This window comes from uncultured Pigmentiphaga sp. (genome assembly GCF_937950555.1).
GTDB lineage: Bacteria > Pseudomonadota > Gammaproteobacteria > Burkholderiales > Burkholderiaceae_B > Pigmentiphaga.
In genome coordinates this window covers 1-55,744 of sequence record NZ_CALFCW010000020.1, presented here as the reverse complement: position 1 = coordinate 55,744, position 55,744 = coordinate 1, and the positions used below count along the sequence as shown (strand labels likewise).

Here is a 55,744-nt window from a genome sequence, read left to right as displayed (position 1 = left end):
CGCGCTCCTGGAGAGCGCCGAGGTTGCCGGTCCGGGCTTCATCAACCTGCGCTTCGCGCCGGCGGCCAAGCAGGCCGTGATCGACGCCATCCGCGTGCGCGGCGCCGATTTCGGCCGCGCGCCGTCCAACGGGCGCAAGGTGATGGTCGAGTTCGTGTCGGCGAATCCCACCGGGCCCCTGCACGTGGGGCATGCCCGCCAGGCGGCGCTGGGTGACGCCATCTGCCGTTTGTTCGCTGCCAGCGGCTGGGAGGTCACGCGCGAGTTCTACTATAACGACGCGGGCAACCAGATCCACAATCTGGCCATCAGCGTGCAGGCGCGCGCCCGCGGACTGGGGCCCGACCACCCGGATTTTCCTGCCGACGGCTATCGCGGCGAGTACATCTCCGACATTGCGGCCGATTACCTGGCCCGCAAGACCGTCAAGGCGGCCGACGCAGAGCCCGTGACGGCTTCGGGCGATCCCGACAATCTCGAAGACATCCGCAAGTTCGCCGTCGCTTACCTGCGCCGGGAACAGGATCTGGACCTGCAGGCGTTCGACCTGAAGTTCGACAACTACTACCTCGAGAGCTCCCTCTATACCTCGGGGCGCGTCGAGCAGACGGTGCAGCGCCTGATCGCCAGCGGCCACACCTATGAGCAAGACGGCGCGCTTTGGCTGCGCACGACCGCGCTTGGCGAAGGCGACGACAAGGACCGCGTGATGCGCAAGTCCGACGGCACGTATACCTATTTCGTGCCGGACGTCGCCTATCACGTGACCAAGTGGGAGCGTGGCTACACCAAGGCCATCAACATCCAGGGCTCGGACCATCACGGCACGGTGGCGCGCGTGCGCTCCGGCCTGCAGGCGCTCAATGTGGGCATCCCCAAGGGGTATCCCGACTATGTGCTGCACAAGATGGTCAAGGTCATGCGCGGCGGCGAGGAAGTCAAAATCTCCAAGCGCGCCGGCAGCTACGTCACCATGCGGGATCTCATCGACTGGGTGGGCCGCGATGCGGTGCGCTACTTCCTGATACAGCGGCGCGCCGATACCGAGTTCGTGTTCGACATCGACTTGGCGCTCAAGCAGACGGACGAGAATCCCGTGTACTACATCCAGTACGCGCATGCCCGCATTTGCTCGGTGCTCGGGCAATGGGGGGGCGATGAGGCGGCGCTGGCGCGCGCCAATACGTCGCTGCTTACCGCCGAACGCGAGTTGCTGCTGCTGCAACGGCTGGCCGAGTTTCCCTCCATGGTCCAGGCGGCGGCGAACGACCTGGCGCCGCATCATGTCGCTTTCTGGCTGAAGGACTGCGCCGCGGACTTCCACGCCTACTACAATGCCGAACGCGTGCTGGTGGACGATGCCGAATTGAAGCTGGCGCGCTTGGCGTTGCTCGCCGCGACGCGTCAGGTCCTGGCCAACGGATTGGCGTTGTTGGGCGTGTCTGCTCCGCAACGGATGTAACGATTCATGGTGTCCACAGCAAAGCCGGCTTCTTCCAGGAAAGGTAAACAGCAGCGGGCCCGCCCGGGCGCGGCGGCCCAGCGTCCGGCGCAACGGGGCGGCACGATGTTCGGCCTGATGGCCGGACTGCTGGTCGGCCTGTTGGTGGCCGTGCTCGTGGCCTTTTACATCACCAAGGCGCCGGTGCCTTTCGTGAGCCGCGGCGTGCGGCCGGTCGCACCGACTCCGGCGCCGGATCCCGCCAACGCGCCCGACCCCAATCGCAGCCTCTACGGCAGGGATGGCCCGGCCGGCGCTCCGTCCGGCTCTGGCCCCTCGACGGCGCATCCGAGCCCGGCCCCGGTGCCCCCGGCCACGCGCGACCCGCTGGGCGACTTCCTGGCCAGCCAAGGGGTGAACCGCAACGAAAGCGCGCCGCCGGCCTCCGCGGCCGGAGGAAGCGGGACGTATTACTTGCAGGTCGGAGCATTTCGCGTCATCGAGGATGCCGAGGCGCTCAAGGCCAAGCTGGCGTTCCTGGGCTTTCAGGCGCGACTGGAAGCCGCCGATGTTGCCGCGGGCACCGTCCATCGCGTACGCGTCGGCCCGTTTACCCGGCTCGACGACATGAACCGCACGCGCGCGCGATTGGCCGAGAACGGCATCGAAGCGGCCGTGGTGAAGAAATGAGCCGTCGGAACTTCGCCGAGCTTCCCGCGGTCGGAGATTTCATCGCGTCCGGCGCGCAGACGGCGCCGGGCCTCGTTACCAGAGGAATCCTATGATCGGTCGCTTCCACGTTCGTCGCACGTTCAACCGTCTCGCCCTGGCCGCCGGCCTCCTCGCCGTCCTGCCGGGCATGGCCTTGGCCCAGCAGCCGCGCGAAGGCGCGGACTACATCCGCCTGCAGCAGCCTCAACCCACCGATGCGCCGGGCAAGATCGAGGTGACCGAGTTTTTCTGGTATAGCTGCCCGCACTGCAATGCGCTGGAGCCCAGCCTCGACGCATGGATCAAGAAACTGCCGCCCGACGTGGTGGTGCGTCGCGTACCTGTGCGTTTCAATGCCGGCATGGAACCGCAGCAGCGCCTTTATTACACGCTGGAAGCCCTGGGCAAGGTCGAGCCGTTCCACCGCCTCGTGTTCACGGCGATCCACGAGCAGCGCCAGCCCCTGAACACGGCCAACCGCATTTTCGATTGGGCCGAGAAGGCCGGCCTGGACCGCAAGCAGTTCATGGACGCCTATAACTCGTTCGGCGTCCAGTCCAAGGTCCAGCGTGCCACGCGGCTCGCCGAGGCCTACAAGATCGACGGCGTACCCACCCTGGCCATCAACGGCCGCTACATCACCTCGCCGTCCTTGACGGGCAGCAATGTGGCTGCGCTGCAGGTTGCCGATTTCCTGATCGGGAAAGAACGGGCGAAATAAGCGCCGCGCCCGGCGCACGGGCGGCGCCGGGCCGTTGGCTCTGCGCGGCGGCCCGGCATGCGCATCCAAGCCGGCGTGGGGCCGCCCGGGGTCAGCCGCCGGTCAGTCCGAGGCGGCCGGCCCGAAGTTCACCTGCCCCAGCACGCCCCTGGGGTCGAGCGTCTCCTGCAAGCGGCCAGCCAGCGCCTGCGCTTCCGGCGACACGTAGCGGTGATAGAACCGCTCGTTGTATGGGCCGACGCCGTGTTCGGCGCTGAAACTTCCGCCGAACCGGCGCACGACGAGGTCGTAGATGGCCGTGCGCAGGCGCTCCACGGTGTCTGAGTCGTAGGCCGGCGTCGCCTCGTGGGGCCAGACGATGTTGAAGTGCGTGCCGCCGTCGGCCCAGTGGCCGAAGTCGAACAGGCGTAGCCAGGGAAACTCGCTCGCCAGCATCTCCCTCGCCGTTTTCTGGAAGTCGATCATGGACGAGCGGGGCACGGCGATGTCGAACGCGATCAGCTTGCCCTGGTGGCGGATGGATTCGCTGATGGAGTGGCGGATTTTCCAGAGGTCCGGCCCGCCGTCGAGCACCGCGTTAGCCACGAGGACGTCGAATTGGCGCTCCAGGAAATCGTTCAGGGCCGATTGCAGGTCCACACCCAGCACTTCGCGCGAGGAGGTGGCCGCGAGCTCAACCAACAGGCAGTAATCGGGGATGGGCTCCGGCGCGAACGGATTGGTCACGCCGGGCACGTGGTCGATGACCGATTGCACGGTTGAGCGCGACATGCCCTCGTAGGCCGTCAGGAAGTCCCCGAACTCGCTTTCCAGGGCGATCAGCAGCTCCAGCACCGCCTCCTGGCTGGTGGGCACGATCAGCGCGGTGGCGGTTTGCCGCGGCAGCGGGTGGACTTGTACCACCGCACGCGTGATCACGCCGCCCACGCCGCCGACACCCACGAACAACTGCTTCAGGTCGTAGCCGGTATTGTTCTTGCGCAGGCCGCTCATCAGGTCGAGCACCTGTCCAGGTGGATCGGCCAGGACCACTTCGATGCCCAGCAGGTTGTGGCGCACGTCGCCATAGCGGACGAGGCGGGATCCGCCTGTGTTGGTGGCGATCATGCCGCCCAAGGACGGGTTGGCGCCCAGGTCGATGGGAAAGCACAAGCCTTGTTCGGCCAGTTTTTCGTTCAGTTCCTGCAGCGTGACGCCCGCGCCGACCGTTGCCGTGCGATTGGCGCGGTCCACCACGATTTCGCCGCGCAGTCGTTCGAGACTCAACAACACTTGGCGGCCGCTCTCGTTGGGCGTACTGGCCGCGACGAGGCCGGTATTGGCGCCTTGTGCGATCAGCGGCGTGCCCGTCTGCGCGCAATGACGGACGACCGCGGCGACTTCGGCGGTCGATGCCGGTCGCACGACGACCGCCGCCTTGCCGTTACCGTAGCGGGCGCCGGTCTCGTAGCGGGCCTTGTCGGCAGGATCGACGTAGACGTTGGCTTCGCCCACCAGGGCGGCGAGCGCGCCGTGTAATTCGGAGATGGAAGAAGATGTCATGGCAGTCTCGTTGATGCGCCGCGCCTAGCCGAGCCGGCGCGGATCGCCTGGCCAAGATACTATCCTACGTTTCCGGAGCGATGGGCAGTCGGACGCCCTTCACCCGCCGGCAAGGATGTTCCAGGACACGATACCATCGCGCGGCGGCGGGACGGGAGCGTTGCCCGGCCCCATCGGCCGGCCGGGGCTTGCTGCCTCGAACAGAGGCTGCGCTTGAGTGGATAAAGCAATGAGAGTCTTCATCACAGGTGCCAGTAGCGGAATCGGCCGGGCATTGGCCAGCCGCTATGCGGCGCGGGGCGCCGTTCTCGGCTTGGTCGCACGCCGGGAGCAGGCCTTGCGCGATCTCGCCGCGTCGCTCCCCGGCGACCATCACTGCTATCCGCTCGATGTCCGCGACCGGAATGCGCTGCACGCCGCCGCACGCGATTTCCTGTCGGGCGGCCCCGTGGACCTGGTGATCGCCAATGCCGGCATCAGCACGGGCACCCTGACGGAGGAACTGGAAGACTTCGATGCCTTCCGCGCCGTACTGGACACCAATCTCGTCGCGATGGTCGCCACTTTCGAACCGTTCATCGCCGCCATGAAACAGGCTGGCAAGGGGCAACTGGCCGGCATCGCGAGCGTGGCCGGCATACGCGGTCTGCCGGGCGCGGGCGCGTACAGCGCATCCAAGGCGGCCGTCATTGCCTATTGCGAGAGCCTGCGCAACGAACTGTCGCCGTACGGGATCCGGGTCTCGACGATTGCGCCGGGCTATATTCGTACTGCCATGACTGCCCGCAACCCTTACCCCATGCCGTTCCTGATGGATGTGGACACTTTCGCGGAGAAGGCTGCGGACGCGCTGGACCGCGGGGTACGCTACACCGTCATTCCGTGGCAGATGGGCATCGTTGCCAAGCTGCTGCGCCTGCTTCCGGACGCCGTATACGACCATTTCGCCGTACGCGCTCCCCGCAAACCCCGACACCGTTGATCGCCGCTTCCACAAGGCCTGCTGCATGCCCGCTTTGCTCCGCCGCTATTTTCCGTTCTTGAACTGGCCGCGCCCGACAGCTGCCGAACTTGCCGCCGATGCGCGGGCCGGGTTCACGCTTGGCCTGATCTTGGTACCCCAGGCGGTGGCGTATGCGATGCTGGCGGGCATGCCACCCATCACCGGCCTATATGCCGCCTTGGTGCCGCCCGTGATCAGCGTGCTGTGGGGCTCGTGCCAGTTGCTTGGTGCCGGGCCGGTCGCCCTCACCAGCATGCTGGTGGCCGGTTCGCTGGCGGGCTTGGCCGCTGCGGAGTCCGCCCGTTGGGTGGAACTGGCGATATGGCTGTCCTTGATGGCCGGCGCGATCCAGATCTTGATCGGCGCGACCCGCTTGGGGATGGTCGTGAATTTCCTGCCGGGAGCGGTAGTGGGCGCGTTCACGCAGGCTGCGGCAGTGCTGATCATCCTTTCGCAATTGCCGGCCATGCTGGGGCTGAGCTGGAGCGCGGCGCGCACCGCCATGGCGCATGGCGATGCGGCCGGCGTACTCGCGAGCATCGACTGGCCAGCGTTTGCTTTCGGCGTGGGAACTTTGGTTTTCCTGGTAGCGTTGAAGAAGCACAGCAAGCGCTTGCCCATCGTCCTGGCTGCGGCGCTGGCAACGGGCGTGATCAGCTGGGCGATCGGTTACGGTGCGCGGGGCGGTGCAGTCGTCGGCGCCTTGCCGGCGGGCTTGCCGCAGTTCACAGTGCCCAAGCTGCTGGATTGGGAAGACTACCGGAGCTTGCTCCCGGCGGCGGCGGTGATCGCCTTGGTGAGTTTCGTGGAGGCGCTTTCCAGCGCCAAGACAATTTCGCGCAGCACCCGCAAGCGCTGGGATGAAAACCAGGAGTTCATCGGGCAGGGGCTGGCCAAGCTGGCGAGCGGCCTGAGCGGCGCGTTTCCCGTGAGCGCTTCGTTCTCGCGGTCCGCGCTCAACCTGTTCGTCGGCGCCCGAACCGGATGGTCGGCGCTTTTCGCGTTCGCCTGCGTGTTGGCCAGCCTGCTGTTCCTGACACCCGCCATCGCGCATCTGCCGCGCGCGTTCCTGGCGGCCGTCATCATCGTGCCGGTAACGAACCTGATTGCGCCCGGTTTCTTCGTCAGGCTGTGGCGTACGTCTAGGCCGGAGGCATGCATCGCCGCGGCCACTGCAGCGGCAACCTTGGTCGCGGCACCGCAACTGCAGTGGGGCGTGCTCGCCGGCTTCATCCTGTCACTGGGCTATTTCCTCTACCAGCGCTCGCATCCTCGCATCATCGAGGTGAGCGTGCATGCCGACGGTACGTTGCGGGACCGCCAGCGCTTCGGCTTGCCGCCCTTGGCCGAGGACTTGCTGGCCGTCCGGATGGATGCGGCCTTGAGCTTCGTCACTGCCAACCAATTGGAACACTTCATCATCGAGCGCTGCCGCGCGGAGCCCGACATCCGGCGCGTGCTGATTTATGCCGGCCCCATCAATAGCATCGACGTCACCGGCGTCGATACGCTGACCTACATCATCGGGACCTTGCGCGACCAGGGAGTGAGCGTCTATTTGGCGGGGATCAAGAAGCAGGTCGAAGACGTGCTCGAGACCGCCGGCGTGATCCGGTTGCTGCCCGCCGAGCACGTGTTCCGGACCGAGCGGGAGGCGATAGAGCACCTGCGGGCCGCCTGAGCGCCCTGGCTGCTCAGGCTTGGTCCAAGGCCCGGATTTCGGCGCGACGCCACCAGAGCAGGGCGATGCCGGGAAGTGCAATGAGGACGGTGATCAGGAAAAAGGTCGGCCATCCATAGGCTTGCACCATGGGAGGCGCGAGCGGCCCGGCCAGGTAGGTGCGCCCCACCGCCGAGAGCGCCGACAACAGCGCGAACTGGGTCGCCGAGAAGCGTTGGTCGCATAGCCCCATCAACAGCGCGACGAACGCAGCCGTTCCCATCCCGCCGCACAGGTTCTCGATGCCGACCGCGGCGGCCATCAGCACGATGTTCTTGGAGCTGACCGCGATGAGCCAGAACCCCAGGTTCGAGACGGCCTGCAGCAGTCCGAACAGCATCAGCGAGCGGAAGAGCCCCAGCTTGGCCAGCAACGAACCGCCTGCCAGTGCGCCGATGATGGTGGCGCCCAGGCCCAGCACCTTGTTGATGGTGCCGACCTCGGTCGCGGAGAATCCCGCGCCCCGTATGAGGAAGGCGGTGGATAAGCTACCCGCGAAGGCATCCCCCAGCTTGTACAGCACGATGAGCACCAGCAGCATGATTGCGCCCGGCCGGCGGAAGAATTCCAGCAGCGGCCCGGATACGGCTTCGGCCAGCGTGCGCGGTGCGGCGGCGGGGGCTTCGGGTTCGGGCGCCCAGAGCGTGGCGAGGATGGCGGCGCCCATTAGCACGCCCATCAGCATGTAGGTGTTGCCCCAGCCTAGCCAGCTGTCGGCGATGACCAGCGCCAAACCACCCGAAACCAGCATGGCGAGGCGATAGCCCAGCACCGACACGGCAGCGCCTGCGCCGCGTTCTTCCTTGCGCAGCACGTCGGTGCGATAAGCATCGAACGCGATGTCCTGCGATGCCGAGCAGAAGGCCACGAAAACGGCGAGCAGCGCCAGCGGAAGCAGCGCCGAGCCCGGCGAGAGCAGCCCCATCGCCATGATGGAGAGCGCGAGCAGCAGTTGCGTGGCGGCCATCCAGCCCCGGCGCCGCCCCAGCACGGGCAGCGTGTAGCGGTCCATCAACGGTGCCCACAGGAACTTGAGCGTATAGGCGGAGCCAACCAGCGTCAGGAACCCGATGGCCTGCAGCGACACGCCGTCCACCGTCGCCCAGGCCTGGAGGGTCCCGGTGGTGAGCGCAAGCGGCAGCCCGCTCGCAAAGCCGAGCGCGAGCAGCGGTGCGACACGCCGGTTCGTGTAGAGCGATGAAGCGGCGCCGGCCGCTTGCGGCCGTGCGCTCAAAATATTTTTCCGCTTCGGCCGTAGTCGAGCACGATCCAGTTCATCGCGGCGACCAGGGCCTCGGCCGTTCCGGTCTTGAATGCTTCATCCAAGCGGTTCATGTAGGAAAGCAATTGCGTCTTGGCGGTTTCGGCGAAAGCCGGCTCGATGGGCTGGTCTTCGTAGAGCAGGACGTAAGAGCGGGCGAAGCCATAGATCAGGAAATACGCGGCGGCGTGTTCCGAATCGCTGGTGATCAGCGCGAGTGAGCCTTCCTTGACTTTAAGGAAACTGTCGGTGCCGGGAGCCTGGGCGGCAAATCGTTGGATGAGTTCGGTGAAGTTCATAACGCGAAATAACGGTGAAAGTCAGGGAAGGCGGGCGATGCCGCCGTGAGCCTTGGACCACTCGGAAGTGTGGAGGAGGAAATCCTGTACCTTTTCGACATCGTCCGCAGACAAGACCGTGCTTGTCCTGGCTTCGGCGAGGACGTCCTGCCAAGTGGCCAGCGCATGCATCGCAACGCCGAGTTCTTCCATGGTACGCCGGCTTTCGGCAAACGTATCGTAATAGAAGATACTCAGTACGTGTTCCAGCACGAGCCCGGAGTCGCGCACGGCTTTGCAGAAATTGAGCTTGCTCTGGCCGTCCGTGGTCAGGTCGTCGACCAGCAGCACGCGCGCCCCTGGTTCCACCGCTCCTTCGATTTGCGCGTTGCGGCCGAAGCCGAGCGGTTTCTTGCGCACGACCAGCAGTGGCAGCGACAGCCGGTCGGCGAGCCACGCAGCATAGGGCACGCCTGCCGTCTCGGCGCCCGCGATGGCGTCCACGTGCTGCACGCCGATGCGGTGCCGCACGACCGACAGCGCTGCGTCGACCAACACGTTCCGGCCGCTCACCGACGAAATTAGCCGGCGCACGTCTACGTAGACGGGACTTGCCCAGCCCGACCGCAAGACGAAGGGCTTGCCCGTGGTCACGTGAACGGCTCCCGACTCGAGCAATAGCCGCGCTACCGTGGGGCCGATAGAGGTTTCTTCCATTTCTTGTGAATCCTAGTTACCTGCATGTTGCCCCGGTCGCGCGCTGCGAGTCTTTCGGAAAGGCGACGCCAAGCGAGCGGGAAGTCATACCACTTTCAACATGCTACTGAGAAGTTCCGCTGCCTGCTCGCCCTTGTAGGCGCGCTGCCAGAGGTTTTCCACCATTTTCGTATAAAGCTGGACCGCTTCCGGCGCCGACGTGACCTGGGCGATGCCCGTGGCGACATTGGGTAGTTCGCCAAAGCGGAACGGGCTGATGGCCACGAACGACGCATTCGGACGCTCGAATACTTGGAACGTTGCGTTCGGCATGCTGTCGTCCACGATGCCTATCTGCATGTCCATCGGGTGTTCGCGCAGCAGGCCGATGATGCGTTCGACCTCGCGCCGGGCCGCCAGCGATCTTTCCATGCGCACCGCCGGTGGCAGATCGATGCGGCCAACCAGCCCGAAGTGAACGAAGCGTTCGATCTCGCGCAAGCCGATCAGGCTGATGATGGGCGGTCGGCGGCGGGCGAATGCGCGCTTGCGCTCCTCGAGGATTTTCATCAACGCCAGCATCCGCTCCGGATCCAGGTCCGGATGCGCCTCCTGCAGCATCTTTTCCAGATAATGCCCGTATTCGTCGGACGTCAGCAGGAAGGAGATCGGCTCGAAGTGCGCCATGATGCGCGTGGCGTCGGTCTCGAGCTGGCGCATCCGCTCGATGTAGGCCACCGGCGAAGTGTAGTACTCAGTGCCGACGCCGAGCAGCGATGCGAGCGTGGTATCCAAGATATGGGCGAGACGCTCGAGCGTCTCGATCTTCACGATCTCGCCTTTTTCCATCCGGTACACCGCGGCGCGTGAAACGCCGAGCTGGGCGGCGACGTCCTCGGCTCGCAAGGAGGCCCCCATCCGATAGGCGCGCAGCCTCTCCCCGATGGCATGGAAATCGACGGCACGTAGTTTGGAGGGTTTTGCGTTCATTAATCTAAAAAATGAGAATGCTCGAATTCCCGTCCCAGACGAAATTTGAACCGAAATGGAGAGTTTCTGCTCAAAATCGGCATTATTTGGTGCGGTTCGCACCGATTTTGTGCGTGCGGCCGGGCCCCCAGTGGTTTACTTATCAGCTTAGTGAAATTCTCCTTGAAAGGTAAGGAAAATTATCTTAGTCTAAAAAAAAATACTGGCGCTCCTCCCAAAGCGTCCGTGCTTCGCCCTTCCCAGGTCACGAACGTGGTGTCGGTGCGAAGAAGGCTCGGCCATTTTTCCATCGACATTCTTTTCTCCCGGAGCAGGGAAATGACACAAAAGTATGTCGCCGGCGCCGGAGACGTTCCGGTAGCCAAGGCGAATGAGGGCGACGACTATGCCCGCAAGGCGGTCATCGCCTCGACGGTCGGGTACGCACTCGACGGTTTCGATCTCTTGATCTTGGGGTTCATCCTCGCAGCGATTTCGGCCGATCTCGGGCTGTCGAGCACGCAGGCCGGATCCCTGGTGACCTGGACGCTGGTGGGCGCCGTCGTCGGCGGCATCGTGTTCGGTTGGCTGAGCGACAAGTTCGGGCGCGTGCGCGTGCTGAACTGGACCATTCTTCTGTTTGCGGTGTTTACCGGGCTGTGTGCGCTCGCGCAAGGCTACTGGGACTTGCTCGCCTATCGGACCATCGCCGGCTTGGGCCTGGGTGGCGAGTTCGGCATCGGCATGGCGCTGGCCGCCGAAGCGTGCCGTCCGGAGCAACGCGCACGCATGAGTTCGTACGTCGGGTTAGGTTGGCAGGCCGGCGTGCTGGTCGCGGCACTGGTGACCCCCGTGTTGCTGCCCATCGTGGGGTGGCGCGGCATGTTCGCAATCGGCGTGCTGCCCGCGGTCGTGGCTTTCGTCATCCGCCACTTCATCGGCGAGCCCAAGATCTTCGTCGAAAGCCAGAAGACCGCGGTGAAGGAAAACTCCTTCAAGTTGCTGGTCGCGGATGGCAAGACGACGCGTGCGAGCCTGGGGGTAGTGATCCTGACCTCCGTCCAGAACTTCGGCTACTACGGCGTGATGATCTGGATGCCGTCGTACCTGAGCAACCAGTTCGGCTACTCCCTGACCAAATCGGCCGGGTGGACCGCCATCACGATTCTCGGCATGGCGTTCGGCATTTGGCTGTTCGGACAGCTGGCTGACCGCGTCGGCCGCCGCCCCATCTTCCTGCTCTACCAGGTTGGTGCCGTGGCGTCGGTGCTCGTTTATTCCCAATTGACGTCGCAATACGCATTGCTCATTGGCGGCGCAATCATGGGGATGTTCGTGAACGGCATGCTGGGCGGGTATGGCGCATTGATCTCGGAGCTCTATCCGACCAAGGCCCGGGCGACGGCACAGAACGTGCTCTTCAACATCGGGCGCGCGGTCGGCGGCTTTGGGCCGCTCGCGGTCGGCGCGGTGGCGGCCAAGTATTCGTTCAGCTCGGCCATCGCACTGCTGGCGTCGATCTACGTCCTGGACATCATCGCCACGTTGTTCTTGATCCCGGAACGCAAGGGCGCCGCGCTCGAATAGCCGGTCGACTCTTGGACCCGGCGAGCGAGCGTCCGGGCGGGGAAAGGGCAAATTTTCGCCTTTTCGCCGCCCGCGCAGTTTTCACATGGCGATGAGCACGGATCGGCGCAAACCGTACCCATCGCCTGGGACGAACGAAGTATCGAGCGCCGGGATTTTCCGCGCAGCAAAGGAATCGGGTATGAACGTTGTAATGTCCGCGCCACGGGCTGGCAGCTGTATCGAACAATCCTCGCCGGACACTTGCGGCAGGGTCATTAGCAATGAATGGGTCAACCCAGACTACAAGCACTTGGTGCTGGATGCCGGATGGCCCGCCGCTGGCGCAAAGGCAGGCCAGTTCTTCCACCTGCTGTGTCCTTCCACGGACCAGGATGCGCCTTTCTTTCGCCGCCCCATGAGCACCTACCGGGCCGATCCGGCCACGGGAAGGGTGGAGTTCCTCTACAAAGTCACCGGCGCCGGCACGCGTGGGCTGGCGACGCTCGCACCGGGGGACAAGCTTCCCATGCTGGGCCCGCTGGGCGTGGGCTTCACGCTGCCGCCCCAGGTTCGCCACATCGTCGTGCTCGGGCGCGGCGTCGGACTCGCGACGCTGGCGCCGCTGGCCGAGCTTGCGTCCACCGCCGGCGTGGGCGTGACCGCCATCCTCAGTGCACGCAACTCGGCCAGCTTGATGTCCCAGGACCGGTTTGCAGCCATTGGCGCCACGCTCATCGAAGTCACCGACGCGGCCGGCACGAGTTCGGTCGAGAATGTCGAGCGCCTGTTGCGCGAGTTGCATGCCGCCGGCCGCGCCGATGCTTTCTATACCTGCGGCTCCGCGCGATTGACCGCGCTGATGCGGCGGCTGGGCAAGGAGTTGGCTGTGCCTGGCGAAGTCGCGATGGAACAGCAGATGGCTTGCGGCCTTGGCATGTGCTATTGCTGCGTGCGTGCTTTCCGCGTGGATGACCAGCTGGTCAGCAAGCGCGTCTGCTGGGACGGTCCCGTATTTCCCCTTGCGGAGGTGGTGTGATGATCGACCTGTCCGTAGACGTAGGGGGATTGCGCCTGTCCAATCCCGTGATGCCCGCATCGGGCACGTTCGCCGACGGCCTGGCCCATACCATCGACCTCAACCGGCTGGGGGCGTTCGTCACCAAGACCATCACGCGCGAGAAGCGCACTGGGAACCCCGTGCCGCGCGTGGCGGAGGTGCATGGGGGCATGCTCAATGCCATCGGCATTCCGAGCAAAGGTTCCGACTATTTCATCAGCGAAAGCATCCCGTTCTACCGGCGCTTTTCCCCGCCGCTGGTGGTGAGCATCTCGGCGCCCTCGAGCGAGGGGTTTGCCCGCTTGGCGGCCGAGTTGTCGGCGGTGGAGGGCGTTGCCGCCATCGAGGCCAACATTTCGTGCCCCAACATCGAGGAAGACGGCAAGGCGTTCGCCATGCACGCCCGGTCCACGGCGGCAGTGGTCAAGGCCTTGCGCGCGTCCACCTCGCTGCCTTTGTGGGTGAAGCTGACCCCCAACACGGGAGAGATCGCCAACGTGGCGCATGCGGCCCAGGAAGAAGGCGCCGATGCCCTCGTCGTCGCCAATACCATCCTCGGCATGGCGATCGACATCGAGACGCGCCGCCCGAAGCTCGGCAATGTCATGGGGGGCTTGTCTGGCCCTGCGGTCAAGCCCATCGTCGTACGCATGGTCTATCAGTGCCATCGCGCCGTGTCTATTCCCATCGTCGGTTGCGGGGGCGTCTCGACCGCCGACGATGCCATCGAGTACATGCTTGCCGGCGCGAGCGCAGTGCAGGTCGGGACCGCGACCTTCGTGCATCCCACGGCGATGGTCGAGATCATTGACGGCCTCGTCCAATACTGCCGCCGCAACGGCTTGCCCAACCTGCAAGGTCTCGTGGGAGCCGTGGAAGACAGCGGATTCGAGCCCTTCGAGGCCATGGCTTGAGGTCTGACATGACGGCATCGATCGAGGCGGTCAAAGGCAAGGGTATTCCGGGGGCGCAGGACGCGGCCGAGTTGTTCGCGCACATACGCGACCTGAGTTTCGACGGCGTCGGCGTCTCGCGCGAGAGCTACGGGCCGACCGAGACTGCATGCCTGGAGGCGCTGGTGGAATGGGCTCGTCGGCACGGCATCGCCGCCGAGACAGACCCCGCCGCCAACGTCGTGTTCTCCCTGCCTGGGCAGGGCAGCGGGGCGGCCGTGGTATGCGGCTCGCACGTTGATTCCGTGCCCCAGGGTGGCAATTATGACGGGCTTGCCGGCGTGATCGCCGGGCTGCTGTGCTTGAAGCGGCTAAAGGACGAGGCCGTTTCATTGCCGCATCCCGTATGGGTCGCCGCGATGCGGGGCGAAGAGAGCGCGTGGTTCGGCAAGGCCTACATGGGATCGAGCGCCATCCTGGGTAAGCTCCGGCCAGAGGACCTCGAGTTGCGCAACAAGCGCAGCGGCCGTACGTTGGCCGAAGCCATGGCTAGCGTGGGCGCTGACGTAGATCGCATCGTCGCCGGCCGGCCCATGCCCTGGGTCGAGGGCGTGAAAGCCTACGTCGAATTGCACATCGAGCAAGGGCCGTTGATGGTGGCCCGCAAGTGGCCGACCGCGATCGTATCGGGCATACGGGGCAATATCCGCCACAACGCAGTGCGCTGCATTGGCGAGGCGGGGCACTCCGGGGCGGTGCCGCGCTGGCTGCGCAAGGACGCGGTATTCGCCGTGTCGGACCTGCTGATGCGGCTGGACGAGCATTGGCGCGTGCTGCTCGAACGTGGCAATGACTTGGTCGTGACCGCCGGCGTGATGGGTACCGACCCGGCCGAACATGCGGTGTCGCGCATTCCGGGGCGGGTGGATTTCAGCTTTGAGGTGCGCAGCGAAAGCACCGTGACGCTGGAAGAGTTTTACCGCGTGATGCGCGTTGAGTGCGATGCCGTGGCCCGCCAGCGCGGGGTACGGTTCGAATTCGACCGGCGCATCGAGTCGGCGCCGGCCACGATGGATTCGAAACTGGTCCAGGCGCTGCTCGACGCTTCGGCTGAGCTCGGCTTGCCTGCCGAGCGCGTGCCCAGCGGTGCCGGCCATGATGCCGCCTTGTTCGCGAATGCGGGCATTCCGTCGGCCATGATCTTCATCCGCAACGAGAACGGATCGCACAATCCTGCCGAGGCCATGGACCTCGATGACTTCATGTCAGGCGTGGAGCTGCTCTACCAGGCGCTGCCGAGATTGGGATAGCGGACTCGTTTCATTGTCGGGGCCCTTGGGGATGGCTGATCGCATGCGATGTCGATCATATCCAGCGCGTTGCGCAGGAGGGAGCCCTTTTCTTTGCCAGGCTGCCGCAAGCCTGGCTTCCTGGCCCAGGGGGGCCGTGTGCCTGCTCAGCTGAGCTTCCACTCGTAATCGATCGTCAGTGGCGCATGGTCGGAGAATCGTTCTTCCTTGTAAATGCTGGCCGTGCGGGCTGCCGCGGCGATGCCGGGCGTTGCGACTTGGTAATCGATGCGCCACCCCACGTTCTTCGCCCATGCCTGCCCGCGGTTGCTCCACCAGGTATAGGATTCGCCCGTCGTATCCGGGTGTAGCCGCCGGTAAACGTCCACCCAGCCGATTTCGTCGAACACCTTGGTCATCCATGCGCGTTCCTCGGGCAGGAAACCGCTGTTCTTCTGGTTGCTTTTCCAGTTCTTGAGGTCGATCTCTTTGTGCGCGATGTTCCAGTCGCCGCAGATCACGAACTCACGTCCGGTGCGTCGATGTTCATCCATGAGGGCGGCGAGCCACGGCGCGAAGCGGTCGAGGAAGCGGTACTTGGCTTGTTGGCGTTCGTCCCCGCTACTGCCCGAAGGCAGGTAGGCGCTGACCACGGTCAGTCCGGGCCAGTCCAGGCGCAGGATGCGGCCTTCTGCGTCGAATTCTTCTTTGTCGAAACCGCAAAGCACCGACTCGCAGGCGCGTTTCACGTAAGCGCCGACACCGCTGTACCCCTTTTTCTGCGCAGGAAAGAAATGCCCCTCGTACCCTGGCGGGTGCCGCATTTCCTCAGTGATGTCCGCATCCTGGGCCTTGAGCTCCTGCAGGCAGACGACGTCCGCCCCGGTCGAGGCGAGCCACGGGTAGAAGCCCTTGCGGGCGGCAGAACGGATGCCGTTCAGGTTGATCGATACGATGCGCAGCAAAATCGGCTCCTGAAATACGCTGTGACTGGCCGAATTCTACGCGGTGCACCGTCTAGGCCCGGCGCTCACGGCTCGTCCAAGTCGCCTTCTTCGTCCCGGCAGGCGCGGCGCAGCTTGTGGAGGGTCTTGTACAGCACCAGGCGCTCTTCGTCGTTCAAGACGCGGATCATGGCGGCTTGCGCCCGTTGGGCGACGGGCATGGCGCGTTTGTATAGCGCCTTGCCTTGTTTGGAGAGCCGGCAGGTCACACCCCGCCGGTAGGCGCCGTCCACTGCTTCGAGCTCCACGAGGCCACGGGTTTCGAGCTGTCGCAGCGCGCGGCTCACCAGCGATTTGTCGGTCTCCGATCGCTTGACCACTTCCGAAAATGGGAGCGGTTCGGCCTCGGCTACGACCGAGAGCATGCGCCATTCGGCCATGGTCAATCCGAACTGTTCGGCGTAAGGCAAGGTGACGACGCGCCGGAGCGAGTTGGCCGTGCGGACGACGAGGGTGGTGATGAAGTCGTCCACGGACAGCCCCGTACCTTGTTCGTCGAGGCCTACCCAAGGGCAGGGGTCGCCGCCGCCGCGGCTGTAGCCTGTGTTGCCGGCGCGGGGGTCGCTCATGCTGCCTCCGCATACCCGTCCAAGCCGATTACCGTGGTCGTGTCGTACCCGCCCGGAGGGGATACCGACGCCATCGCGCGCCTGTTTGCTGACAAACTCGCCGGGCGCCTGAAGCAATCGGTGATCGTCGAAAACAAGGGCGGCGCCGGTGGCACGGTCGGCAATGCCTATGTAGGCCGCGCCGCACCGGACGGCTACACCTTGCTCTTCACGCCCAATCCGTTCACGACGGCGCCCATGGTGCTGGGGCTGACGCCTGCCCAGAGCTATGACGTGCTCAACGGGTTCGAGCCCATCATCCAAACCGCCGTCCAGCCGTTGGTGCTCGTGGCCAATCCCAAGTCCGGCTTCAAGAGCGTGAAGGACATGATCGCGGCGGCCAAGGAAGGCAAGCCGGTGTCTTATGGCAGCCCTGGCGCCGGGTCGCCCATGCACGTCGTGGCCGAATGGCTGAACCGCGAAGCCAAGGTCAACATCCAGCATGTCCCCTATCGCGGCGTCGGCCCGTCGGTGACCGACGTGGTGGCCGGCCACATCGATACGGCATGGGTCACGCTGGGGCCGGTCACGCAGTACTTCGCAGCCGGCCGCCTGGTGCCGCTCGCCGTCGGCGACGCCCAGCGCACCCCGCTCGCGCCCAATATCCCCACTTTGGTCGAGTCCGGCTACAAGGACATCATCGTGGGAGCATGGAACGGCTTCTTCGCGCCCAAGGGCACGCCGGCTGAAATCGTTAAGTTGCTCAACGGTCACCTGAACGAAATCCTCAAAGACAAGGAAGTCGTCGAGAAACTCGCCACGTACGGCGCGTTCCCGCATGGCGGCGAACCGGCTGAGCTTGGTCGCACGAACGCACGCGAATACGAGGTGGTCGGCGGCATCATCAAGTCCCTGGGCATCAAGGCCCAATAAGGCGGAGGCAGGGACGAGACTATCGGGAGTACAGGATGAACGCATCGACGCTAGGCACCCCGGTGCCGCAAGTAACTGCACGATCCAAGGTGTTGGGGCGCGCGCAGTATGCGGGCGACGTCAAGGTCGCAGGCATGCTGCACGCCAAAGTGCTGCGCAGCCCCTACCCGCACGCGCGCATCGTCCGCATCGACACTTCGGCAGCGCTGGCGCTGCCGGGGGTCAAGGCAGTGCTCACCGGCGCGGATGCGCCGCGCGCCATGTGGGGCGTACATCACAAGGAGCGCCGCATCCTGGCGGATGGCGTCGTGCGGTTCGCGGGCGAGGAAGTGGCGGCCGTGGCTGCCGTGACCGAGGAGATCGCGCGCGATGCGCTCGATCTGATCCAGGTCGAATATGAGGAATTGCCCGCCATCCTGACTCCCGAGGAAGCGCTGGACGAAGAGGCGCCGGGTGTTCATCCCGGGCGCAACAACATCTCGCACGAGATCAAGTTTCACATCGGCGACGTAGAGGCCGGCTTTGCCGAGGCCGACCTCGTCTACGAGGCTACCTACGTCTGCCATTCGCAGTACCCGGGCTATCTCGAGCCCATGGCGACCGTTGCCACCATCGATGCAGACGGCCGGCTGCAAGTCTGGACCTCGACCCAATCGATATTCCAGGCCCGGGCCCGGCTGGCTGCTGCCCTGGAGCTTCCCGTCTCGCGCATCCGCGTGATGCAGGCCACGACGGGCGGCGGCTTCGGTGGCAAGCTCGTGGAAGACGCTAACAACCTCATCGCGGGGCTGTTGGCGCTGCGGACCGGCAAGCCGGTGCGCCTGGTGAACAACCGGCTCGAGGATTTCCTCGCCTGCTGTTCCAGCGTGCCTGAGCGCATCACGCTCAAGCTCGGCATGACCAAGGACGGCATCATCACCGCCAAGGACGTGCGCATCATCGCTGAGTGCGGCGCCTATAGCGGGCTTTCTGCCGAGGTCATGCACGTGACTGCCATGCGCAGCGACAACATGCACCGCCTGAAGAATGTGCGCTCGCACGCGACGCTGGTCTATACGAACAATCCGCCTCATGGCGCGTTCCGCGGCTTCGGCGGCACGCAGATGCAGTTCGCGCTGAACAGCCACATCCACATGATGGCCGAGAAGCTGGGGCTCGATCCCATCGAGATCCACAAGCGCAACGCGCACGAGGTCGGCGACACGTCCATTCACGGCTGGAAAATCGGCAGCACGGGCTTGCGCGAGTGCATCGACCAATGCGTCGAGGCCATGCAGTGGCATGCCAAGCGCGCCGACGCATCGCGCAAGACCGGTGTCAAGCGCCGGGGCATCGGCATGGCTGCCGCCATGCACGTCAGCGGCAACCGCACGATCGGCGATTGGGATGGCTCCACCGTCGTCGTGAAGGTCAATGAGGACGGCCGCGTGATCGTCCATAGCGGCGAGTGCGACATGGGGCAGGGCGCGATGACGATGTTGAGCCAAGTGGTCGCCCACGAGCTCAACATTCCGCTCTCCCACGTACACGTGGTGGCACCCGATACGGACGTTTCCCCGTACGCCATTGGCTCGCTGGCGTCGCGCGTGACCATCGCCGCCGGCAATGCGGCCATCTTGGCCGGACGCAAGGCGCGCGAGGCGCTGCTGAACCTGGCGGCGGAGAGGCTTGGCGTGCCCGCCGACAAGCTCGAAATCGCGGACGGCCTGATCCGCGCCGTCGACGATCACGAGAAAAAGGCCACGTTGGCCGAAATCGCCAAGCTGCACATATGGCGTCATGATGGCGAGGGCATCCAGGTCAGCGCGACCTGGGACGCCAAGACGGTCATGCACGGCAATGTCCACGGCAATATCGCGCCCGCCCATACGTATGCGGCGCAAATCGTCGAGGTCGAGGTGGATACCGAGACCGGCCAAGTGACGGTGCTGGATTCGTTCCTCTCCGACGACTGCGGCAAAGCCTTCAACCCGTTGGCCGTCCACGGACAGAGCAATGGCGCTGCGACGCAGGCCATGGGGTGGGCGTTGTACGAGCAGATGCACCTGGAAAACGGGCGGCTGGTGAACGGTAACTTCGCCGACTACAACATGCCTACGGCCGACTCGATTCCTTTGTTGCGTTCGGGCATCGTGGAGTCCAACGATCCCAACGGTCCGTATGGCGCGAAAGGCGCGAGCGAGACCGCAATCCTGCCCGGCGCGGCCGCGATCGCCAATGCCGTCTACGACGCCATCGGCGTCCGCATTACGGACTTGCCCATCACGCCCGAGAAGGTGCTGGCGGGGCTGCGCGCCCAACGCCAGGCACGCGAACAGGAACAAGGAGGTACCCATCATGCGTGATTTCGACTTCCTCGAGCCGGCATCCGTGGCCGAGGCCAGCCGCATGCTGGCGGACCTCGGCGAAGATTGCCGCGTCATGGCCGGAGGCACCGCGCTCATGCTGGCCATGCGCCAGCGCATGCTCATGCCTTCGCACATCATTTCCGTGGCGCGGATAGAGGCCTTGCGCGGCATCCACTTCGATCCCGTGAACGGGCTGCGCATCGGCGCCCTGACGCGCCACATCGACCTGGCCGATTCGCCCATCGTCAAACAGCACTATCCGATGCTGGCCGACATGGCGGCGAGGGTGGCCAATCCGCAAGTCCGCAACCAAGGCACGGTGGGCGGCAATCTCTGTTATGCCGATCCGTCCACCGATCCCCCGACCTGCCTGATGTCGCTCGGTGCGAGCGTGGTGCTCGGCAGCACCCGCGGAGAGCGGGTGTTGTCGCTCGAAGCGTTCTTGGTGGATTACTACGTGACCGCCATCGAGCCGGACGAAGTCGTGGTGGAAATCCGCGTGCCGGCGCCTGCCGCGGATTTCTCCGGCCGCTATACCCGTTTCCTGCGTACCGCCGCCGAGCATCGCCCGTTGATCGGCCTGTCGCTGGCCACGCGCCGCAGCGGCAACGTGTGCCGTGAGGCGGTGCTGACCGTCGGCGCCTCCACGCCCATTCCCTGCCGTGTTCCCCGCGCCGAGCAGTTCCTGGCCGGCAAGGCCATCACGCGCGAGGTCGCGGCCGAGGCAGCGGAGATCGTCGCCGCGGACATCGAGCCGGTGTCCGATTTGCGTGGCTCCGCGGAGTTTCGCCGAGACATGGTACGGGTCGTGGCCCGGCGCACCATCGCCGGCCTCTACGGCTTGGCCGAGGAGTGAAGACATCATGAGCAAGCATTTGATCGAAGTCACCGTAAACGGTGAGAAACACAGCGTCGAAGTACCCGCACGCCGCATGCTGTCGGACTTCCTGCGCGACGACTTGAACCTGACCGGTACCAAGCGCGGCTGCGAAACCGGCATTTGCGGCGCCTGCTCCGTGCTGGTCGATGGCGAGGTGGTCAAGTCGTGTTTGTCGCTGGCGGTGCAGGCGAACGGACGCAGCATTACCACCGTCGAAGGCCTGGCCAAAGGCGACGAGCTTCATCCCCTGCAGAAGAGCTTCATGGAATGCGGCGGCCTGCAGTGCGGCTACTGCACGCCGGGCATGTTGATGACGGCCTGCCATCTGCTCAAGCGCAATCCGCGGCCCACGGCCGACGAGGTGCGCGAAGGGTTGAACGGCAATCTGTGCCGGTGCACGGGTTATGCCCAGATCGTCGAGTCCATTCTCGACGCCTCGGAGAAAATGAATGGAAATTGAGAAGGTTTTGACCGTGCCCGCCCCGGCCGCCAAGGTCTGGGAGATGTTGCTGGACCCGACCGTCATGGCCAGCTGCGTGCCGGGCATGAAATCGATCGAGGTGATCAGCGACGTCGAATACAACGCGGTCATTCACGTCAAGATCAGCTTCATCAGCGCCAAGTTCAAGCTCAAGACGCGCATCGTCGAACAGCGCGCGCCCGAGTACCTGCGGGCCGAGGGCACCGGCGAGGATGCCTCGGTGGCGAGCTCGCTCAAGCAGCAGAGCGAAGTGTTCCTGAAGGAACTGCCCGGCGGACAAACCGAGCTGCGCACCAAGGTCAAGGTCGACGTCCTCGGCCGGCTGGGGACCTTCGGCCTGAGCGTCATGAAGACCAAGGCCGACCGGATGTGGGAAGAATTCAGCCAGAACCTGGCTACGCGCCTGGCGGGTGGCGAGGTTCCCGGCGCGGCAAACGTCACGGTGACGCGCGTCGGCACCGCCGAGGCGGGCAAGCCCGCTGCCCAAGCGGTGGCTTCGGCCGTGCCGGCCGGTGCTTCCACGGCAGCGCCGGCCGCGGCGCCTACGCCTGCAGCAACGCCAGCTCCCGCGGCGCCAGCCTCGGCTGCCGGCCCCGCTGCATCGCCTTCCGCTCCAGCCGCGGCGACCGACGCCGCGTCGGTCCAGGGCAGCATCAACGGCGTTCCGGTGTCACGTGGCGCCTCCGAGGCTGGTTGGCTGTCGCGCCTGCTGGGCCGCTCGTCTTCAGGTGTCATCCATGTGGAGCTGCGGCGCGGCGACACATCTTTGACCGTCGATTGGCCGGCCTCGAGTGCCAAGGAGTGCGCGGACTGGCTGCGCGACGTGCTCAAGTAAAGTAAGCGGTAAGCGCGAACGACTAAGGCCGGTGCCGGCAGATGGCCGACACCTGCCTTTTTCTTATTGCCCCGGCCCCGGCGACGCGGTCCGCGAACCCGCTCCCGGCTGTCTAGCGCTTGGCCGGCAGTGTGTCGGGTCTGGCCCGGGGAACGTAGCCCTCGCGACCGCCGGTTCGCCGGCCCGTCCCTGGCATTCGCGAGTAGCCGGCCGCGGGCCGGTAGGGGTTCTCTCGCCCTGCCCCCCATTCGCCCCCTGGCCCCCTCCCGTTTTACAATCACCCTGGCCTATTGCGCCGCCGGGGGAAGGCCTTCCCCTGTGCCGTTGTGACTACGTACCATGACCGCCGTGCCCCAGACCGCTATCGCTATCAGCCCAGTCCCCGACCCTACGATCGACAAGAATCGTTTTCGCACCGATTTCGTCCGGTTCGCCACCGAACTCGGCGTGTTGCGATTTGGTTCGTTTACGACCAAGGCAGGGCGTCTGAGCCCCTACTTCTTCAACGCCGGCCTGTTCAACAGCGGCGCGGCCGTCGGCCGGCTGGCCGAGTTCTATGCCGAAGCCCTGCTGGCTTCCGGCGTCGAGTTCGACATGCTGTACGGCCCGGCCTACAAGGGCATCCCGCTCGTGACCGCGACGTCGGTGGCGCTCGCCGCCCGCGGCCGCGACGTCCCGTTTGCGTTTAACCGCAAAGAGGCCAAGGACCACGGTGAAGGCGGCTCGCTGGTCGGCGCACCGCTGAAAGGACGGGTCGTCATCATCGACGACGTGATTACGGCCGGTACTTCGGTGCGGGAATCGGTGCGGCTCATCCAGGCCGCCGGGGCCCGTCCCGCCGCCGTGCTGATCGCCTTGGACCGCATGGAACGCGTGGGCCCCGACGATGCCTTGTCGGAGCATTCCGCCGTCCAGGACGTCGAGCGGACGAACGGGTGTCCGGTCGTCAGCATCGCGTCGCTCGACGACATCCTCGACATGATCCAGCAAGGCGGCGGCAACGGTGAGTTCGAGCAGCATCGGGAAGCCGTGCTTGCCTATCGCGCCCGCTATGGGGTGATCTGAACCACCAAGCCGCGGCCCGCGGGTGGGCTGCGGCGCAAACCCCGTTCAGCCGAGCCGGATTCTGCGGTTGTTCGGCAGGGGCCCTCTGCAGTCTCCCCGGCGTGCGCCCATGCATGCTTGTGCGGTGGCGGGCCTACGCGCCGCCTGGGGCGGGGGAAGGGGACAAGGCCGATCCCTGCGGCGCGCTTTTCGCATAGGTGCGCAGTTGTCTCAGGAATGCGTCGACCAGCGGATTGGGGCTGTCGATCCAGGAGAGGAATATTTGCCGGGTGATCTCGGCGTCGGCGAGCGGGATCTTCAGCAGTGCTGAATGATGTATCGATTCGGCCGTTGACTGGGCAATGATCGCGGCGCCGGCCCCGCGGGCGAGCAAGCTTTCGAGTGCGGTGATCGTGTTCACCTGGATGGAGGGGATGGCGCGCGCAAGCAGGCTCGCATTGACGCGCTGATTGTCCGCCAGGTTTACCAGGGTTGAACCTACGAAGTCGTCCAGCGTCAGGTACGAGCGGTGGGCCAAGGCGTGGTCGCGGCGAAGCACGGCGCAGAATCGTTCTGAAAAGAGTAGCTCGGATCTCAGTTCGGGGCCGTTGACGGGCCGGGAGCAAATCGCGACTTCGCACTTGCCCGAGCTCAACAGGGTGGAGCATGCACCCGAATCGCTATCTAGAACGGAGAGGTGGGCGTCGCGCCAGCTCTTGGCCAGATTGGCCAAGATGGGTGAGACGATGTCGGGAACGAGCGATGGCAGGCATGCGACCCGCAGAATTCCGGCGTGGGTAACGGATGCGGGCGCGATATGCGCCACAGCCTCGTTCAGTATCTGGAGCGCCTGGCGCGCCGCTCTCAGGAATTCTTCCCCGGCCGGCGTGAGTTCGATGCCTTTGTGTGTGTTGGCGCGCCGCACCAATTGCGTCCCGAGTTTGCTTTCCAGATGCTTGAGTTGAAGGCTCAGGGCTGGCTGGGAAAGTGCGCACTTCTCGGCAGCCTCTTTGATGGAGGCGCTGCCCGCCAACAATACGAAGTTACGCATTTCCCGTGTCGAAAGCAGAGGCAATTTCATGTGCGCCCCATTTAAAAGATAAATCGCGCTATCAGCTGAATAAAACCTCGACTGTGGCCTCGCACTCTACCATCGCGGCATAACAACTACCTCAGGAGACTTTCGTGCGCCCGGTCACATTTTCAATGTCGTCCGCCGCCTTGGCTCGGCGGGTGTTTATCGCGTGTGCGCTCTGCTTGGGCGCCGCGGCCTGGAGTGCTTCTGCAGCACCGGCCTTTCCAACCAAGCCTGTTCGCCTGATGGTCGGATTTCCGCCGGGCGGCGGGGTGGATGTAGCGGCCCGTGCCTTAGGCGGGGTTCTATCCGGTGAACTTGGGCAATCCGTGATCGTGGAGAATCTGGCCGGCGCCGGTGGGAACATCGCCACCGACCGCGTCGTGAAGTCGGCACCTGACGGCTATACCCTGTTGTTCGGCAGCATCGCGTTGTCGATCAATCCTTCGCTGTACAAATCGCTCAGCTTCGACCCGGTCACGCAGCTGCGCGCGGTCGCCATGGTGTCCACGTCGCCGTATGTCCTGCTGGCCGGCGCCGGGTCGGGCATCGATTCCGTCCAGAAATTGATCGCCCGGGCCAGGGCCGGCGAGGACATCCATTACGCGAGCGCCGGCAATGGTTCCGGATCACACCTGTTCATGCAGCAGTTTGCCGACATCGCCGGCATCAAGATGTCACACGTGCCATACCGCGGCGCAGCACCCGCTCTGAACGATGTGCTGGGCAACCAGGTGCCGGTCGTGTTCGACAGCATCATGACGACCTTGCCTCACATCCGGGCCGGCACATTGAAGGCGCTGGGGCTGAGCTCCAAGAAGAAGTCGGCCATCGCGCCCGACATCGCCCCTCTCGACGAGCTCGGGGTTCAAGGCATGGATTCGACGAGCTGGTTCATCATTTTCGCGCCGGCGGCTACCGAACCGGCTGTCATGGAGACCCTGCACCAGGCGATCAACCGATCGCTGAAGAATCCGGAGCTGCAGGCCCGCTTCGCCGCCATGGGGGCGGAAATCGCGGTGACCTCGATGGCTGAAGCCCAGCGCTTCTACGAATCCGAGGTGCGCAAATGGGCGGCCGTGGTGAAGGCCTCGGGCGTCAGGACGGACTGAGCCGACCCCGGAGTTCCCACTATGCCTCACGTCACGCTCGATATTTCCGCCAATCTCGGACCTTTGGCCGACGAGTTGCTCGACTCGGCCGTAGAGGTTTGCCGTCGGTCTGGCGGATTCGATGCGGCCGTCATCATGGGCCGGGCCGTCGTGCATGAACGATTTCGTGTGCTCCAGCGAGGCGCCTCCGCGTTCGTCGCGGCGACGCTGCGCATCCGGCCGGGTCGAGATGGGTGCTTCGTTTCCAGCTTGAGTGCGGACATCGCGAAGGCCGTAGAGGGAGCCCTCGCCAAGAACGGAGTACCGCTACGCACATGCATAACCTGCGAAATTGCGGAGATTGACGTGCGAACGCGCGCCCTGACCCTGTATGGAGAACCCTGATGGCGACGATCCACGCCATTCCGCTGGCCAAAATATTGGGCCGAGCGGAGAAGACGAAGTTCACTTATCTGAAGGGTTTTGGCCAGAACGTCGAGTTCGGCTACTACTGCTGGTTGGTGCGGGACGGTCCGGAAAACATCTTGATTGACGCAGGCGCCACGGCAGAGCAGGCCATCCGTGCCTGGGGGCGTCCTCCCGATACCGTCGAGCACGTGCAGACACTGGAAGAGGGGCTCGCGGCGCACGGCCTGCGGATCGCAGACATCCAGCGCGTGATCCTGACTCACCTGCACATGGACCATATCGCGCACATCCACGCATTCGGGGCCGCGGAGAAAATCGTGCAGCGGCAAGAATGGTTGTTCGCCTCCCAGCCTCAGCCTATCGACCGGTACTACGACCCGTCGTTCATTGCAGGGCTCGATTTCACGCTGATCGACGGAGATCAACAGATCACCGACAACGTAGGCGTGCTGTTCACGCCCGGCCATACGCCCGGCGGGCAGTCCGTGTGGGTGAGGACCGAGCGAGGGGTAGGCGTGATCACCGGCTTTTGCTGCATCCACGAGAATTTCGGCGGTTGCGAATGCCGCGGTCCCGAGGTTCCGGAACTGACCATCCCTGGCATCCACCAGAACGCCATGGACGCTTACAACAGCATGCTCAAGGTGTGGAATGCCGCGGATTTCATTGTGGCCAACCATGACGCCAAATACATTCTCGAGAACGAAGTGAGTTGAACTTATGGATATCGTCAAGGCGCGCGCGTTGATCGACAGTATTTACGGCGAGGCTGAGTGGGTGGATGTCTTGTGCAGGCTAAGCCCTAGGAAGGCCATCGGACTGGCGTATGTCGCCGAGGGCATCTTTAATCGATCCTCGCTGCCGGAACGAGTCAAGCACTTCATCTTGTTCGTCATATATCTCTCCCAGGGGCGTTCGGAGCTGGCACGGCTACATGCCCAGCTTGCCAGGAAAGCCGGCGGCTCTACCGAGGAGTTGCTGGAGGCGCTGGAAGTGTTCCTGCCGTCGCGCGGTGTCCACATGTACAGCGAGGGCTTGCGTCTCATCGGCGTCGACGCCCGGTCCGTCCCCGCGACGGGCGATCGGGAGGCTAGCCACGAGCCCGCGGACGTGGCGGACATCCTGGGGTACTTTGAGCAAGTGCTGCACGGCTTGCCTCCTTTCATTACGCTGCTGGCCGAGTACAAACCCGAACTCTTGCAGGGCTACTACATCTTGCGCAGCGAAAACCTCCGCCAAGGAGTACTGGACCACAAATACAAAGAGCTGCTGCTGGTGGCGCTCAATACGTCGGAGCGTTATACGGAGGGCGCCCGAATCCACGTTGTCAACGCGCTCGAGAACGGCGCGACGCCTGAGGAGGTCGTCGATGCCATGACGACCGCCATTTTGTCGGGCGGCGTGCCTGGCTGGATAGAAGGGAGCAAGGCGTTCATCGCCGGCCAGGCGGCGCTATCGCGCCCGGCCGGTGGCGACGGCCCACGCGCTGCAGAAGGAGCGACCGGGTAACGCGAACGGGGAGTGCAGCGCTGTGCGGCCCGCCGCAAGCGGATGGGACACGGCCCCGGCGAGGCGGGGCCGCGAGGGTGGGCGCAGGAGGATCAGGACAGCTTTTGCCGCAGCAGTTCGTTGACCTGCTGCGGGTTGGCCTTGCCCTTGGCGGCTTTCATCACCTGGCCGACCAGGGAGTTGAAGGCCTTTTCCTTGCCGGCGCGGTATTCGGCCACGATGGCCGGGTTGGCTGCAATGACGTCGTCGACCATCTTGGCGATGGCGCCGGTGTCGCTGATTTGCTTCAGGCCACGCGCCTCGATGATGGCGTCGGCGTCGCCGCCTTGTTCGCCCTGCCAAATGGCCGCGAAGACTTCGCGCGCGATCTTGTTGGAAATGGTGCCGTCGGCGATCCGCGTCAGCAGCTTCGCGAGCTGGGCGCTCGATACCGGGCTCTGGGAGATGTCTTTCTCTTCGCGGTTCAGGGCCGCAGCCAGTTCGCCCATGATCCAGTTGGCCGCCAGCTTGGCCTGCCCGGCGGGCAGCGCCTTGACCGCGGCCTCGAAGTAATCGGCGGTCGCGCGGCTGACGGTGAGCTGGGCGGCGTCGTACGCCGGCAGGCCGTATTCCGACTCGAAGCGGGCGCGCTTGGCGGCCGGCAGCTCGGGCATTTCCGCGCGCACGCGCTCGATCCATTCCTGGGAAATGACCAGCGGCGGTAAGTCGGGGTCGGGGAAGTAGCGGTAGTCGTGCGCATCTTCCTTGGACCGCATGCTGCGGGTTTCGTCGCGGTCGGGGTCGTACAGCCGGGTTTCCTGCACGACCTGGCCGCCGTCTTCGATCAGCTCGATCTGGCGGCGAACCTCGTACTGAATGGCGCGTTCGAGGAAGCGGAAGGAGTTGACGTTCTTGGTTTCGGTGCGGGTGCCGAATTCCTTTTGGCCGGCGGGGCGCACCGAGACGTTGGCGTCGATGCGGAACGAGCCTTCCTGCATGTTGCCGTCGCAGATGCCCAGCCACACCACGAGCGCGTGCAGCGCCTTGGCGTAGGCCACGGCCTCTTCGGCGGACCGCAGCTCGGGTTCCGAGACGATTTCCAGCAGCGGCGTGCCGGCGCGGTTCAAGTCGATGCCGGAAGATTTCTCGCCGTGCGGCCCGATGAAGTCGTCGTGCAGCGATTTGCCTGCATCTTCTTCGAGGTGGGCGCGCGTGAGCCGGACGGTTTTTTCCTTGTCGCCCACGAAGAAGGTGAGCGAGCCGCCCTGGACTACCGGGATTTCGTACTGGCTGATCTGGTAGTTCTTGGGCAGGTCGGGATAGAAGTAGTTCTTGCGCGCGAAGATGGAGCGAGGGGCGATGTGCGAGCCGAGCGCCAGGCCGAGCTTGATCGCCCGCTCCACCGCGCCGCGGTTCATCACCGGCAGCGTGCCCGGCAGCGCTAGGTCGACGGCGTTTGCCTGCATGTTGGCCGGCGCCCCGAAGCGGGTGCTGCTGCCCGAGAAGATCTTGGATGCCGTGGACAGTTGCACGTGCGTTTCCAGACCGATGACGACTTCCCAGTTCATACGTTCGTTCCGCTTGAAGATCACAGGCTGCCGGGACGGCGTTCGTGCCAGTCGGTGGCTTGTTGGAAGATGTCGGCGATGCCGAGCAGCCGCCCCTCGTCGAAGTAATTGCCGATGATCTGCAGGCCGACGGGGCGTCGGCCATGGACCGGACCCAGGCCGAAGCCGCAGGGGATGGACACCCCGGGCAGGCCTGCCAAGTTCAGGCTCAGCGTGTAAATGTCGGCCAGGTACATGGCCACCGGATCATTCGTCTTCTCGCCCAGGTTCCAGGCGACCGTGGGCGATACCGGGCCGATGATGACGTCGCATTGGCCGCGCAGTGCCTTTTGGAAGTCTTCGGCAACCAGCCGGCGCACTTTCTGCGCCTGCAGGTAGTAGGCGTCGTAATAGCCGTGCGACAGCACGTAGGTGCCGATCAGGATGCGGCGCTGCACTTCGAGCCCGAAGCCTTCCGCGCGCGAACGGCTCGTCATGTCGGCCAAATCCTGGTACTGGGCGGCGCGGTGTCCGTAGCGGACGCCGTCGTAGCGCGAGAGGTTGCTGGAGGCTTCGGCCGGGGCGATGACGTAGTAGGCGGGGATGGACAGCTCCGTGCGCGGCAGCGAGATGTCGACGCGCTCGGCGCCCAGCGTCTCGAATTGCTGGAGTGCTGCCTCGATCGCCATGCGGACGTCGTCGGCCAGGCCGGGGCCAAAGAACTCGCGCGGGATCCCGATGCGCAGGCCAGCCAGGGGTTTGTCGCCCTTCGCGCCGGCCAAGAATGCCTCGAAGGCCGCCCGGACGCGCCCCGGGGCGTTGGGTTCGCCACCGCAGCGTTCCAGGCTGGTGGAGTCGCGCTCGTCGAAGCCCGTGATGGGGTCGAGCAGTTCCAGCAGGTCGCGGGCGTGGCGCGCGATCGGGCCGCCCTGGTCGAGGCTGGACCCGTAGGCGATCATCCCGTAGCGGGAAACAGTGCCGTAGGTGGGCTTGATGCCGCTGACGCCGCACAGGGCCGAGGGCTGGCGGATGGATCCCCCGGTGTCGGTTGCCGTGGCGCCGACCACCAGGCCCGCCGCCACGGCGGCCGCCGAGCCGCCCGACGAGCCGCCCGGCACCGCGGAGGTATCCCACGGGTTGAGCACCGGGCCGAAGGCCGAATTCTCGTTGGACGAACCCATGGCGAACTCGTCGCAGTTGAGCTTGCCCAGCGTGACGGCGCCTGCAGCGGCGAGGCGTTCGACCACTGTCGCGTCGAAGGGGCTGACGTAATTCTTGAGCATGGCGCTGGCAGCCGTGGTGCGCCAGCCGCGCGTCACGAAGACGTCCTTGTGGGCGATGGGGATGCCGGTCAGCGGGGCGGCGCGACCCTCGGCCAGGGCGGCGTCGGCCGCGCGGGCCTGGGCCAGCGTCAGGTCGGCGTCCACATGCAGGAAGGCGTTCAGCTCGTGGCGGGCGGCAATGGCGTCGAGCGCGCTTTGTGCCAGTTCGGTAGCCGAGACGCGCCGCTCGTCCAAGGCCTTGCGCAGCTCGGCAATGCTCGCGAATTCGGTATGCAGGGGCAATGTCATGGGCTTACTCGATGACCTTGGGCACCAGGAAAAGGCCGTCCTGGACGGCGGGGGCGTTGGCCAGCAGCGCGTCGCGCGATGCCTCCGTGGCAGGTTCGGTGACCTCGTCCTCGCGCAGGCGCAAGGCCACGTCCTCGATGGCGGAGATGGGGTGGGTGAGCGGTTCCACGCCTTGGGTGTCCACGGCCTGCAGCTGTTCGATCAGGCCGAAGATGCCGTTGAGGTCTTTGAGGACTCGCTCCTGGATGTCGCTTGCGAGCTCCAGCCGGGCCAGCCGCGCGATGCGCGTGACGTCGTTTTCGGTAAGCGCCATGGCAGGTGTGATGGAAAGGCCGCTAAAGTGCAAAAAGTTACATTTTTGCGCGCTTCGGCCGGGGTAGTCGTAACACCGCTTCGAAGTTCGCAGACTCGAGATTAATGCAGAACTTTGATGCAGTTTCGGGGTATCAAAACAGGATTATAAGTTATCATTTTGCGTTTACCGGACCGCCCACCGCTCCCCGCTCTCCTAATAAAGATCCCGATGTTCAGTTTCCTGCGCAGTTATTTCTCCAACGATCTAGCGATCGACCTTGGCACCGCCAATACGCTGATCTACGTCCGCAGCAAGGGCATCGTGTTGAACGAACCCTCGGTGGTGGCGATCCGTCAGGAAGGCGGCCCAAGTGGCAAGAAATCGATTCAGGCCGTCGGCAAAGAAGCCAAGCAGATGCTGGGGCGCGTGCCGGGCAACATCGAAGCCATCCGTCCGATGAAAGACGGGGTCATTGCCGACTTCACCGTGACCGAGCAGATGCTCAAGCAGTTCATCCGCATGGTCCATCCCAAGGGGCTGTTCGCTCCCAGTCCCCGCATCATCATCTGCGTTCCCTGCGGCTCGACGCAGGTCGAGCGCCGGGCGATCCGGGAGTCGGCGCTGGGCGCGGGCGCGAGCCAGGTCTTCCTGATCGAAGAGCCCATGGCCGCGGCGATCGGGGCAGGGCTGTCCGTTTCGGACGCCAGCGGGTCCATGGTGGTGGACATCGGGGGCGGCACGACCGAGGTCGCGGTCATCTCGCTGGGCGGGATGGTTTACAAGGGGTCGGTGCGCGTCGGCGGGGACAAGTTCGACGAGGCCATCGTCAACTACATCCGCCGCAATTACGGCATGCTGATCGGCGAGCCCACGGCCGAACTCATCAAGAAAGCCATCGGTTCGGCGTTTCCCGGCTCCGAGGTCAAGGAGATGGAGGTCAAGGGGCGCAACCTGTCCGAGGGCATCCCCCGCAGCTTCACCGTTTCGTCGAACGAGATCCTCGAGGCCCTGACCGATCCGCTCAACCAGATCGTCTCGGCCGTCAAGATTGCCTTGGAGCAGACCCCGCCAGAGCTGGGGGCCGACATCACTGAAAAAGGTATCATGTTGACCGGCGGCGGCGCGCTGTTGCGCGACCTGGACCGGCTGCTGCAGGAAGAAACCGGTTTGCCCGTCCTCGTGGCCGAGGATCCGCTCACTTGCGTGGTGCGCGGATGCGGGCAGGCTCTCGAGCGCATGGACAAGCTGGGCGCCATTTTCACCAACGAGTAACCCTCATCGGGTCTAAAGGCGACGGGGCGAATCGGCTAGAAGCGAGACGCCCCGGTTTTTTTTCTGAAGGGAACTGTCCCGGATCGGACGCTGGACACCGACTTCCATGCAACACAGTCCACCGTCGTTTTTCAAACAAGGTCCGCCGGCCTGGAGCCGGCTGATGTTCTTCGTGCTCCTCTCCCTGGCCATGCTGGTGGTCGACACCAGGATGCGGGCGCTCGACGCGCTGCGCGAGGCGATCGGCGTGGTGCTCTATCCCTTCCAGCGGGTCATGCTGCTGCCGCGCGAGGGCGTGCGGTACGTGGCTGAGTTTTTCGAAGTCAACAGCAGCGTGCAGCAGGAAATCGAGGCGATGCGCCGCCAGCGCATCGAGATGGCGCAGATCACCGCCCAGGCTGCCCAATTGGCCGCCGAAAACGCGCAGCTGCGACGCCTGCTCGGGGCGAGCGAGCGCGTCCAGGCGCCTGCCGTGCTGGTCCAGGTGCTGTATGAATCGCGCGATCCGTTTTCGCGCCGGCTGATCGTCGACAAGGGAAGCGCCCACGGGCTGCTCGCCGGCATGCCGGTGATCGACGACGGCGGCGTGGTCGGGCAGGTCGTGCGGACCTTGCCGATGACGTCCGAAGTGGCCTTGCTGACCGATCGCGTCCAGTCTATCCCCATCCAGGTGTTGCGCAACGGGCTGCGGGGCATTACCTCGGGCGGCGAAATACCCGGCCGGCTGGGCCTGCGGTTCATGGCGGCCGATGCGGACGTCCAGGTGGGCGACACCCTGGTGACGAGCGGCCTGGACGGCGTGTATCCGGAGGGGTTGCCCGTGGCAGTGGTCGAGTCGGTCGAACGCGACGCCAGTTCCGGGTTTGCCCGCATTCTGTGCAAGCCCATAGCGGGGCTGGACCGCCATCGGCACTTCCTGGTGCTGCAGACGATCACGTCGGAACTTCCCGGCGGAGCCAAGGACGAATCGCCCAGGAAAGCCGTGTCGGAGCAGAACGCGTCCGAGAAAACGCCCCAGTCTTCTGTCGCTTCTCGCGGTACTCGTCGCCGATGAAAGTTCCGTCCACCTTGCCGCGTTCACGCGTGCCCCCGGAGCAACTGTTGTTGCCGGTCGAGCCGCGTTTCATTTGGCTGACTTTGTTCCTCGCCTGGCTGCTGAACCTGCTCCCTTGGGGGCAGGTGGGCGGCATCCCCGACTTGCTCGCGATCTGCCTGGTATTCTGGAGCGTGCACGAGCCCAGGCGAGTGGGCATGCTCGCGGCGTTCTTGTTCGGCATCCTGATGGACGTCCACGGTTCCGCCCGGTTGGGTGAGCATGCGCTTGCCTACACGCTGATGGTGTATTTGGCCTTGCTCATCCACCGTCGGCTGTCATGGTTTTCGCCCTGGGTCCAGGCCCTGCACGTCCTGCCGATTTTTTTCGTTTCCGAACTCACGGTATTCTCTATTCGCGGCTGGCTCGACAATAGCTGGCCAGGATGGTGGTGGGCGCTGAGCAGCGTCATCTCCGCCTTGCTCTGGCCTTTGGCCGGGTGGATTCTGCAGGCGCCCCAGCGCCGGGCGATCGATCCGGACGACACGAGGCCCATTTGACGTCCTGCAGGCCGACCGTCACTCGCCCGTCCCGTCTTTCGGCGGGGCGGGTTCCCGTTACCCATGACCGAACTCAAGGATACTGAGCGCGAACTCCAGCACTTCCGCCTGCGCCTGGTGGTGGCGGGGGCGTTCGTGTTCGTCTGCTTCGGCTTGTTGGCTTCGCGCTTTTGGTTCCTGCAGGTGGCCAATCACGACGCCTACGCGGCGCGCGCCGAGCAGAATCGCATCTCGGTCGTGCCGATCACACCCCATCGGGGCATCGTCGTCGATCGCAACGGGACGCTGTTGGCGCGCAATTACTCCGCCTATACGCTCGAAATCACGCCGTCCAAGGTGAGCAAGCTCGAGGAAACCATCGATCAGCTCAGCGAGATCGTGCAGATCGACGCCCGCGACCGCCGCCGGTTCCGGCAGCTGATGGCCGAGTCTCGCCGTTTCGAGAGCTTGCCCATCCGCACCCGCCTCACGGATGAAGAGGTCGCCCGCTTCGCCGCGCAGGCCTATCGCTTTCCCGGCGTGGAGATTCGCGCCCGCCTGCTGCGCCACTATCCTCAAGGAGAGGCGGCCGCACACGTGATCGGCTACATCGGCCGGATCTCGCAGCGCGACATCGCCCGGCTGGAAGAAGAGGGCCGGATTGCCAACTACCGCGGCACGGACTATATCGGCAAAGAAGGGCTGGAGAAGTATTACGAGGAGGTGCTCCACGGCAAGACGGGCGTGGAGGAGGTGGAAGTGACGGCCACCGGCCGTCCGGTGCGCACCCTGTCCCGCACGCCGCCGGTACCGGGCAAGAATTTGATCTTGTCCATCGACCTGGAGCTGCAGAAGATCGCCGAGGCGGCATTCGGCGATCGCCGTGGGGCGCTGGTCGCGATCGAGCCCGCCACCGGCGACATCCTCGCCTTCGTCTCTCGCCCGTCGTTCGATCCCAACCTCTTCGTGGACGGCATCGACGTCGAGAGCTGGAAAGCGCTGAATGAATCGCCAGACCGCCCGCTGATCAACCGCCCGTTGTACGGGACTTATCCCATCGGCTCGACCTACAAGCCGTTCATGGCGCTCGCGGGGCTGGAATTAGGCAAGCGCACGTTTACCGGCACCATGTACGACCCGGGCTACTTTGAGTTCGGCAACCGGCGCTATCGCAATGCCGGCGAGCGGGCCTACGGCCACATCGACATGAAGCGTGCGCTGGAGGTGTCCTCCGATACCTATTTTTATGCGCTCGCGGCCGACCTGGGCGTCGATGCGATCCACGATTTCATGAAGCCCTTCGGCTTCGGGCAGATCACCGGCATCGATCTCGCCGGCGAGAAGACGGGTATCTTGCCTTCTACGGCCTGGAAGCGGCGCGCGTATTCCAAACCCGAGCAACAGCGCTGGTATGCCGGAGAGACCATCTCCATCGGGGTCGGCCAAGGATACAACTCCTTCACGCTGCTGCAGCTTGCCCAGGCGACCTCGGTGCTCGCCAACGACGGTGTTTACATGAAACCTCACCTCGTCAAGGCGCTGCAGGACAGCGCCACCGGGGAGCAGACCCTGACCGTCCCCCGCGAGAGCTACCGCATTCCGCTCAACCCGGAGAACGTGCGGCTCATCAAGCAGGCCATGGCGTCGGTCACCAAAAGCGGAACGGCCGCGCGGGCGTTTGCCGGCGCGCCCTACGTGGCTGCCGGCAAGACGGGTACGGCGCAGGTGTACAGCCTGCGCAGTGGCGAACGCTACAACCACAACCGGGTGGACGAGCGCTTGCGTGACCACGCCTTGTTCATGGCCTTCGCACCACTCGAGCAGCCTCGCATTGCCGTGGCGTTGATCGTGGAGAACGCGGGCTGGGGTGCGACCGTGGCGGCGCCCATCGCCCGGCAGGTGTTCGACTACTGGCTGCTGGGCAAGCGCCCGGGCGATCCTCCTTCCGACGAGGCGCCGCGATCCATGGAGGCTTCTGGTGATTGATCGCCCGGACCTGTTCAACCGCGTGACCTGGCGCACTGTCATGGCGCGCACGTTCTCCGTTTTCGACGGGCCGCTCTTGCTGATCCTGCTCGCGCTGGCCGGCGTTGGCCTGATGTCCATGTATTCGGCGGCCGGCGGCTTCGATGGGCGGTTCTCGGACCAGCTCCGCAACTATGGCGTCGCCCTGCTGGCCATGTGGGCGCTGGCGCAGCTCTCTCCGCATACGCTGATGCGGCTGGCAGTGCCGTTTTATTTGCTGGGGCTGGCCCTGCTCATGGGCGTGGAGGTCGCGGGCGAAACCAGCAAGGGCGCCACGCGGTGGCTGAACCTGGGTTTCACTCGCATTCAGCCTTCCGAGATGATGAAGATCGCGGTGCCGATGATGCTCGCTTGGTATTTTCACCGGCACCAAGGCGCGCTGCGGGTGCGCGATTTCATCGTGGCGGCCATCCTCATGCTGGCGCCGTTCGCGCTCATCGTGCTGCAGCCGGACCTCGGCACTGCACTGCTCGTATTCGGCGCGGGGTTTTTCGTGCTGTTTTTCGCGGGACTGTCGTTTCGCCTGCTCGTGCCCGTCACGGTCGTCACCGTGGTCGCCATCGGCACGCTGGTGATGCTGGAGGACCGGTTGTGCGTCGACGGCGTCGACTGGGTCATCCTGCATGACTACCAGAAACACCGGGTATGCACGCTGCTCAATCCTAGTTCTGATCCGCTTGGCAAAGGGTTTCACACCATCCAGTCGGCCATTGCCGTAGGCTCGGGTGGGATGCTGGGCAAGGGCTATATGCAAGGTACCCAGACTCATCTCGACTTCATTCCCGAGCGCACGACGGATTTCATTTTCGCCGTCTACGCCGAGGAGTTTGGATTCGTCGGCAACCTGGTGTTGCTGCTCTTGTACCTGCTGTTGCTCTTTCGCGGGCTGAGCATCGCATCGAGCGCGCCGACGATGTTCGCGCGCCTGCTCGCCGGGTCGCTTACCATGGTGTTTTTCGTATACGCGTTCGTCAACATGGGCATGGTGAGCGGAGTCCTCCCGGTGGTGGGCGTGCCCCTGCCGTTCATGAGCTATGGCGGTACCGCCCTGCTCACGCTGGGTTGCGCCGCCGGCATCCTGATGGGGATACAGCGGCACAAGGCCTTGGTCCCCAGTTGAGGCAGCCGGGCTCGACCGGCCGGCTAGCCCGGGGGCAGCGCGGGCTGCGGCGAGAACGGCGCGACCGACATGATTTTCACCTCCTGGGCGACGAACGAACCCCGATTCATCTGCTTGAAAGCGATCCAATCCGGGTCGCTCTCCAACCGCGCCCGCCGTTTTTCCCGGTCGGTCATGCTCGCGTACGCCCAGATGTGGACGACTTGGTTGAGCGGGCCGATCTCGCTTACGTAGAAGCCGACCAGCCCGCCGAGATGCCGCAACTGTACGGGCAGCCCATGCCGCTCGTAGCGCTGCAGGTATTCGTCCATCGTGCCGTGGGGAAGCGTGTAGGTGCGGTGTTCGACGATCATGCGTAGACGTTCCGGACGTTGGGCTAGGGTTGGATCTGGATGCCGGTCTTCTTCAGGAAAGGGATCCAGCGGTCGAAGTCCTGCGACAGCTTGGTCGCGAACGCCGCACTGTTCATCGGTCCGATCAGGCCCATGTTCCCGAGACGATCGACGACGCCAGGCGAGCGCACTACCTTCAGGATAGCTTGTTCCAATTGCTGTTTGGTGGCGGTGGGAACGCCGGCGGGAGCGAGAATGCCGTAGGCGTTGCTCATTTGCAGGTCCGGAAAACCTTCTTCCGCCGAGGTCGGCACGGCGGGCAATTGTTGGGATCGTTGGCGGTCGAAGAGCGCGAGCCCGACCAGCTTCTTCTCCCGGACGTATGGCGCCAAGATGGTCACGTCCGCGTTCAGCGCATCGATCTGTCCGGCCATCAGGTCTGCGATGGCGGGCGCAGCGCCGCGATAGGGAACGTGCAGCATCTTGGAGCCGGTGTAGACGTTCACCATTTCCCCGCCGATGTGCATGGTCGAGCCGACGCCGGACGAGCCGTAGCTGACCCGCGCGCCAGCCTTGGATTTGTCGACCAGTTCCCGCAGCGTGCGCACGCCGAAATCCGGCCGGGTTACCAACAGCGTTTGGACTTCGCCGATCAGGGCAATGGGCTCCAGGTCTTTGCGGGGGTCGTAGGGCAATTGCGGCATCGTGCCCGCCGACATGACATATCCCGACGTGGCCACCAGCAAGGTCGCACCGTCGGCAGGCGCCTTGGCGACGGCATTGGCGCCTACCACGCCGCCCGCTCCGCCACGGTTCTCCACCACGACGCTTTTCCCCAGCTCCGTCGAGAGGCCGGGCGCAATGATGCGGGCCACCTGGTCGACGGGGCCGCCGGCGGCGAAAGGTACCACGAGCTTGACCACGTCTGCGGCGGCGACTGGGCCGGCCGCGGCGCATAGGACGAAAAGCAGTAAAGCGCGTACACGTTGCATCGATGTCTCCTCCATGGCGGGGCCATGTTCGTTGTCATGACGCGGTAACGACGCCTGGTCCGGGGTTGCCGCGTTCAGCCCCGGAAGCGTGGTCCGGCGGGGCATGCGCCCGCGCGGTACTTACTGCTTTGCGGTCCGGACCTGCGCGGGACCGCGGTGTAGAAGGAGGAATGGGGAACGCCTGCGGCGCGCGTGGGTCGGTCCGGTTTTTCCACCGGTTGCATCCAGGTTATTTCGTATTTTGGGATTTGTAAAGTATCCTAAAATACGGGATTTATTACATGCACGGCAGGGCCCTCGGTATAATCCGCAAAAAGACGCCTTGGCCCGTTTCGACTCCGTGAACGCTCCCGCTATCGCCCGTCCCACGTCCTCCCTGGGCCGCGCATTCGAAGTGCTGGAACTCCTTTCTGTCGAGCATCCGCTGCTGCGCATCGAGGACGTCATGGCGCGCCTCGGCTATACCCGCTCCACGGCCTATCGCTACGTCAAGGAGTTGTGCGACGCCGGACTGCTGGCACCTTCTTCGGGTGGGATGTACGCGCTTGGGCCGCGCATCGTCGAACTCGAGCGGCTGTTGGTGATGACCGACCCGCTCTACCTTGCCGGATGCCAGGTGCTGCCTGCCATGCGCCGGCCCGACAGCGTACTGCTCTTGCACAACCTCTACCGGGACAAGGTGCTGTGCATTTACAAGGAAGGGCCGGACACGCTCGAACACAAAGGTGAGCGCATCCCCGTGCGCCGCTCGCGCGGAACGGCATTCCCGCTCTTTCGCGGTGCCGCTTCGCTGGCGATGCTGGCCTTCTTTAGGCCGCATCGCATACGCCAGACGTACCTGCGCAGCGCCGAGGAGATCGCCAAGGCCGGCTTGGGCCGCACCTGGGATGAGTTCCGCCACACCATGGCGGCGATACGGCGCAGCGGTTACGCGACCAGCCGGAGCCAGATCTCCCCCAACCTGGCGGGCGTCGCGGTACCCATCTTCCTGCCCGGGGAAAAGAAAGTGATCGGCAGCCTGGCGCGTGCGTTTCCCGGCGAGCTGCTGGGCCCCGAAATCGAGCGCGAGTGCCTGCATGACCTATCCGCGGCCGCAGACTCGATCGCACAGGCGTTCGTCGAGGCCGGGCGGGACGGCGCGGGGAGCGGTCGCTAGAACAACCCACCCCGTCGGTACAAGCCTTGCAGCAGTTTCTTGACTGGCGCCGGCAGCGCCGCGCCGGCCAGGTCGGACGTCGGCAGCCAGATCCGGGGAGGCTCACCGGCGTCATCCTTCAGCCTCACCGGGCCCGCCTTGACGTGCCAAGGCACGACGTGCAGCTTGAAATGCGTGAAGGCGTGCGAGAAGGCTGGCAGGCACACGATCTCGATCGGGCCGACGCCGAGCGCACGGCACGCGGTGTCGGCATCGCCGTCGTCGAACTCGGGCAGGCTCCACAGGCCGCCCCAGATTCCGGGGGCGGGGCGGCGCTGTACCAAGACTTCGCCGGCCTTTTCGATCACCAGCATCTGGGTGTACCGCTCCGGCGAGGCTTTGCGCACCCTAGGGGTGGGTAATTCGTGTTGCCGCGCCTCACGAAGCGCGACGCAGGTATCTCGCACGGGGCACTGGCCGCAATTCGGGTCGCCGCGGGTACAGACGGTGGCGCCGAGGTCCATCAGGCCTTGGGTGTAGCGGCGCATTTCGTCCGCTGCATCGGGGCCGTCGGGCGGCAGCTCGCCCTGGGCGATGCCCCACATCCGCTGTTCCACGGCGCGCGTGGTTGGGTCGCCTTCGATCCCGAAGTGCCGGGCGAATACGCGTTTGACGTTGCCGTCGAGGATGGGGCTGCGTTCCCCGTAGGCGAAGGCTGCGATGGCTGCGGCGGTAGACCGGCCGATGCCGGGCAGTGTCTCGATCTGCGCCGCCGTGGGCGGAAAACGTCCGTTCCAGTCTGCCATGATGCGACGCGCGCAGGCGTGCAGGTTGCGCGCCCGCGTGTAGTAGCCGAGGCCAGCCCACAGTGCCATGACCGTCCCTTCGTCCGCGGCGGCGAGGTCCGCGACGGTGGGGAACCGGGCCAGGAAGCGTTCGTAATAGGGAATGACGGTGGCGACCTGGGTTTGTTGGAGCATGATCTCCGACAGCCAGATTCGGTAAGGGTCGTGCGTGTTCTGCCAGGGAAGGGTATTGCGCCCGTGGGCGCGCTGCCATTCGGCTACCCGTCGCGCAAAGGGCGGGATCGTTTTCATGCTTCGGTTCGCGGGGTCGGGCTAGCGCTGGCACCGGGGGCAGTAATAGGTGGCCCGTTGCCCTTGCACCAGCCGTCGGATGGGGGTTGTGCACGCGCGGCAGGGTTGTCCGGCGCGGTCGTAGACGCGAGCATCGATCTGGAAGTAGCCCGATTCCCCTTGGGCGCCCACGTAATCGCGCAGCGAACTGCCGCCAGCTCGCAGGGCGTCTTCCAGCGTTGCCCGCACGGCGGCCGCCAGTTTCTCATAACGGGCGGCCGAGATGCGTCGCGCGGGGGTGTTGGGATGGATGCCAGCCCGGAACAGGCTCTCGGAGGCGTAGATGTTGCCCACCCCCACGACGATGTCTCCCATGAGCAGGGCTTGCTTGATGGAGGCACTGCGGCGCCGCGTGTGGCGGAATAGCCAGCTCCCGTCGAAGCGTGGGTCGAATGGTTCTATTCCCAGGTTTGCCAGCAGGGGATGTTCTTCGACGGGACCGGACTCGGCGGGATGCCACAGCACGGCGCCGAAGCGCCGCGGGTCGTGCAGGCGCAGGACTGCATGATCGAACACCCAGTCGACGTGATCGTGCTTGCGCGGCGGCTCGGCCGGGGGCACGTGTCGCAACGAGCCTGACATGCCCAGGTGGACGATGAGCCAGCCGTGCTCGAATTGCACCAGGAGATATTTGCCGCGGCGCCCCGTGGATAGAATCGTGCGTCCTTCCAGCAGCGCCGGGAGGTGGTCGGGAATCGGCCAGCGCAGCCGGGGCTCTCGTACGACGAGCCGGCGCAGCACGTGGCCTTCTACCGTGGGCGCGATGCCCCGGCGGGTGGTTTCGACTTCGGGAAGCTCGGGCATGGTGGTTGCTGCAACGCGCGGTGAACTGTCGGCGCGGCCGGCAGTCCGATGAATAAAGCCTATGAACCGGCGTATCCGCGCCGCCCGCCGCCAGGGCCGCGTAACGTGTGGCGACAATCGCAGTGCTAACATCTCCAAATATGGACGGCGTCGGCGATACGCCAAGGAATTGTGCCATGTTGTTTAACGCTCATCGTTTGAAGCTGGCGGCTGCATGCATGGGGCTCGCGGCGGCAGCCTCGGTCGCGGTGGCGCAGACCGACGCTCCCGCTTCGAACGAGCTGTTGGTTCCGGGCTTGCACATCTCGCCGCTCAGTGCCCGCTCCATCGGGCCCAAGGCACTGCCCGACGTCGATCTGTCGGCCGAAATCCTATTCCAGGTCCTGGCCTCGGAAATCGCCGCGCAGCGCGGCGCGTTCGGCCCTGCCACGAGTACCTCCCTCGAACTGGCGCGCAATACCCGCGACCCCCGGCTCGCCCGGCGGGCGGTGGAGTTCGCGCTGGCCGGCGGTGACCTCATGCGCGCGCTCGAGGCCGCCCAAACCTGGGCGGAGCTGGACCCTGCCGATGTCGAGGCGCGCCAGACCGCGCTCTCGCTCGCGGCGGCGGCCGGCCGCGTGGAAGGGATGGGTTCGGCGCTGCGCGCACGGATATCCGACGCGCAGGACAAGGCGACAGCCATCGCCGAGGCCCGCCGCGTGGTCGCCCGCTTGGAAGACAAGCGCCGTGCTTTGGAGATTCTCGAGGAAGCGCTGGTCGACGTGCGCAACCTGCCGGAGGCCCATATTGCCCTGGCGCGCGTTGCGGCCGCTGCCGGGGACAACGCCCGCGCATTGCGCGAGGCCCTGGCTGCCCTCGAGGCCCGGCCTGATTCCGAGGCGGCCGCCATGCTGGCGCTCCAAATGGGCATAGAAAGCGAGCCCGAGCGGGCCGTCGCACGCGCCCGCGCGTTCATCGCCACGCACGGCGAGTCGCGCAACCTGCGCATCATGCTGGCGCGCGCGCTCGCGTCGCTGAAGGACTACGACGGCGCCCGCTCGGAGCTGCAGGCGCTTGCCCGCGCCAACCCCGAGGACTTCGAAGTCCTGTACATGCAGGGCGTGCTGGCCTACCAGACCCAGCGCCTTTCGGAGGCCGACGAATACCTTAGGCAGTATCTCGACATCCATGAACAGCGAGTGAGTGGCGGCAGGAGGCGGGCGCCCCTGCCCGAAGCCGACAATGCGCTCTTCCTGCGGGTGCAGATCGCCGAGGATGAGAAGCGCTACGACGATGCGTTCAACCTGCTGGACAAGATCGACGATCCCGAGGCCGCCATCCCGGCGCGCTTGCGCCAAGCGGTGCTGCGGGGCAAGCAGGGCAGGGTGGACGAGGCGCGCAAGATCCTGGCCTTGATCGATCCGCGCAGCGTGCGGGAAGGCACGCAGGTGGCCCTGACCGAGGCCCAGATCCTGCGGTCGGCCGGCCAGCGGGACGAGGCGGTCAGGGTCCTGGAGGCGGCCAACGAGCGCTACCCCGATACGCCGGACCTGCTCTACGACCTCGCCATGCTGTACGAGCAGCAGAACCGGATCGACGAAATGGAGAGCCGGCTGCGCCGCGTCATTGCCATCAAGCCCGACCACGCCCATGCCTATAACGCGCTCGGCTATTCGCTCGCGGACCGCAACATCCGCCTGGCCGAGGCCAAGCGGCTGATCGAGCGGGCGCTGAACCTGGCGCCCGACGATCCTTTCATCATGGACAGCATGGGCTGGGTCTATTACCGGCTGGGCGACAACGCGCGGGCCTTGTCTTACCTCGAGCGTGCTTACCGGCTGCGTCCGGACGCCGAGATTGCCGTGCACCTGGGCGAGGTGCTCTGGGCAACGGGCGAGCAGGAGCGGGCCAGGCAGCTGTGGCGCGAAGCCCAGGCCAAGGATCCGTCCAATGCCGTGCTGAAAGGCACGCTCGTGCGTCTCGACGTAACGCTGTGATCCGTTGCGTACGCCTCGGCCGGGCTGTGGCCGCCGCCGGTTTCGTTGCCTTGCTGGCCGCGTGCGCCGCGCCGGCCCCGATCCAGGCCCCGCCGGGCGCGGAAACGCGCGAGGCGCTGTCGCGCGTGGGTCGATTTGCGCTGCGCGTCGAGGAAGCTGGGGGCAAGCAGCATGCCGTCCAAGGCGGCTTCGCGTGGCGCGACGACGGCAGCCGCCTTGCCCTTGACCTGGTGTCTCCGCTCGGCGCGACGCTCGCGCGGGTCGAAGCCGGTCCCGGCGAAGCGGTGCTGCGCGAATCCAATGGGAGAGAGACGCGGGCCGGGGATCCGGATGCGCTCGTCGGCATCGTGCTCGGCAACGACATACCCGTCTCGGGGCTGCGCGATTGGCTGCGCGGCCGGGTGGCGCCGCGGGTGGCGGCCAATGTGGCCCGCCGCGACGAGCTGGGCCGTCCGTTGGTTTTCGAGCAGGCCGGTTGGCACGTCACCGCGCAGCAATACGATGCGCTTGGGCCCACGCGGTTGCACATGGCGCGCCAGGAAGGCGGCCAGGAGGTCGACCTGCGCCTCGTCATCAGCCCTGACCCATGATCACTGAACTGCGCAACATTCCTGCTCCCGCGAAACTCAACCTGTTCCTGCACGTGGTCGGCCAGCGCGCCGACGGATATCACCTCCTGCAGACTGTGTTCCGTTTCATCGACTTGCAAGACACCCTGCACCTGCGCGTCCGGAGCGACGGCCGCATCGTTCGCGTGCGGGACTTGCCCGGCGTGCCGTCTGAGGCCGACCTGACGGTGCGGGCGGCGCGGGCGCTTCAGCAGGCCACTGGCTGCGCGCTCGGCGTCGACATCGAACTAGAAAAACGCATTCCGGCGGGTGGTGGCCTGGGCGGGGGGTCGAGCGATGCGGCCTCGGTGCTGCTCGGCCTGAACCGATTGTGGAATACCGGCCTGAGTCGCCAGCAACTGATGCGGCTCGCGCTACCGTTGGGCGCCGATGTGCCGGTGTTCGTGTTCGGCCGCAACGCTTTTGCCGAGGGCATAGGCGAGGAGTTGACCCCCATCGAGCTGCCGCCTCGCTGGTATGTAGTGGTCCAGCCCGATGCGAGTGTGCCGACTGCCGACGTTTTTCGTGCACCCGAATTGACAAGAAATTCTCCACGCGTCAAAATAGCGGACTTTCCTCGGGGCACATTTGATGGTGCCTTCAGGAACGATCTGGAACCCGTCGTTTTTGCGCGATTTTCGGAAGTCGGGCGAGTCGCGACGGAGCTTTCCCAGGCGCTCGAAGGTGCTCGGGTCAGGATGTCCGGGTCGGGCTCGTGCCTATTTGTCGAATGCGACACGCAGGCGCAGGCCGATAGCGCTGCGTGTAAAATCGCCGCTAAAATGCAGAGTCAGCCCAGCGGGCTGCCGGCGTTGAGAGTCAACCAGGCGTGTGCCGGGCTCGATGCGCATCCGCTGCTGGACTGGGCCTGAACGGCCATCCGCGAGAACGTTCTTGCAGCAGAGCGTTCCAAAGTTTCGATGCTCACGCAGTTCCTGCGGGAGTAACGAGTTGGGGAGTCGCCAAGTTGGTTAAGGCACCGGATTTTGATTCCGGCATTCGAGGGTTCGAATCCTTCCTCCCCAGCCAACGTCTTTGACCTAAAGCTGTTGATGCCTGTCAGCGAGTTTGCAGGATCAACAGCTTTGTTGTTTTGTCGATCGGCTCCGGTTACAGGTCACCCGGGCCACAGCCACGGGCACATGCGTCATGGCGCAAGAAAGCTTCATGATATTCACGGGGACTGCCAACCCCAAGCTGGCGGCGGACGTCGCCAGCCATCTCGGCATACCACTGGGCAAAATGAGCGTCGGCCGGTTCTCCGACGGCGAGGTCATGGTGGAAATCAACGAGAACGTCCGTGGCAAGGATGTCTTCGTGCTCCAGCCCACCTGTGCGCCCACCAATGACAACCTGATGGAAATCATGGTCATGGTCGACGCCCTGCGGCGGGCTTCCGCCGGCCGCATCACCGCCGCCATGCCGTATTTCGGCTATGCCCGCCAGGATCGCCGCCCCCGTTCGGCGCGCGTGGCGATTTCCGCCAAGGTCGTGGCCAACATGCTGCAGGTCGTCGGCGTGGACCGCATCCTGACCATGGACCTGCACGCCGACCAGATCCAGGGCTTCTTCGACATCCCGGTCGACAACATCTACGCCGCGCCCATCCTCCTTAGCGACATCTGGAAGCGCAACCTATCGAACCTGATGGTGGTTTCGCCCGACGTGGGCGGCGTGGTCCGCGCCCGCGCGCTGGCCAAGCGCCTCGAGGTGGACCTGGCCATCATCGACAAGCGCCGTCCGCGCGCCAACGTGTCTGAAGTGATGAACATCATCGGCGACGTCGAAGGCCGCACCTGCATCATCATGGACGACATGGTCGACACCGCCGGCACCCTGTGCAAGGCGGCGCAGGTCTTGAAGCAGCGCGGTGCCGTGGCCGTATACGCGTACTGCACGCACGCCGTGTTGTCGGGCGGCGCAGTGGGGCGCATCGCCGAGTCTGACCTCGATGAACTGGTGGTGACCGACACCATTCCCGCCAGCGAGGAAGTCAAGGCGTGCAGCCGCATCCGCCAGCTGTCGTGCGCCGCGCTGATCGGCGAAACGATGCTGCGCATTTCGCGGGCCGACTCGGTCAGCTCGCTGTTCGTGGAATAAATTCTGCTTTCGCGCCTTGCCGGGTGCAAGGCGCGTAGGCGAGCCGGCAGCGCTGGTCGCGGCGCTGCCGGACGGAGCGCGATGGTCGCGTTCCGTACATCGAGCGGGGGCATGTCGCCCGCCGCATTTTGGAGAAAACCATGCAATTCAACGCCACTTCGCGTAGCGTCCAGGGTTCGAGTGCGAGCCGCCGCCTGCGCCGCGCTGGCCGTGTTCCCGCCATCGTTTACGGCGGCGACGCAGCCCCCCAGTCGATCGAACTTGACCATAACGAGATCTTCCATGCCCTGCGCAAGGAAGAGTTCCACTCTTCCATCCTGAACATGCAGCTCGACGGCAAGAGCACCCAGGTGCTGCTGCGCGCCGTTCAATGGCACCCCTACAAGCCCCAGGTGCTGCATGTGGACTTCCAGCGCGTCGCCGCCGGCCAGGCCCTGCACACCAAGGTACCGCTGCACTTCATCAACGCTGAGGTTTCGCCTGCCGTCAAGCTGAGCGGCGCGATCGTCAACCACGTGTTGACTGAAATCGAAGTCAACTGCCTGCCGAACGACCTGCCCCAGTTCATCGAAGTCGACCTGGGCAACCTCGTCGCCGGCGGTTCGGTCCACGTGTCCGACCTCAAGGCGCCCAAGGGCGTGACGTTCGCCGTCGCGGGCGATGTGGTGGTTGCCACTGCCATCGCCAAGGGTGGTGCAGCGGAAGACGCGGCAGCCGCCGAAGAGAAGTAAAGACGCCAGGCGCGGGTGCCGGGGCCCCCGGTGCGCCCACGCGCCCAGTTCGTTGGAACAGAACCCCGATCCGTATCACGGTCGGGGTTTTTTCATGGGCCACGCTTCCTACGGGCCTCGACGCGCGGTCACGGGCTAAGATATCAGGCGCTTTGCGTCGCGCATCGCGCCCTGCCCTTGGGTGGCCGAGGCCAGCCGTTAATCCAAGTCGTTCTTCCATGTCCGAACCCATACGTCTCATCGTCGGCCTGGGCAACCCCGGTCCTGATTACGAACGCACCCGGCACAATGCGGGATTCTGGCTGTTGGACCAGATTGCAGACGATCTGCGCGTCTCGTTCGCAAACGAAAAGCCGTTCTTCGGCCATGTGGCCAAGGCGCGCGTCAATGGAGACATGGTGCTGCTGCTCAAGCCCATGACCTACATGAACCGTTCGGGGCAGGCTGTCGGCGCACTGGCGCGTTTCTACAAGCTGGCGCCGGAGCAAATCTTGGTCGCGCATGACGAACTCGACCTGCTTCCGGGCCAGGCCAAGCTCAAGCAGGGAGGCAGCCACGCGGGCCACAATGGCCTGAAAGACATCCAGGCCGCATTGGGCTCGCCGGCCTTTTGGCGGTTGAGGATAGGCATCGGGCACCCTCGCTCGCTGGGGCTGGCACAGCAGGTGGCGGACTTCGTGCTGCACCCGCCCCGCAAGGACGAACAGGTCCGCATCGAAGAAACCGTCGACCGCGCCCGCGCCGTCGTTCCCGACATTCTCCAAGGGCGGTTCGAGTCGGCGATGAAGCAGCTGCACAGCGGCAATGCCTGACATGCGCGGGCCCCGTTCCTCGCTGAATGCCGCCTCGGCGGGGGAACGGCCGCGCTTTCGGGAAGAGTTCGCCGACTTCCTGGCTTTCGTCAAGCGACCCCGGCTTGCGCCGCGCATGCGGCGAGGCGCCTACAGCTACCGCCGCCTCTGCCAGGGCAAGCCGCGTTACGCATCGCTGGAGTGGCTGGGTGGCGCGGCAGCCCCACGTTTTTTCTGCTGGCTGCTGCTGCTTTGGGGGATCAACCTCTTGCTGTTGGGACCGTTGGCGGCGTCGGTCGCTACCGCCTCGGGTGCGCAGCGCCGGCTCGACGTCTTGCACTTGTCGTGGTTCCACGTCGTGGTGTGGGCGCCGGTGATCGAAGAAATGGTGTTTCGCTTCGGTTTGCGACGCCCCGCGGCGGCGGTTTGGCTCCTCCCGGTCATGATAGCCGCCATGCTGATGCGGCCCAGCTTTGCCGCAGCCGTGAGCGTTGCATTGGCCTGCGGGGGGATCGCCGGCGTGCTGGCGTGGCGTCGATACCGCTGGCCGCGGCGTTGGCTGCGCCGTTACCGGAACGCGTTCCCCGTCATCTTCCATGTCGCCACGCTGGCGTTCGCGTTGCTCCACCTTTTCAATTTCCGGCTCGGCAGCACTGCTTGGGCATGGCTGCCGCTGCTCGTGCTGCCCCAATGGGCGACCGGCCTGGTACTGGGGTGGATGCGCGTTCGCTTTGGTATCGGTGCGTCCATCATCCTCCATGCCTGTTTCAATGCGGGACCGATGGCGCTGCTCTGGTTCTTGCAAACCTACGCGCCCGGCGCGCTGGACGGATAATGAGATGCCCCCCAACTTTCGAGGACCCCGATGAAGTCTGCTCCCGTGCTCACGTTCGACGGCGCCATCGTGATGGTGACCGGTGCCAGCAAAGGCATAGGATTCGCTTGCGCGCGTGCATTCGCCCGGTCTGGCGCGACGGTCGCCGGCGTCTCCCGTAGCCACGAAAACCTGGAGGCCGCCCGGGCCGCGCTGCAGTCCGAAGGCCTGGACATGCACACCATCGCGGCCGACCTGGGCGACGAAGCGGCCGCCTTGGAAGCCGTGCGGCGGGTGGAGGATGAGGTCGGCGCCATCTCCGTCCTGGTCAACTCCGCCGGTGCCGCGCGACGTTACGCGCTCGATCAACTCGGCGGTGCCGCCTTTCGGGCGGCCATGGACGCCAAGTACTTCAGCTACATGCATGTCATCGATGCGGTGGCGCGCAGGATGGCAATGCGTCAACGGGGCAGCATCGTCAATGTGATCGGCCAGGGCGGCAAGTCTCCCAGCCCGTTCCACATCGCTGGCGGCGCCGCCAATGCCGCGCTGATGTTGGCAACCGTCGGATACGCACGCGCCTATGCGCGACAAGGGGTGCGCTTCAATGCGATCAACCCCGGCCTGACGCGCACGGGACGCGTTGAGAGCGGCATCGCCGTCGAGGCGGAGTCGAGCGGGCGTTCCAGGGAAGAAGTCCTTGCCGACCACATTGCGGGGATTCCCATGGGCCGGCTGGCCGAACCCGAAGAGGTGGCCAACGTGGCCTTGTTCCTCGCGTCTGACCTTGCCAGCTATGTGTCGGGCGCGGTCATTCCGATGGACGGCTGCGCGGCGGCGTTCATTTGATCGGTTACGGCTTGGGGGTGACCCGGACCGCACGGTCGGGGGGGCTTACGCGGGCAAGCGCGGCGGGCACGCCATGGGGGCGCCGTGCGCGCTTGCAAGGCTTATATGAATAATTAATCAATCTATACAAACAATTCAATTCCGAACAAGAATGCCCTTTGCTAATGTGCGTGCATCTTTATTCGGAATGCATGGATGAAAACCGCGGTATTCGGAGACTATGACCAGGAAGCGTTGGATCGGCAGTACGACAACCAACGCTATTGCCCCCGCTTTCGGGAGATATTGGACGAAGGCGCCCGCCTGAGTCTGCAGGCGCGGCCGCTTTGTACGTCGCCCGACGTGCGTTGGGGCGAGCACCGAGATGCCCGCCTCGACATCTATCGCCCTCCCGGCGCCGGTCTTCATCCCGTGGTGGTCTACGTGCACGGCGGCGCCTGGATCGGGCAAAGCAAGGAAGAAAGTGCGTTCGCGGCACCGGCCTTCGTGCGCGACGGTTGTATGTTCGTGGCGCTCGGGTTTCCGCTGGCGTCTCAGGTCCCTTTCGCCGAAATGGTCGCGAGCGTGCGTCGGGGCGTGGCGTGGATCGTGCGCAATATCGCGCAGTACGGCGGGGATCCCTCCCGCATCGTCTTGATCGGCCACTCCTCCGGCAGTCACCTGGTCACGCAATGCCTGATCCATGACTGGAAGGCGCACGGACTGCCCACGAACGATTTCGCGGGAGCGGCGCTGGTCAGCGGACTCGGTCACCTCGAGCCCGTGCGTCTTTCCTATCGCAATAAGCGCCTGCACCTGACGCCGGAGCAAGTCCAGGAGTTTTCACTGCTGACCAATGAGCCTAGCGGGCGCACTCCCGTGATCGTGGCGGTGGCGGCCGGCGACACGGACGAATTCCGCCGGCAAAGCCGTGAAGTGGCACAGTACTGGCGCGAGCGCGACTTGCTCGTGGACGAGTTTTTGTTCGAGGGGCGCAACCATTTCGACGTCATCCTTGACCTGTGCGACAGGTCGAGCGTCTTGTATCGCGCCGTCATGAAGTTGGCGAGAGGCGGCGTGTCTTCCACCTGATAGGATCTCCATATGTCCCGCTCATTCGCCCAGGCCGCGCGCGGCCGAATGCTGTTTGCGACCGCATTGCTGTGCATTCCCGGAATCGCCGCGCAGGCGGCGGACGGCAGCTGGCCGTCGCGCCCGATCCGCGTGGTCGTACCCTTCGCGCCCGGCAACGCCGGCGACGTGACTTTCCGGATCGTGCAGAAGGAGCTCGAAGCCCGACTGGGTGCGAACTTCTACATCGATAACAAGAGCGGAGCGTCGGGCAACATAGGCGCCGAGGACGTCGTGCGGTCGGCACCGGACGGCTACACGCTGTTGTTGGGTGCGACCAACAATTTCGTCACGAACCAGTATCTGGCCACGTTGCGCTATGACCCGATCAAGGATTTGGTCCCGATTTCTGTCATCAATAACGCCCCGGCAGTCGTCGTGGTCAACGCGAATCTGCCCGCGAACAGCCTGGACGAGCTGACCGCGTACGCGAAGCAGCATCCCGGCAAGCTCAATTACGGCACGCCTGGCAGCGGAACCGCGCCGCATCTGGTCGGCGCGCTCTACGCGCAGGCTGCCGGCGTCGACATCGTGCACGTACCCTATCGTGGTGCACCGCCTGCCGTGCAGGCGCTGGTCGCGGGGGATGTCCAGATTTTTTTTGCCGCAGCAGGCATCAGCACCGTGGCGGGCCATATCGCCAGCGGCAGGCTCAAGGCGCTGGCCGTTGCCTCGCCCAGGCGACTGCCCGCGCTGCCTGAGGTGAAGACCACCGCCGAGCAGGGCATGCCTGCCCTTGTGGCTGGCAACTGGTGGGGGCTGGCGGCCCCGGTGGGCACGGATCCGGCCATCGTCCAGAAGCTGGCCGATGCGGTCAAGGCCGCCGTCTCCAAGCCGGAGATCGTGCAGCAGTTCGAGAAATTGGGCGTGACGCCGGTCGGCAACAGCCCGGAAGAGTTCGGCGCCCAGATCACGCGCGAGGCGGCGACCTGGAAAGCCACCATCGAGAAGGCCGGCATCCGGGCGGAATAGCGCGCTGACGCGGCTGCGTCGCAACGCGGGGCGCTAGGTCTGGCAAACTATGGCAGCCCAAACCACCCGTCGCGGCGCCGCCCATGATCCTGCCCATCGCCCTTTCTCTTCTTGCCGCATTCACGTTCGCGGCAAACAACGCCACCCTTCGCCGCGGGGTGGTCGGGGGCACGCTGGCGCAGGCGATGGTCGTCACCTTGCTGCTCGGGGCAGCGCTGGTCTGGATCGCTACGTTGGCGACTGGGGGGATGCGTGAACTTCGCGCCTTCCCCTTGAGCTCTGTGCTGTATTTCTCCGCAGCCGGACTGCTGCATTTCGGCTTTGGGCGCTACTGCAATTACCGCGCGACACGCGCCATGGGCGCTGTCCTTGTCGGCCCTGTCCAGCAGACGAGCGTCTTGATGACGCTGGTATTGGCCGTCGTCCTGCTCGGCGAGCGGCTCAACGCCTTGCACCTGGGGGGCATCGCGCTGATCCTGGCTGCCCCCATGCTAGGCGCGCGGGGGCACGGTCCTTTCTCGCTGCGGCGATTCAGGCGGGTGCCAGGCGAGCCCCCGGCGCCTGCCAAGGCGCAGCCTGCGGGCAATGCCTTCCAACCCAAGCTCGGCGAAGGGTATCTGTTCGCCATTCTCTCCGCGCTGGCATATGGGTCCAGCCCCATCCTCGTCCGCCAGGGCATGGTGGAAGGCAGCGGCATGGCCGGCGGACTGGCTGGTGCTGCCGTTGCCTATACCACCGCGACGTTGGCCGTGCTGCTCATCGTCGCTTTCCAGGGCGGCTTGGCACGTTCGGTGACCATGCCGCGTTCGACCCTGGGGTGGTATTCCGTCGCCGGCCTGATGGCGGCGGCATCGCAGATATTCGTCTACATGGCGCTTGCCCTGGCTCCCGCGTCGATCGTGACGCCTATCCAACGCACGTCGCTGGTCATGCGGGTATGGCTGGCGCGCTGGCTCAATCCCGACCTGGAATCTTTCGACGGGCCGGTGCTGCTGGCGACCGTGCTCTCGCTGATCGGTGCGGCGGCGCTGGCGGCCGATCCGGCCTGGTTCGGGATCACGTAACGGGCGGGTAGCCCGCCATCCCTCAGTACTAAGCCATACGCCCGACTTATCCGCGGCGGCGAATGCTTCCATAATCATGACGCGTGAGAACCGCATACGTCCTGACAGGGGAAGCGGTGTTCAGGTTCACCGCTCTGGAAGCGACCCTCCTTGAATCGGTAGACACGGTTGAATCGCTCAACCCTTTCGCTGCTCGTGAGGCGGGTCATTCTGAGTCCGCCCCATTTAGCCCCCCTCGCGGGGGTTTATTTTTCCGGGCGCGCATATGGCTGGGGGCGTCGCCGCCACGGCAAGCAATGCGGCACGACCGGGCCGGGGGCGGGCGCGTTTAGCCGCCCGATGCCTTGCGGCTCGCGGCCACCGTGCGCCGCCACAGCCATAGCGTGATGGCGAGCAAGATCAGCGCCGCGCCCGCGAGCGAATGGTGTACGCCGAACAGGGTGCCCGTGATGCCGACCGTGACGCCGCTGAAGGTCTTCAGACCGAGTGACGACATGTTGAACAGGCCGATCACGCGCCCCCGTATCTCCGGCTGGGCATTGAGCTGGACGAGGGTTTGGGCGGTACTGCTGAAGGAAAGCTCAAAAAAACCGGCGCAGAAAAGCAGGGCGAGCGCCAACGCGTAGTTCTCCGAAAGCGCGAACCCGGCCAGGGCAATGCACCATGCCACTGCCAGCAGCAGGGCGGTGCGGGCGTCGGTGCGCAGCTTGCCGAGGGTCTCTAGCAGAAAGCCTGCCACCAGCGCGCCAGCCGCATCGGCGGCCAGCAGCATGCTGTAGGCTGCACCGGGATCGCCGTGGCCTAGGTCTTCGGCGAAGTTGGGCATTTGAGCCTGATAGCTGTTGCCGACGAAGAACGAAGCTGCGCCGGCAAGCAGGACCATGGAGACGATGACCGGCTGCCCCGCGATATCTCGTGCCGTCTGCACGATATCGGAAAACCCTTTGACGGCGCGTCGCGGTACGGCTTGGTCTGCCCTGCGGAACTTAGGGCCATAGGGTGCTTTCCACAGCCACAATAGCAGCGGGAAGTAGAACACCGTATTCAGCAAGAGGCCGTGCTTGGGGCCGATCGTCATCATGATGATCCCGCCCACGGCCGGCCCGACCAGTACCCCTAGATAGCGCGCCGAAGCGTTCAGGCGCACGGCACTTTGCAGTTCTTCGCGCGGCACGATGTCGTGCAGCAGGAGCTGGCTGGCAGTTTGCCACAACACCCCTGCGCAGCCGTGGATGACTAGCAGCACCATGGCATGCCACATGGCCAGCGTGTCGGTAATGAAGAAATACGCCCATCCGAGCGACGCGATGACGAATAGCGCCATGCCCGACTGGATCACCCGGCGCGGGTCGACCCGGTCCGCCAGCGCGCCCACCGGCACCGAGAAAAGCAGGAAAGGTAGCCAATGCGATACCACGGCAAAGCCGCCGAGTGCGGGCGATTGGAATTTCTGATACATCATCCAATAGCTGATGACGTGCTCGATGTTGTCGGCCATCATCGCCAGCATGTAGGTGATGAAATGGGCCTGGTAACCGCGATGCCGGAGGGCGGCGAAAGAGCGCGGGGCGGAAGCCGCGGGAGAGTTGCTCATGCTGCCGAACTTCTAAAGAAAGGAAGGAATGTCGCCACAGCCCAGGCGGCTAGCCGCGCGGGATCCGGGCGGTGCGTTTGTCGTGGGGTGATCAAAGTTACGGGTTTTACCACTGTTGTGGCGTATCGCCCGGGACAACAGCCGGGATGCACCAAGGGAGGGCATCGCCTCTTGGGAGGCCGCAATGCGCCATCGGATATAGTGTGGCCTTGATCCGTCCACCACCTTCCGAACTAGAAAGCCCATGAAAGCCCATCTGCGCGTTCTGGCCTTTGCCCTCGCCGCCATGCTCAGCTGCCCGGTCTACGCACAGGGGACTGCGGGGTTCACGACATTTACGATCGGCGATTGTGGGACATGGCTGCGGGCCAAGACGCCGCTCATGGAGGCCTGGGTCCTGGGGTACCTGAGCGGCATGGCGCGCGTGGTCTACGACGTCTCCAGCGCGAATCCGCTGGGCAAGATCACCTCGAATGCCCAGGTGCTGGCCTATATGGACAGGTATTGCAGCCAGAACCCGGCGCACAGGCCTGAACAGGCGCTAGATGCGCTTTGGAAAGAGCTGCTGAAGACGCAGTGAGGCGGAGTGGGCCGGGCGACGCGATCCGGACCGAGCGTGCCTCGATCATCGCATTAGTCGCGCTTGCCCACGCCTTTCCATGCATGAAGAACTGAGGTGCAGTCCCTCGCTCCAGGCATTATCGGCTTTGCTATCTTGCGGCGCCGCCTGAAGCGATACCGGGGACGTTCCCCTTCGCAGCACCGGCTACAATCTCCCCAATCTCGAACAAAACCTGGGCAATTTCCCGTCCCAGGCACTCCATTCGCACTTCTTGCCCGCATGAAGGCGCGGCTGGCCAAGCATGCTTGAACTAGGGCCACGCCGACACGCTGAACCGGGTCAGGTCGTGCATTGATTTTTTAAGGAAATCCCATGGCCCTGCAGTGCGGCATCGTGGGCCTGCCCAACGTCGGCAAGTCCACCCTCTTCAACGCCTTGACCAAAGCCGGCATCGCCGCTGAAAACTATCCGTTCTGCACGATTGAGCCCAACGTGGGCGTTGTCGAAGTGCCCGACCCCCGCCTGGCGGCACTGGCCGAAATCGTCAAGCCCGAGCGCGTGGTGCCTGCCACCGTGGAGTTCGTGGACATCGCCGGCCTCGTGGCGGGCGCGAGCACGGGCGAAGGGTTGGGCAACCAGTTCCTCGCCCACATCCGCGAAACCGACGCCATCGTCAACGTGGTGCGCTGCTTCGAGGATCCCAACGTCGTCCACGTGGCGGGCAAGGTGGACCCGCTCGCCGACATCGAAGTCATCGAAACCGAACTCGCGCTGGCCGACCTGCAGACCGCCGAGAAGGCCCTGCAGCGCCATATCAAGACGGCCCGCGCCGGCGACAAAGAGGCCGCCAAGCTCGTGGCTGTGTTGGAAAAATGCGTTGCCCAGCTCAACGAAGCCAAGCCCATCCGCGGATTGGATCTCTCCAAGGAAGAGAAGGCGCTGGTCAAGCCACTGTGCTTCATCACCGCCAAGCCCGCCATGTACGTGGGCAACGTCAAGGAGGACGGCTTCACCGACAACCCCCTGCTCGACAAGCTGGTTGAGTACGCCAACAAGCAGAACGCCCCCACCGTGGCTATCTGCGCCGCCATCGAAGCCGAGCTTGGAGAGATGGACGAGGCCGACCGCGCCGCGTTCCTGGCCGACATGGGGATGGAAGAGCCCGGCCTGAACCGCTTGATCCGCGCGGGCTACAAACTCCTGGGGTTGCAGACCTACTTCACCGCAGGCGTGAAGGAAGTCCGCGCCTGGACCATTCCCATCGGTGCCACTGCGCCCCAGGCGGCCGGCGTCATCCACTCCGACTTCGAACGCGGCTTCATCCGCGCCCAAACGATCTCGTACGAGGACTTCATCCAGTACAAGGGCGAAGTTGGCGCCAAAGAAGCCGGAAAGATGCGAGCGGAAGGCAAGGATTACGTCGTGCAGGATGGCGATGTGATGAACTTTCTGTTCAACGTCTGAGT

Annotated in this window: 54 protein-coding genes and 1 tRNA gene (1 of these 55 cut by a window edge); 39 read left to right on the top strand and 16 right to left on the bottom strand. The window is 65.0% G+C overall.

Annotation, left to right across the window (positions count from 1 at the left end):
- From argS to Q0319_RS04400, 3 genes are all read left to right on the top strand, one after another.
- On the top strand, positions 1-1,462 hold the 3' portion of the coding sequence (argS, locus tag Q0319_RS04410; RefSeq protein ID WP_296467662.1) for an arginine--tRNA ligase. It extends 224 nt beyond the left edge of the window; only the last 1,462 of its 1,686 coding nucleotides appear in the window; the start codon falls outside the window, past its left edge; the stop codon is at positions 1,460-1,462.
- Positions 1,463-1,468: 6 nt separating this feature from the next.
- Positions 1,469-2,131: an SPOR domain-containing protein gene (locus Q0319_RS04405; RefSeq protein ID WP_296467660.1), complete on the top strand. Its 663-nt coding sequence runs from the start codon at positions 1,469-1,471 to the stop codon at positions 2,129-2,131.
- A 91-nt stretch (positions 2,132-2,222) separates the two neighbouring features.
- On the top strand, positions 2,223-2,873 hold the full coding sequence (locus Q0319_RS04400) for a thiol:disulfide interchange protein DsbA/DsbL (RefSeq protein ID WP_296467658.1): 651 nt from the start codon (positions 2,223-2,225) through the stop codon (positions 2,871-2,873).
- Between the two features lie 102 nt (positions 2,874-2,975).
- Here Q0319_RS04400 and Q0319_RS04395 read toward each other — a convergent pair whose 3' ends face one another.
- The gene (locus tag Q0319_RS04395) at positions 2,976-4,415 is read right to left on the bottom strand and encodes an FAD-binding oxidoreductase (RefSeq protein ID WP_296467656.1); all 1,440 of its coding nucleotides are present in this window, start codon (positions 4,413-4,415) and stop codon (positions 2,976-2,978) included.
- A 229-nt stretch (positions 4,416-4,644) separates the two neighbouring features.
- Here Q0319_RS04395 and Q0319_RS04390 point away from each other — a divergent pair, with 229 nt between their 5' ends.
- Positions 4,645-5,397: an SDR family oxidoreductase gene (locus Q0319_RS04390; RefSeq protein WP_299451217.1), complete on the top strand. Its 753-nt coding sequence runs from the start codon at positions 4,645-4,647 to the stop codon at positions 5,395-5,397.
- A 25-nt stretch (positions 5,398-5,422) separates the two neighbouring features.
- Positions 5,423-7,099: a SulP family inorganic anion transporter gene (locus tag Q0319_RS04385; RefSeq protein ID WP_299451216.1), complete on the top strand. Its 1,677-nt coding sequence runs from the start codon at positions 5,423-5,425 to the stop codon at positions 7,097-7,099.
- Positions 7,100-7,112: 13 nt separating this feature from the next.
- Here the strand turns inward: Q0319_RS04385 and Q0319_RS04380 are convergent, their stop codons facing one another.
- The 4 genes from Q0319_RS04380 to Q0319_RS04365 all read right to left on the bottom strand — a co-directional run bounded on the left by Q0319_RS04380 (position 7,113) and on the right by Q0319_RS04365 (position 10,363).
- The gene (locus tag Q0319_RS04380) at positions 7,113-8,372 is read right to left on the bottom strand and encodes a muropeptide transporter (protein ID WP_296467651.1); all 1,260 of its coding nucleotides are present in this window, start codon (positions 8,370-8,372) and stop codon (positions 7,113-7,115) included.
- Positions 8,369-8,698 (bottom strand): hypothetical protein, encoded by a 330-nt coding sequence (locus Q0319_RS04375; protein ID WP_296467649.1) that lies wholly within the window; start codon positions 8,696-8,698, stop codon positions 8,369-8,371. The genes Q0319_RS04380 and Q0319_RS04375 overlap by 4 nt, the downstream gene beginning before the upstream one ends.
- A gap of 21 nt (positions 8,699-8,719) precedes the next feature.
- On the bottom strand, positions 8,720-9,394 hold the full coding sequence (locus Q0319_RS04370; protein WP_299451214.1) for an orotate phosphoribosyltransferase: 675 nt from the start codon (positions 9,392-9,394) through the stop codon (positions 8,720-8,722).
- Positions 9,395-9,478: 84 nt separating this feature from the next.
- Positions 9,479-10,363: a helix-turn-helix transcriptional regulator gene (locus Q0319_RS04365; RefSeq protein WP_296467671.1), complete on the bottom strand. Its 885-nt coding sequence runs from the start codon at positions 10,361-10,363 to the stop codon at positions 9,479-9,481.
- Between the two features lie 318 nt (positions 10,364-10,681).
- Between Q0319_RS04365 and Q0319_RS04360 the strand changes: the two genes are divergently transcribed.
- From Q0319_RS04360 to Q0319_RS04345, 4 genes are all read left to right on the top strand, one after another.
- On the top strand, positions 10,682-11,929 hold the full coding sequence (locus Q0319_RS04360; protein ID WP_299451213.1) for an MFS transporter: 1,248 nt from the start codon (positions 10,682-10,684) through the stop codon (positions 11,927-11,929).
- 181 nt (positions 11,930-12,110) lie between these two features.
- A complete protein-coding gene (locus Q0319_RS04355; RefSeq protein WP_296469900.1) occupies positions 12,111-12,947 on the top strand; it encodes a dihydroorotate dehydrogenase electron transfer subunit in 837 nt (278 codons plus the stop codon).
- A complete protein-coding gene (locus Q0319_RS04350; protein WP_296469903.1) occupies positions 12,947-13,882 on the top strand; it encodes a dihydroorotate dehydrogenase in 936 nt (311 codons plus the stop codon). The genes Q0319_RS04355 and Q0319_RS04350 overlap by 1 nt, the downstream gene beginning before the upstream one ends.
- Before the next feature lie 8 nt (positions 13,883-13,890).
- A complete protein-coding gene (locus Q0319_RS04345) occupies positions 13,891-15,171 on the top strand; it encodes a hydantoinase/carbamoylase family amidase (RefSeq protein ID WP_296469906.1) in 1,281 nt (426 codons plus the stop codon).
- 146 nt (positions 15,172-15,317) lie between these two features.
- Here the strand turns inward: Q0319_RS04345 and Q0319_RS04340 are convergent, their stop codons facing one another.
- Together Q0319_RS04340 and Q0319_RS04335 are read right to left on the bottom strand one after the other, a co-directional pair.
- Positions 15,318-16,115 carry an exodeoxyribonuclease III gene (locus tag Q0319_RS04340; RefSeq protein WP_296469909.1) on the bottom strand — a complete coding sequence of 266 codons (798 nt, stop codon included), beginning with the start codon at positions 16,113-16,115 and terminating at the stop codon, positions 15,318-15,320.
- Between the two features lie 65 nt (positions 16,116-16,180).
- Positions 16,181-16,723 carry a MarR family transcriptional regulator gene (locus Q0319_RS04335; RefSeq protein WP_299451209.1) on the bottom strand — a complete coding sequence of 181 codons (543 nt, stop codon included), beginning with the start codon at positions 16,721-16,723 and terminating at the stop codon, positions 16,181-16,183.
- A gap of 27 nt (positions 16,724-16,750) precedes the next feature.
- Between Q0319_RS04335 and Q0319_RS04330 the strand changes: the two genes are divergently transcribed.
- The 6 genes from Q0319_RS04330 to pyrE all read left to right on the top strand — a co-directional run bounded on the left by Q0319_RS04330 (position 16,751) and on the right by pyrE (position 23,244).
- Positions 16,751-17,635, top strand: coding sequence for a tripartite tricarboxylate transporter substrate binding protein (locus Q0319_RS04330; RefSeq protein ID WP_296469993.1), 885 nt, complete (start codon positions 16,751-16,753; stop codon positions 17,633-17,635).
- 35 nt (positions 17,636-17,670) lie between these two features.
- Positions 17,671-19,980, top strand: coding sequence for a xanthine dehydrogenase family protein molybdopterin-binding subunit (locus Q0319_RS04325; protein ID WP_296469982.1), 2,310 nt, complete (start codon positions 17,671-17,673; stop codon positions 19,978-19,980).
- Positions 19,973-20,839 (top strand): xanthine dehydrogenase family protein subunit M, encoded by an 867-nt coding sequence (locus Q0319_RS04320; protein ID WP_296469984.1) that lies wholly within the window; start codon positions 19,973-19,975, stop codon positions 20,837-20,839. The genes Q0319_RS04325 and Q0319_RS04320 overlap by 8 nt, the downstream gene beginning before the upstream one ends.
- Before the next feature lie 7 nt (positions 20,840-20,846).
- The gene (locus tag Q0319_RS04315) at positions 20,847-21,323 is read left to right on the top strand and encodes a (2Fe-2S)-binding protein (RefSeq protein WP_296469988.1); all 477 of its coding nucleotides are present in this window, start codon (positions 20,847-20,849) and stop codon (positions 21,321-21,323) included.
- Complete coding sequence (locus tag Q0319_RS04310; protein ID WP_299451206.1) at positions 21,313-22,179, top strand: SRPBCC family protein; 867 nt, start codon at positions 21,313-21,315, stop codon at positions 22,177-22,179. The genes Q0319_RS04315 and Q0319_RS04310 overlap by 11 nt, the downstream gene beginning before the upstream one ends.
- Positions 22,180-22,518: 339 nt before the next feature.
- Positions 22,519-23,244, top strand: coding sequence for an orotate phosphoribosyltransferase (gene pyrE / locus Q0319_RS04305; RefSeq protein WP_296468570.1), 726 nt, complete (start codon positions 22,519-22,521; stop codon positions 23,242-23,244).
- Between the two features lie 133 nt (positions 23,245-23,377).
- Here the strand turns inward: pyrE and Q0319_RS04300 are convergent, their stop codons facing one another.
- Positions 23,378-24,304, bottom strand: a complete 927-nt coding sequence (locus Q0319_RS04300) for a LysR family transcriptional regulator (RefSeq protein WP_299451203.1) — start codon at positions 24,302-24,304, stop codon at positions 23,378-23,380.
- A 125-nt stretch (positions 24,305-24,429) separates the two neighbouring features.
- Between Q0319_RS04300 and Q0319_RS04295 the strand changes: the two genes are divergently transcribed.
- Genes Q0319_RS04295 through Q0319_RS04280 form a run of 4 tightly spaced genes read left to right on the top strand, consistent with a single transcriptional unit; the run spans position 24,430 to position 27,327 of the window.
- On the top strand, positions 24,430-25,410 hold the full coding sequence (locus Q0319_RS04295) for a tripartite tricarboxylate transporter substrate binding protein (protein WP_363322239.1): 981 nt from the start codon (positions 24,430-24,432) through the stop codon (positions 25,408-25,410).
- A 21-nt stretch (positions 25,411-25,431) separates the two neighbouring features.
- Positions 25,432-25,794, top strand: a complete 363-nt coding sequence (locus Q0319_RS04290) for a hypothetical protein (RefSeq protein ID WP_299451199.1) — start codon at positions 25,432-25,434, stop codon at positions 25,792-25,794.
- Entirely contained in the window at positions 25,794-26,534 is a 741-nt protein-coding gene (locus Q0319_RS04285) for an N-acyl homoserine lactonase family protein (RefSeq protein ID WP_299451197.1), read from the top strand. Before Q0319_RS04290 ends, Q0319_RS04285 begins: the two co-directional genes overlap by 1 nt.
- A 4-nt stretch (positions 26,535-26,538) precedes the next feature.
- Positions 26,539-27,327 (top strand): carboxymuconolactone decarboxylase family protein, encoded by a 789-nt coding sequence (locus Q0319_RS04280; RefSeq protein WP_299451196.1) that lies wholly within the window; start codon positions 26,539-26,541, stop codon positions 27,325-27,327.
- A gap of 92 nt (positions 27,328-27,419) precedes the next feature.
- Here the strand turns inward: Q0319_RS04280 and gatB are convergent, their stop codons facing one another.
- Genes gatB through gatC form a run of 3 tightly spaced genes read right to left on the bottom strand, consistent with a single transcriptional unit; the run spans position 27,420 to position 30,737 of the window.
- Entirely contained in the window at positions 27,420-28,874 is a 1,455-nt protein-coding gene (gene gatB / locus Q0319_RS04275) for an Asp-tRNA(Asn)/Glu-tRNA(Gln) amidotransferase subunit GatB (RefSeq protein WP_296468572.1), read from the bottom strand.
- A 20-nt stretch (positions 28,875-28,894) separates the two neighbouring features.
- Entirely contained in the window at positions 28,895-30,424 is a 1,530-nt protein-coding gene (gene gatA / locus Q0319_RS04270) for an Asp-tRNA(Asn)/Glu-tRNA(Gln) amidotransferase subunit GatA (RefSeq protein ID WP_296468573.1), read from the bottom strand.
- Between the two features lie 4 nt (positions 30,425-30,428).
- Complete coding sequence (gene gatC / locus Q0319_RS04265; RefSeq protein WP_296468574.1) at positions 30,429-30,737, bottom strand: Asp-tRNA(Asn)/Glu-tRNA(Gln) amidotransferase subunit GatC; 309 nt, start codon at positions 30,735-30,737, stop codon at positions 30,429-30,431.
- A 210-nt stretch (positions 30,738-30,947) separates the two neighbouring features.
- Here gatC and Q0319_RS04260 point away from each other — a divergent pair, with 210 nt between their 5' ends.
- The 5 genes from Q0319_RS04260 (at position 30,948) to rodA (ending at position 36,708) form a co-directional block, all read left to right on the top strand.
- On the top strand, positions 30,948-31,991 hold the full coding sequence (locus Q0319_RS04260; protein WP_296468576.1) for a rod shape-determining protein: 1,044 nt from the start codon (positions 30,948-30,950) through the stop codon (positions 31,989-31,991).
- A 106-nt stretch (positions 31,992-32,097) separates the two neighbouring features.
- The gene (gene mreC, locus Q0319_RS04255; protein ID WP_296468578.1) at positions 32,098-33,045 is read left to right on the top strand and encodes a rod shape-determining protein MreC; all 948 of its coding nucleotides are present in this window, start codon (positions 32,098-32,100) and stop codon (positions 33,043-33,045) included.
- Complete coding sequence (mreD, locus tag Q0319_RS04250) at positions 33,042-33,584, top strand: rod shape-determining protein MreD (RefSeq protein ID WP_296468580.1); 543 nt, start codon at positions 33,042-33,044, stop codon at positions 33,582-33,584. The genes mreC and mreD overlap by 4 nt, the downstream gene beginning before the upstream one ends.
- A 63-nt stretch (positions 33,585-33,647) precedes the next feature.
- Positions 33,648-35,549 carry a penicillin-binding protein 2 gene (mrdA, locus tag Q0319_RS04245; protein ID WP_299451190.1) on the top strand — a complete coding sequence of 634 codons (1,902 nt, stop codon included), beginning with the start codon at positions 33,648-33,650 and terminating at the stop codon, positions 35,547-35,549.
- Between the two features lie 40 nt (positions 35,550-35,589).
- Complete coding sequence (rodA, locus tag Q0319_RS04240) at positions 35,590-36,708, top strand: rod shape-determining protein RodA (RefSeq protein WP_299451303.1); 1,119 nt, start codon at positions 35,590-35,592, stop codon at positions 36,706-36,708.
- 23 nt (positions 36,709-36,731) lie between these two features.
- On the opposite strand, the gene Q0319_RS04235 is transcribed toward rodA, so the two are convergent.
- The gene (locus Q0319_RS04235) at positions 36,732-37,061 is read right to left on the bottom strand and encodes an NIPSNAP family protein (protein ID WP_299451188.1); all 330 of its coding nucleotides are present in this window, start codon (positions 37,059-37,061) and stop codon (positions 36,732-36,734) included.
- 23 nt (positions 37,062-37,084) lie between these two features.
- Positions 37,085-38,032, bottom strand: a complete 948-nt coding sequence (locus tag Q0319_RS04230; RefSeq protein WP_299451185.1) for a tripartite tricarboxylate transporter substrate-binding protein — start codon at positions 38,030-38,032, stop codon at positions 37,085-37,087.
- A 340-nt stretch (positions 38,033-38,372) separates the two neighbouring features.
- Between Q0319_RS04230 and Q0319_RS04225 the strand changes: the two genes are divergently transcribed.
- Positions 38,373-39,188: a helix-turn-helix domain-containing protein gene (locus Q0319_RS04225; protein WP_299451183.1), complete on the top strand. Its 816-nt coding sequence runs from the start codon at positions 38,373-38,375 to the stop codon at positions 39,186-39,188.
- Here Q0319_RS04225 and mutY read toward each other — a convergent pair.
- Together mutY and mutM are read right to left on the bottom strand one after the other, a co-directional pair.
- Positions 39,185-40,264, bottom strand: a complete 1,080-nt coding sequence (gene mutY, locus Q0319_RS04220; RefSeq protein WP_299451180.1) for an A/G-specific adenine glycosylase — start codon at positions 40,262-40,264, stop codon at positions 39,185-39,187. The genes Q0319_RS04225 and mutY overlap by 4 nt on opposite strands.
- Before the next feature lie 21 nt (positions 40,265-40,285).
- Positions 40,286-41,107, bottom strand: coding sequence for a bifunctional DNA-formamidopyrimidine glycosylase/DNA-(apurinic or apyrimidinic site) lyase (gene mutM / locus Q0319_RS04215; RefSeq protein ID WP_296468421.1), 822 nt, complete (start codon positions 41,105-41,107; stop codon positions 40,286-40,288).
- 176 nt (positions 41,108-41,283) lie between these two features.
- Here mutM and Q0319_RS04210 point away from each other — a divergent pair, with 176 nt between their 5' ends.
- The 12 genes from Q0319_RS04210 (at position 41,284) to Q0319_RS04155 (ending at position 52,122) form a co-directional block, all read left to right on the top strand.
- Positions 41,284-43,083: a tetratricopeptide repeat protein gene (locus Q0319_RS04210; RefSeq protein ID WP_296468423.1), complete on the top strand. Its 1,800-nt coding sequence runs from the start codon at positions 41,284-41,286 to the stop codon at positions 43,081-43,083.
- Entirely contained in the window at positions 43,080-43,673 is a 594-nt protein-coding gene (locus Q0319_RS04205; protein WP_296468424.1) for an outer membrane lipoprotein LolB, read from the top strand. Before Q0319_RS04210 ends, Q0319_RS04205 begins: the two co-directional genes overlap by 4 nt.
- A complete protein-coding gene (ispE, locus tag Q0319_RS04200) occupies positions 43,670-44,563 on the top strand; it encodes a 4-(cytidine 5'-diphospho)-2-C-methyl-D-erythritol kinase (RefSeq protein ID WP_299451176.1) in 894 nt (297 codons plus the stop codon). Before Q0319_RS04205 ends, ispE begins: the two co-directional genes overlap by 4 nt.
- Before the next feature lie 80 nt (positions 44,564-44,643).
- Positions 44,644-44,720: transfer RNA gene (locus Q0319_RS04195), tRNA-Gln, on the top strand.
- 120 nt (positions 44,721-44,840) lie between these two features.
- On the top strand, positions 44,841-45,791 hold the full coding sequence (locus Q0319_RS04190; RefSeq protein ID WP_296468428.1) for a ribose-phosphate pyrophosphokinase: 951 nt from the start codon (positions 44,841-44,843) through the stop codon (positions 45,789-45,791).
- A gap of 140 nt (positions 45,792-45,931) precedes the next feature.
- Complete coding sequence (locus Q0319_RS04185) at positions 45,932-46,522, top strand: 50S ribosomal protein L25/general stress protein Ctc (protein WP_296468430.1); 591 nt, start codon at positions 45,932-45,934, stop codon at positions 46,520-46,522.
- 218 nt (positions 46,523-46,740) lie between these two features.
- Positions 46,741-47,334, top strand: coding sequence for an aminoacyl-tRNA hydrolase (pth, locus tag Q0319_RS04180; protein WP_296468432.1), 594 nt, complete (start codon positions 46,741-46,743; stop codon positions 47,332-47,334).
- Positions 47,327-48,148, top strand: coding sequence for a CPBP family glutamic-type intramembrane protease (locus Q0319_RS04175; RefSeq protein ID WP_299451172.1), 822 nt, complete (start codon positions 47,327-47,329; stop codon positions 48,146-48,148). Before pth ends, Q0319_RS04175 begins: the two co-directional genes overlap by 8 nt.
- A 30-nt stretch (positions 48,149-48,178) precedes the next feature.
- Positions 48,179-48,976: an SDR family oxidoreductase gene (locus Q0319_RS04170; RefSeq protein ID WP_296468436.1), complete on the top strand. Its 798-nt coding sequence runs from the start codon at positions 48,179-48,181 to the stop codon at positions 48,974-48,976.
- Positions 48,977-49,171: 195 nt separating this feature from the next.
- Positions 49,172-50,047 carry an alpha/beta hydrolase gene (locus Q0319_RS04165; protein ID WP_296470891.1) on the top strand — a complete coding sequence of 292 codons (876 nt, stop codon included), beginning with the start codon at positions 49,172-49,174 and terminating at the stop codon, positions 50,045-50,047.
- Between the two features lie 12 nt (positions 50,048-50,059).
- The gene (locus Q0319_RS04160; protein WP_299451170.1) at positions 50,060-51,058 is read left to right on the top strand and encodes a tripartite tricarboxylate transporter substrate binding protein; all 999 of its coding nucleotides are present in this window, start codon (positions 50,060-50,062) and stop codon (positions 51,056-51,058) included.
- Positions 51,059-51,141: 83 nt separating this feature from the next.
- Positions 51,142-52,122, top strand: coding sequence for an EamA family transporter (locus tag Q0319_RS04155; protein WP_296470885.1), 981 nt, complete (start codon positions 51,142-51,144; stop codon positions 52,120-52,122).
- Positions 52,123-52,450: 328 nt separating this feature from the next.
- Here the strand turns inward: Q0319_RS04155 and Q0319_RS04150 are convergent, their stop codons facing one another.
- Positions 52,451-53,716, bottom strand: coding sequence for an MFS transporter (locus Q0319_RS04150; RefSeq protein WP_299451168.1), 1,266 nt, complete (start codon positions 53,714-53,716; stop codon positions 52,451-52,453).
- 244 nt (positions 53,717-53,960) lie between these two features.
- Here Q0319_RS04150 and Q0319_RS04145 point away from each other — a divergent pair, with 244 nt between their 5' ends.
- Both Q0319_RS04145 and ychF read left to right on the top strand, forming a co-directional pair.
- Positions 53,961-54,296, top strand: a complete 336-nt coding sequence (locus Q0319_RS04145; protein ID WP_296466351.1) for a hypothetical protein — start codon at positions 53,961-53,963, stop codon at positions 54,294-54,296.
- Between the two features lie 354 nt (positions 54,297-54,650).
- Positions 54,651-55,742, top strand: coding sequence for a redox-regulated ATPase YchF (ychF, locus tag Q0319_RS04140; RefSeq protein WP_299451166.1), 1,092 nt, complete (start codon positions 54,651-54,653; stop codon positions 55,740-55,742).
- The last annotated feature ends 2 nt before the right edge of the window (positions 55,743-55,744 follow it).

Bases quoted from the DNA above. Each gene is read 5' to 3' on its own strand.
- Q0319_RS04405 (WP_296467660.1), top strand. From the start codon at position 1,469: ATGGTGTCCACAGCAAAGCCGGCTTCTTCCAGGAAAGGTAAACAGCAG.
- Q0319_RS04400 (WP_296467658.1), top strand. From the start codon at position 2,223: ATGATCGGTCGCTTCCACGTTCGTCGCACGTTCAACCGTCTCGCCCTG.
- Q0319_RS04395 (WP_296467656.1), bottom strand. From the start codon at position 4,415: ATGACATCTTCTTCCATCTCCGAATTACACGGCGCGCTCGCCGCCCTG.
- Q0319_RS04390 (WP_299451217.1), top strand. From the start codon at position 4,645: ATGAGAGTCTTCATCACAGGTGCCAGTAGCGGAATCGGCCGGGCATTG.
- Q0319_RS04385 (WP_299451216.1), top strand. From the start codon at position 5,423: ATGCCCGCTTTGCTCCGCCGCTATTTTCCGTTCTTGAACTGGCCGCGC.
- Q0319_RS04375 (WP_296467649.1), bottom strand. From the start codon at position 8,698: ATGAACTTCACCGAACTCATCCAACGATTTGCCGCCCAGGCTCCCGGC.
- Q0319_RS04370 (WP_299451214.1), bottom strand. From the start codon at position 9,394: ATGGAAGAAACCTCTATCGGCCCCACGGTAGCGCGGCTATTGCTCGAG.
- Q0319_RS04365 (WP_296467671.1), bottom strand. From the start codon at position 10,363: ATGAACGCAAAACCCTCCAAACTACGTGCCGTCGATTTCCATGCCATC.
- Q0319_RS04360 (WP_299451213.1), top strand. From the start codon at position 10,682: ATGACACAAAAGTATGTCGCCGGCGCCGGAGACGTTCCGGTAGCCAAG.
- Q0319_RS04355 (WP_296469900.1), top strand. From the start codon at position 12,111: ATGAACGTTGTAATGTCCGCGCCACGGGCTGGCAGCTGTATCGAACAA.
- Q0319_RS04350 (WP_296469903.1), top strand. From the start codon at position 12,947: ATGATCGACCTGTCCGTAGACGTAGGGGGATTGCGCCTGTCCAATCCC.
- Q0319_RS04345 (WP_296469906.1), top strand. From the start codon at position 13,891: ATGACGGCATCGATCGAGGCGGTCAAAGGCAAGGGTATTCCGGGGGCG.
- Q0319_RS04335 (WP_299451209.1), bottom strand. From the start codon at position 16,723: ATGAGCGACCCCCGCGCCGGCAACACAGGCTACAGCCGCGGCGGCGGC.
- Q0319_RS04325 (WP_296469982.1), top strand. From the start codon at position 17,671: ATGAACGCATCGACGCTAGGCACCCCGGTGCCGCAAGTAACTGCACGA.
- Q0319_RS04320 (WP_296469984.1), top strand. From the start codon at position 19,973: ATGCGTGATTTCGACTTCCTCGAGCCGGCATCCGTGGCCGAGGCCAGC.
- Q0319_RS04315 (WP_296469988.1), top strand. From the start codon at position 20,847: ATGAGCAAGCATTTGATCGAAGTCACCGTAAACGGTGAGAAACACAGC.
- Q0319_RS04310 (WP_299451206.1), top strand. From the start codon at position 21,313: ATGGAAATTGAGAAGGTTTTGACCGTGCCCGCCCCGGCCGCCAAGGTC.
- pyrE (WP_296468570.1), top strand. From the start codon at position 22,519: ATGACCGCCGTGCCCCAGACCGCTATCGCTATCAGCCCAGTCCCCGAC.
- Q0319_RS04300 (WP_299451203.1), bottom strand. From the start codon at position 24,304: ATGAAATTGCCTCTGCTTTCGACACGGGAAATGCGTAACTTCGTATTG.
- Q0319_RS04295 (WP_363322239.1), top strand. From the start codon at position 24,430: ATGTCGTCCGCCGCCTTGGCTCGGCGGGTGTTTATCGCGTGTGCGCTC.
- Q0319_RS04290 (WP_299451199.1), top strand. From the start codon at position 25,432: ATGCCTCACGTCACGCTCGATATTTCCGCCAATCTCGGACCTTTGGCC.
- Q0319_RS04285 (WP_299451197.1), top strand. From the start codon at position 25,794: ATGGCGACGATCCACGCCATTCCGCTGGCCAAAATATTGGGCCGAGCG.
- Q0319_RS04280 (WP_299451196.1), top strand. From the start codon at position 26,539: ATGGATATCGTCAAGGCGCGCGCGTTGATCGACAGTATTTACGGCGAG.
- gatB (WP_296468572.1), bottom strand. From the start codon at position 28,874: ATGAACTGGGAAGTCGTCATCGGTCTGGAAACGCACGTGCAACTGTCC.
- gatA (WP_296468573.1), bottom strand. From the start codon at position 30,424: ATGACATTGCCCCTGCATACCGAATTCGCGAGCATTGCCGAGCTGCGC.
- gatC (WP_296468574.1), bottom strand. From the start codon at position 30,737: ATGGCGCTTACCGAAAACGACGTCACGCGCATCGCGCGGCTGGCCCGG.
- Q0319_RS04260 (WP_296468576.1), top strand. From the start codon at position 30,948: ATGTTCAGTTTCCTGCGCAGTTATTTCTCCAACGATCTAGCGATCGAC.
- mreC (WP_296468578.1), top strand. From the start codon at position 32,098: ATGCAACACAGTCCACCGTCGTTTTTCAAACAAGGTCCGCCGGCCTGG.
- mreD (WP_296468580.1), top strand. From the start codon at position 33,042: ATGAAAGTTCCGTCCACCTTGCCGCGTTCACGCGTGCCCCCGGAGCAA.
- mrdA (WP_299451190.1), top strand. From the start codon at position 33,648: ATGACCGAACTCAAGGATACTGAGCGCGAACTCCAGCACTTCCGCCTG.
- rodA (WP_299451303.1), top strand. From the start codon at position 35,590: ATGGCGCGCACGTTCTCCGTTTTCGACGGGCCGCTCTTGCTGATCCTG.
- Q0319_RS04235 (WP_299451188.1), bottom strand. From the start codon at position 37,061: ATGATCGTCGAACACCGCACCTACACGCTTCCCCACGGCACGATGGAC.
- Q0319_RS04230 (WP_299451185.1), bottom strand. From the start codon at position 38,032: ATGCAACGTGTACGCGCTTTACTGCTTTTCGTCCTATGCGCCGCGGCC.
- mutY (WP_299451180.1), bottom strand. From the start codon at position 40,264: ATGAAAACGATCCCGCCCTTTGCGCGACGGGTAGCCGAATGGCAGCGC.
- mutM (WP_296468421.1), bottom strand. From the start codon at position 41,107: ATGCCCGAGCTTCCCGAAGTCGAAACCACCCGCCGGGGCATCGCGCCC.
- Q0319_RS04210 (WP_296468423.1), top strand. From the start codon at position 41,284: ATGTTGTTTAACGCTCATCGTTTGAAGCTGGCGGCTGCATGCATGGGG.
- ispE (WP_299451176.1), top strand. From the start codon at position 43,670: ATGATCACTGAACTGCGCAACATTCCTGCTCCCGCGAAACTCAACCTG.
- Q0319_RS04190 (WP_296468428.1), top strand. From the start codon at position 44,841: ATGGCGCAAGAAAGCTTCATGATATTCACGGGGACTGCCAACCCCAAG.
- Q0319_RS04185 (WP_296468430.1), top strand. From the start codon at position 45,932: ATGCAATTCAACGCCACTTCGCGTAGCGTCCAGGGTTCGAGTGCGAGC.
- pth (WP_296468432.1), top strand. From the start codon at position 46,741: ATGTCCGAACCCATACGTCTCATCGTCGGCCTGGGCAACCCCGGTCCT.
- Q0319_RS04175 (WP_299451172.1), top strand. From the start codon at position 47,327: ATGCCTGACATGCGCGGGCCCCGTTCCTCGCTGAATGCCGCCTCGGCG.
- Q0319_RS04170 (WP_296468436.1), top strand. From the start codon at position 48,179: ATGAAGTCTGCTCCCGTGCTCACGTTCGACGGCGCCATCGTGATGGTG.
- Q0319_RS04165 (WP_296470891.1), top strand. From the start codon at position 49,172: ATGAAAACCGCGGTATTCGGAGACTATGACCAGGAAGCGTTGGATCGG.
- Q0319_RS04160 (WP_299451170.1), top strand. From the start codon at position 50,060: ATGTCCCGCTCATTCGCCCAGGCCGCGCGCGGCCGAATGCTGTTTGCG.
- Q0319_RS04155 (WP_296470885.1), top strand. From the start codon at position 51,142: ATGATCCTGCCCATCGCCCTTTCTCTTCTTGCCGCATTCACGTTCGCG.
- Q0319_RS04150 (WP_299451168.1), bottom strand. From the start codon at position 53,716: ATGAGCAACTCTCCCGCGGCTTCCGCCCCGCGCTCTTTCGCCGCCCTC.
- Q0319_RS04145 (WP_296466351.1), top strand. From the start codon at position 53,961: ATGAAAGCCCATCTGCGCGTTCTGGCCTTTGCCCTCGCCGCCATGCTC.
- ychF (WP_299451166.1), top strand. From the start codon at position 54,651: ATGGCCCTGCAGTGCGGCATCGTGGGCCTGCCCAACGTCGGCAAGTCC.